The 57,671-nt window shown below is 68.1% G+C and carries 43 protein-coding genes and 5 pseudogenes (1 of these 48 running past the window's edge); 13 read left to right on the forward strand and 35 right to left on the reverse strand.

What is annotated here, in order from left to right; translation table 11 throughout:
• Positions 1 to 910: 910 nt before the first annotated feature.
• The 8 genes and pseudogenes from JD77_RS00820 to JD77_RS34595 all read right to left on the reverse strand — a co-directional run bounded on the left by JD77_RS00820 (position 911) and on the right by JD77_RS34595 (position 17,251).
• Positions 911 to 2,290, reverse strand: a complete 1,380-nt coding sequence (locus JD77_RS00820) for a hypothetical protein (RefSeq protein WP_145777359.1) — start codon at positions 2,288 to 2,290, stop codon at positions 911 to 913.
• Positions 2,244 to 2,627, reverse strand: coding sequence for a hypothetical protein (locus JD77_RS35010; RefSeq protein WP_342799618.1), 384 nt, complete (start codon positions 2,625 to 2,627; stop codon positions 2,244 to 2,246). Before JD77_RS35010 ends, JD77_RS00820 begins: the two co-directional genes overlap by 47 nt.
• Before the next feature lie 39 nt (positions 2,628 to 2,666).
• Positions 2,667 to 2,837, reverse strand: a pseudogene (locus tag JD77_RS35320) (acyl-CoA reductase); the annotation flags it as partial.
• Positions 2,838 to 3,172: 335 nt separating this feature from the next.
• Positions 3,173 to 4,009 (reverse strand): ISAs1 family transposase, encoded by an 837-nt coding sequence (locus JD77_RS00830; protein ID WP_281292072.1) that lies wholly within the window; start codon positions 4,007 to 4,009, stop codon positions 3,173 to 3,175.
• A 426-nt stretch (positions 4,010 to 4,435) separates the two neighbouring features.
• Entirely contained in the window at positions 4,436 to 6,772 is a 2,337-nt protein-coding gene (locus tag JD77_RS00835) for a hypothetical protein (protein ID WP_145772604.1), read from the reverse strand.
• Between the two features lie 203 nt (positions 6,773 to 6,975).
• Positions 6,976 to 15,330, reverse strand: coding sequence for a hypothetical protein (locus tag JD77_RS00840; RefSeq protein WP_145772605.1), 8,355 nt, complete (start codon positions 15,328 to 15,330; stop codon positions 6,976 to 6,978).
• On the reverse strand, positions 15,306 to 16,976 hold the full coding sequence (locus tag JD77_RS00845) for a hypothetical protein (protein WP_170286338.1): 1,671 nt from the start codon (positions 16,974 to 16,976) through the stop codon (positions 15,306 to 15,308). The genes JD77_RS00840 and JD77_RS00845 overlap by 25 nt, the downstream gene beginning before the upstream one ends.
• Positions 16,977 to 17,116: 140 nt before the next feature.
• A complete protein-coding gene (locus JD77_RS34595) occupies positions 17,117 to 17,251 on the reverse strand; it encodes a hypothetical protein (RefSeq protein ID WP_281292073.1) in 135 nt (44 codons plus the stop codon).
• A gap of 274 nt (positions 17,252 to 17,525) precedes the next feature.
• Between JD77_RS34595 and JD77_RS00850 the strand changes: the two genes are divergently transcribed.
• The gene (locus JD77_RS00850) at positions 17,526 to 17,930 is read left to right on the forward strand and encodes an IS5 family transposase (RefSeq protein WP_170286339.1); all 405 of its coding nucleotides are present in this window, start codon (positions 17,526 to 17,528) and stop codon (positions 17,928 to 17,930) included.
• Here the strand turns inward: JD77_RS00850 and JD77_RS00855 are convergent.
• Positions 17,925 to 19,178, reverse strand: coding sequence for an ISL3 family transposase (locus JD77_RS00855; protein ID WP_145772608.1), 1,254 nt, complete (start codon positions 19,176 to 19,178; stop codon positions 17,925 to 17,927). The genes JD77_RS00850 and JD77_RS00855 overlap by 6 nt on opposite strands.
• A gap of 134 nt (positions 19,179 to 19,312) precedes the next feature.
• Here JD77_RS00855 and JD77_RS00860 point away from each other — a divergent pair.
• A pseudogene (locus JD77_RS00860) lies at positions 19,313 to 19,840 on the forward strand (IS5 family transposase); the annotation flags it as partial.
• A 34-nt stretch (positions 19,841 to 19,874) separates the two neighbouring features.
• Here JD77_RS00860 and JD77_RS34600 read toward each other — a convergent pair.
• From JD77_RS34600 to JD77_RS00880, 5 genes are all read right to left on the reverse strand, one after another.
• Positions 19,875 to 20,003 carry a hypothetical protein gene (locus tag JD77_RS34600; RefSeq protein WP_281292074.1) on the reverse strand — a complete coding sequence of 43 codons (129 nt, stop codon included), beginning with the start codon at positions 20,001 to 20,003 and terminating at the stop codon, positions 19,875 to 19,877.
• Positions 20,000 to 21,298 carry a cytochrome P450 gene (locus JD77_RS00865; RefSeq protein WP_145772610.1) on the reverse strand — a complete coding sequence of 433 codons (1,299 nt, stop codon included), beginning with the start codon at positions 21,296 to 21,298 and terminating at the stop codon, positions 20,000 to 20,002. Before JD77_RS00865 ends, JD77_RS34600 begins: the two co-directional genes overlap by 4 nt.
• Positions 21,295 to 22,965 carry a prenyltransferase/squalene oxidase repeat-containing protein gene (locus tag JD77_RS00870; protein ID WP_145772611.1) on the reverse strand — a complete coding sequence of 557 codons (1,671 nt, stop codon included), beginning with the start codon at positions 22,963 to 22,965 and terminating at the stop codon, positions 21,295 to 21,297. Before JD77_RS00870 ends, JD77_RS00865 begins: the two co-directional genes overlap by 4 nt.
• 228 nt (positions 22,966 to 23,193) lie before the next feature.
• On the reverse strand, positions 23,194 to 23,406 hold the full coding sequence (locus tag JD77_RS00875; RefSeq protein ID WP_107076677.1) for a ferredoxin: 213 nt from the start codon (positions 23,404 to 23,406) through the stop codon (positions 23,194 to 23,196).
• Between the two features lie 37 nt (positions 23,407 to 23,443).
• Positions 23,444 to 24,655 (reverse strand): cytochrome P450, encoded by a 1,212-nt coding sequence (locus JD77_RS00880; RefSeq protein WP_145772612.1) that lies wholly within the window; start codon positions 24,653 to 24,655, stop codon positions 23,444 to 23,446.
• Positions 24,656 to 24,941: 286 nt separating this feature from the next.
• Here JD77_RS00880 and JD77_RS00885 point away from each other — a divergent pair, with 286 nt between their 5' ends.
• Together JD77_RS00885 and JD77_RS00890 are read left to right on the forward strand one after the other, a co-directional pair.
• Positions 24,942 to 25,877, forward strand: a complete 936-nt coding sequence (locus JD77_RS00885) for a terpene synthase (protein WP_145772613.1) — start codon at positions 24,942 to 24,944, stop codon at positions 25,875 to 25,877.
• A 94-nt stretch (positions 25,878 to 25,971) separates the two neighbouring features.
• Positions 25,972 to 26,871 (forward strand): SMP-30/gluconolactonase/LRE family protein, encoded by a 900-nt coding sequence (locus JD77_RS00890; protein WP_145772614.1) that lies wholly within the window; start codon positions 25,972 to 25,974, stop codon positions 26,869 to 26,871.
• 86 nt (positions 26,872 to 26,957) lie between these two features.
• Here the strand turns inward: JD77_RS00890 and JD77_RS00895 are convergent, their stop codons facing one another.
• Entirely contained in the window at positions 26,958 to 27,431 is a 474-nt protein-coding gene (locus JD77_RS00895) for an integrase core domain-containing protein (protein ID WP_211372452.1), read from the reverse strand.
• On the opposite strand from JD77_RS00895, the gene JD77_RS00900 reads away from it, so the two are divergent.
• Positions 27,378 to 28,511, forward strand: a complete 1,134-nt coding sequence (locus tag JD77_RS00900) for an IS701 family transposase (protein ID WP_145777361.1) — start codon at positions 27,378 to 27,380, stop codon at positions 28,509 to 28,511. The genes JD77_RS00895 and JD77_RS00900 overlap by 54 nt on opposite strands.
• A 130-nt stretch (positions 28,512 to 28,641) precedes the next feature.
• On the opposite strand, the gene JD77_RS32685 is transcribed toward JD77_RS00900, so the two are convergent.
• Positions 28,642 to 29,181, reverse strand: a complete 540-nt coding sequence (locus JD77_RS32685) for a hypothetical protein (protein WP_211372453.1) — start codon at positions 29,179 to 29,181, stop codon at positions 28,642 to 28,644.
• Entirely contained in the window at positions 29,178 to 29,408 is a 231-nt protein-coding gene (locus JD77_RS32690) for a hypothetical protein (RefSeq protein WP_211372454.1), read from the reverse strand. The genes JD77_RS32685 and JD77_RS32690 overlap by 4 nt, the downstream gene beginning before the upstream one ends.
• 115 nt (positions 29,409 to 29,523) lie before the next feature.
• Here JD77_RS32690 and JD77_RS00910 point away from each other — a divergent pair, with 115 nt between their 5' ends.
• Positions 29,524 to 29,811 carry an NUDIX hydrolase gene (locus tag JD77_RS00910; protein WP_170286340.1) on the forward strand — a complete coding sequence of 96 codons (288 nt, stop codon included), beginning with the start codon at positions 29,524 to 29,526 and terminating at the stop codon, positions 29,809 to 29,811.
• Positions 29,812 to 31,571: 1,760 nt separating this feature from the next.
• Here JD77_RS00910 and JD77_RS00925 read toward each other — a convergent pair.
• Positions 31,572 to 31,958, reverse strand: coding sequence for a hypothetical protein (locus tag JD77_RS00925; protein WP_145772616.1), 387 nt, complete (start codon positions 31,956 to 31,958; stop codon positions 31,572 to 31,574).
• Between the two features lie 505 nt (positions 31,959 to 32,463).
• Here JD77_RS00925 and JD77_RS00935 point away from each other — a divergent pair.
• Both JD77_RS00935 and JD77_RS00940 read left to right on the forward strand, forming a co-directional pair.
• A complete protein-coding gene (locus tag JD77_RS00935) occupies positions 32,464 to 33,912 on the forward strand; it encodes an IS4 family transposase (protein WP_170286341.1) in 1,449 nt (482 codons plus the stop codon).
• A gap of 61 nt (positions 33,913 to 33,973) precedes the next feature.
• Positions 33,974 to 34,890, forward strand: a protein-coding gene (locus tag JD77_RS00940) for an IS5 family transposase (RefSeq protein ID WP_425463587.1) whose coding sequence is annotated in 2 segments (ribosomal slippage) — positions 33,974 to 34,378 and positions 34,381 to 34,890 — 915 coding nt in all. Because the reading frame shifts where the segments join, the coding sequence is not laid out codon by codon here.
• 299 nt (positions 34,891 to 35,189) lie between these two features.
• On the opposite strand, the gene JD77_RS00945 is transcribed toward JD77_RS00940, so the two are convergent.
• A complete protein-coding gene (locus JD77_RS00945) occupies positions 35,190 to 36,383 on the reverse strand; it encodes a helix-turn-helix domain-containing protein (RefSeq protein ID WP_145772619.1) in 1,194 nt (397 codons plus the stop codon).
• Between the two features lie 173 nt (positions 36,384 to 36,556).
• On the opposite strand from JD77_RS00945, the gene JD77_RS00950 reads away from it, so the two are divergent.
• Positions 36,557 to 36,823: a hypothetical protein gene (locus tag JD77_RS00950; protein WP_029538344.1), complete on the forward strand. Its 267-nt coding sequence runs from the start codon at positions 36,557 to 36,559 to the stop codon at positions 36,821 to 36,823.
• Positions 36,824 to 36,855: 32 nt separating this feature from the next.
• On the opposite strand, the pseudogene JD77_RS00955 reads toward JD77_RS00950, so the two are convergent.
• Both JD77_RS00955 and JD77_RS00960 read right to left on the reverse strand, forming a co-directional pair.
• Positions 36,856 to 38,137, reverse strand: a pseudogene (locus JD77_RS00955) (tyrosine-type recombinase/integrase).
• Complete coding sequence (locus tag JD77_RS00960; protein ID WP_091460394.1) at positions 38,127 to 38,318, reverse strand: helix-turn-helix domain-containing protein; 192 nt, start codon at positions 38,316 to 38,318, stop codon at positions 38,127 to 38,129. The pseudogene JD77_RS00955 and the gene JD77_RS00960 overlap by 11 nt, the downstream one beginning before the upstream one ends.
• A 239-nt stretch (positions 38,319 to 38,557) precedes the next feature.
• On the opposite strand from JD77_RS00960, the gene JD77_RS00965 reads away from it, so the two are divergent.
• Positions 38,558 to 39,802 (forward strand): IS110 family RNA-guided transposase, encoded by a 1,245-nt coding sequence (locus tag JD77_RS00965; protein ID WP_145772620.1) that lies wholly within the window; start codon positions 38,558 to 38,560, stop codon positions 39,800 to 39,802.
• A gap of 11 nt (positions 39,803 to 39,813) precedes the next feature.
• On the opposite strand, the gene JD77_RS00970 is transcribed toward JD77_RS00965, so the two are convergent.
• The 3 genes from JD77_RS00970 to JD77_RS00980 are packed head-to-tail and all read right to left on the reverse strand — an operon-like array spanning position 39,814 to position 42,907.
• Positions 39,814 to 41,127, reverse strand: a complete 1,314-nt coding sequence (locus JD77_RS00970; RefSeq protein ID WP_145772621.1) for a replication initiator — start codon at positions 41,125 to 41,127, stop codon at positions 39,814 to 39,816.
• Positions 41,127 to 42,587 (reverse strand): FtsK/SpoIIIE domain-containing protein, encoded by a 1,461-nt coding sequence (locus JD77_RS00975; protein WP_145772622.1) that lies wholly within the window; start codon positions 42,585 to 42,587, stop codon positions 41,127 to 41,129. The genes JD77_RS00970 and JD77_RS00975 overlap by 1 nt, the downstream gene beginning before the upstream one ends.
• Positions 42,584 to 42,907: a hypothetical protein gene (locus tag JD77_RS00980; RefSeq protein ID WP_145772623.1), complete on the reverse strand. Its 324-nt coding sequence runs from the start codon at positions 42,905 to 42,907 to the stop codon at positions 42,584 to 42,586. The genes JD77_RS00975 and JD77_RS00980 overlap by 4 nt, the downstream gene beginning before the upstream one ends.
• Before the next feature lie 155 nt (positions 42,908 to 43,062).
• Between JD77_RS00980 and JD77_RS00985 the strand changes: the two genes are divergently transcribed.
• The gene (locus JD77_RS00985; RefSeq protein ID WP_145772624.1) at positions 43,063 to 43,635 is read left to right on the forward strand and encodes a GntR family transcriptional regulator; all 573 of its coding nucleotides are present in this window, start codon (positions 43,063 to 43,065) and stop codon (positions 43,633 to 43,635) included.
• A 457-nt stretch (positions 43,636 to 44,092) separates the two neighbouring features.
• On the opposite strand, the gene JD77_RS00990 is transcribed toward JD77_RS00985, so the two are convergent.
• From JD77_RS00990 to JD77_RS01005, 4 genes are all read right to left on the reverse strand, one after another.
• On the reverse strand, positions 44,093 to 44,503 hold the full coding sequence (locus tag JD77_RS00990; RefSeq protein ID WP_246140477.1) for a hypothetical protein: 411 nt from the start codon (positions 44,501 to 44,503) through the stop codon (positions 44,093 to 44,095).
• Positions 44,500 to 44,859 (reverse strand): hypothetical protein, encoded by a 360-nt coding sequence (locus JD77_RS00995; RefSeq protein ID WP_211372455.1) that lies wholly within the window; start codon positions 44,857 to 44,859, stop codon positions 44,500 to 44,502. The genes JD77_RS00990 and JD77_RS00995 overlap by 4 nt, the downstream gene beginning before the upstream one ends.
• 183 nt (positions 44,860 to 45,042) lie before the next feature.
• Complete coding sequence (locus tag JD77_RS01000) at positions 45,043 to 45,516, reverse strand: NUDIX domain-containing protein (protein WP_145772625.1); 474 nt, start codon at positions 45,514 to 45,516, stop codon at positions 45,043 to 45,045.
• A complete protein-coding gene (locus JD77_RS01005) occupies positions 45,513 to 46,235 on the reverse strand; it encodes a helix-turn-helix domain-containing protein (protein WP_246141183.1) in 723 nt (240 codons plus the stop codon). Before JD77_RS01005 ends, JD77_RS01000 begins: the two co-directional genes overlap by 4 nt.
• A gap of 271 nt (positions 46,236 to 46,506) precedes the next feature.
• Here JD77_RS01005 and JD77_RS01010 point away from each other — a divergent pair.
• Positions 46,507 to 46,754: pseudogene (locus JD77_RS01010) on the forward strand (flavin reductase).
• Between the two features lie 51 nt (positions 46,755 to 46,805).
• Here JD77_RS01010 and JD77_RS01015 read toward each other — a convergent pair.
• The 5 genes and pseudogenes from JD77_RS01015 to JD77_RS01035 all read right to left on the reverse strand — a co-directional run bounded on the left by JD77_RS01015 (position 46,806) and on the right by JD77_RS01035 (position 51,404).
• Complete coding sequence (locus tag JD77_RS01015) at positions 46,806 to 48,089, reverse strand: tyrosine-type recombinase/integrase (protein WP_145772627.1); 1,284 nt, start codon at positions 48,087 to 48,089, stop codon at positions 46,806 to 46,808.
• Positions 48,079 to 48,276 carry a helix-turn-helix domain-containing protein gene (locus JD77_RS01020; RefSeq protein WP_145772628.1) on the reverse strand — a complete coding sequence of 66 codons (198 nt, stop codon included), beginning with the start codon at positions 48,274 to 48,276 and terminating at the stop codon, positions 48,079 to 48,081. Before JD77_RS01020 ends, JD77_RS01015 begins: the two co-directional genes overlap by 11 nt.
• Positions 48,260 to 49,616 (reverse strand): annotated as a pseudogene (locus JD77_RS01025) (replication initiator). The gene JD77_RS01020 and the pseudogene JD77_RS01025 overlap by 17 nt, the downstream one beginning before the upstream one ends.
• Positions 49,617 to 49,716: 100 nt before the next feature.
• A complete protein-coding gene (locus JD77_RS01030) occupies positions 49,717 to 51,054 on the reverse strand; it encodes an FtsK/SpoIIIE domain-containing protein (RefSeq protein ID WP_145772629.1) in 1,338 nt (445 codons plus the stop codon).
• A gap of 26 nt (positions 51,055 to 51,080) precedes the next feature.
• Complete coding sequence (locus JD77_RS01035) at positions 51,081 to 51,404, reverse strand: hypothetical protein (protein ID WP_145772630.1); 324 nt, start codon at positions 51,402 to 51,404, stop codon at positions 51,081 to 51,083.
• Between the two features lie 156 nt (positions 51,405 to 51,560).
• Between JD77_RS01035 and JD77_RS01040 the strand changes: the two genes are divergently transcribed.
• Entirely contained in the window at positions 51,561 to 52,124 is a 564-nt protein-coding gene (locus tag JD77_RS01040; RefSeq protein WP_145772631.1) for a GntR family transcriptional regulator, read from the forward strand.
• A 399-nt stretch (positions 52,125 to 52,523) separates the two neighbouring features.
• Here the strand turns inward: JD77_RS01040 and JD77_RS35330 are convergent, their stop codons facing one another.
• Positions 52,524 to 53,087 (reverse strand): SUKH-3 domain-containing protein, encoded by a 564-nt coding sequence (locus JD77_RS35330; RefSeq protein ID WP_145772632.1) that lies wholly within the window; start codon positions 53,085 to 53,087, stop codon positions 52,524 to 52,526.
• Positions 53,023 to 57,671, reverse strand: the 3' end of a protein-coding gene (locus JD77_RS01050; protein ID WP_145772633.1) for a LamG-like jellyroll fold domain-containing protein. The gene runs 6,106 nt beyond the window's last position; only the last 4,649 of its 10,755 coding nucleotides appear in the window; its start codon lies beyond the right edge, outside the window; it ends in the stop codon at positions 53,023 to 53,025. The genes JD77_RS35330 and JD77_RS01050 overlap by 65 nt, the downstream gene beginning before the upstream one ends.

Raw genomic sequence — 57,671 nt, forward strand, 5'->3', positions numbered from 1 at the left:
TGGCGCTCAAGAGAGCGGTGGAAGGGTAGCGCTCACCCTTGGATGCGAGGGGCACCATCGGCAGTGATCGCCCAGGTGGAGAATAGCTCCGCACTCCCCGGCCATGGCCGGTCCTGAATGGCACTGCGAGACGATGTCCAGGACCGGTCGTTGCCGTCTGTCGCCCTCGCGAAGAGGTAGTCCGTGACCGCGACGCGAAGTGCACGCCCACGTTCTTTGCCTCTGAAGGCATCGACATCCTGCATACCCCGCCGCAAGCGCCGAGGCCAATGCGTACGCGGAGAGACGGGTGCGCACGGTACGGCGCGAGTGCCTCAACGGGATCACCCCCCGCACTCGCTGACGACCCTGGCCGAATACGTCACGCACTACAACGAGCACCGACCGCATCAGGCCCGATATCAAAGCATCCGCTTGGCGCAAACCGCGATGATCATCCTTTCGGGGTTGACTGAGGCCGTCGAAGTTCGGAGACCCCTGCTGCTCGCGCGCTGCGTCCCCGCCACCATCGCCGCAGACACCCGGAGCCGTATGCCGACGAAGGTTCCACCAACGGATCAGCCACTTCGGCGGTTACCCCACTGGCGCGGGCTCTGGACCGAGCCCCGACCATCGAGGCGCTGACCCTTTCCATACGGATGAGGCGAGGCGACCTTGCCCTTCCCGCGTCGGGTGGCCCGATTTGCGTAAACGGCAGGCTCGTCGGTCTCGGTCTCGGTCTCGGCCGTGGTTGGCGTGTCGGCGTCGTCGGCGTGGGCGTCTTGAACGGGCTCAGGCTCCGGCATCGGTATCTCCCTGGATTCGTGGGGCTTCCTGCGGACGATCGCCAGCCGGCGGACGCAGACTGCTCCGGAAGCTCGGCGAACTGCGTGACGCCGGGATCTTAACCGAGGAGGAGCTCACGGCTGAGCTAATAGTACGTGTGGATGTCGGCGACGGTGAGGTCGTGCATCCGCTTGTCGCCGGTGTAGTTGCGTACCTCGACGACGGTGAGCTGGTGTCCGGGGCCGCCGCCGCCCATTCCGGCGCCGGTGCCGTCGCCTTCCAGGCGCTTGTCGTCGTGCACCCGCAGCCGGTGCCCCACCGCGAGCTTGCCGGCGTCGACCCATCTGCCGTCGGTGGCGTCCCAGAACGGGTGGTGCTGGGTCGTCTTCAACACGGTCGTCTTGCCGGTCTCGCCATCGCGGACGGTGAGCCCGTCCGTCCACTCCGACTGGTAGCCGAGATGGCCGACCATCCCACTGGTGGTCAGCACACTGCCCAGCGGGTCATAGGTCGTCGACCCGGACAGCGCCGTCCCGGTGGCGGAGAACTGCCCCACCACGTCCCAGTGCTGGTCGGTCCAGGCGTATCGGGAACCGGCACCGGCGCCGGACCCCACACCGAACAACTCCCCCGCCGGCCCACGCGTGTAGGTCGCGGTGCCGTCGCTGGCCCGGTGGTTACCCAGACCGGTGTACGTGAAGCCCGGCTTGATCGCCCGGCCCAGCGCGTCATAGTCGTAGCTGGTGGTGACGCCCCCGGCAGCCTGCTGGGACCGCACCTGTCCGAACGCGTCGGTCAGGGTGTCGTACGCGGCCGACCCCGACATGGTGCGCTTCAACGTGCCACGCGCGGTGTAGAGGTACGACGAGCCGTCGTTCTGCGTCAGCAGCTGGTTGCGGGCGTCGTAGGTGAACGTCTTCGACCCGTTCTGGGTGCGGTTGCCGGAGGCGTCATACGCGTACGTGGTCGACGTCGTCCCGTTGCTCCACGAGGTCAACCGGTCAGCCAGGTCATAGGTGTACGTGTTCGACGCGGACCCGGCGAACCCTGTGGTCACCTTCGACGTCTCATTGCCGTTGGCGTCGTACCCGTAGGTGATCGAGCCGAGAGTGACGGTCCCGGCGGCGTTCTTCAGGGTGTCGGTCTTCAGGCGGTGCAGGTCGTCGTAGGTCAGGGTACGGACGTTGTTGTTGGTGCCGTAGGTGATCGTCGCCGGCTGGGAGAGCTTGTTGTAGGCCAGGGTGACGTTGATCGACGTCGTCGGGTTGGACGCGGTGCGCAACCGGCCGACGTTGTCGTAGGTGTAGCTGGTCCTCCCGGCGACGTCGGTTCGCGACGCTAGCTTTCCGTCCCGGTTGTACGAGAACGAGGTGTTGTCGGCCGGCCCGGTGATGGTGAGCGGCAGGCCACGATCGTCGTAGGAGATCGTGTTGGTGCCCGCCGGGACGGACAGGGGCAGCTGTCCAACCTGTGGACGGTCAGCCGCCGTCGACGGTGGTGATGCGGGTGAATTCGCGCAGGAGATCGACCCCGTCCCAAACGGTGGAGCACTCCAGCGCCCGGCCGACCGGCACCAGGCGGTCCGGCGCCCGGTCGGCGCAACGCCGGACGAAGTCGCTCAACTGCCGACGGCTGAAGCCAAAGTGCGTCACCGTCTGGTCTCCCCGACGCAGCATCGGCGTTAGTTCGGCAAGGTCGCCGACCTCCGCCCAGACGAAGGTGCCCGTGCCCAGCCACCGCCGGGGCGGCGTGGCGGAGACATCCAGATCGACGTGAGCCACTTCATTGCGGCGCAGGGATACCCGGGTGGCCAGGCCATCCGCGGCGAGTTCACAAACCGATGTCAGTTTCTCGATCGCCATGGCGGTATCGACGGCGTACCCACCGGCCGTTACGGCCCGATCCAGCTCGACCGCCAGCTCCTGCCGGGCTCGGCCGTTCGCCATCGGGGTACCGACCAAGAAGATGGTCCGCGGCGAGGCACAGGCCGCCTGGTCGTACCAGAAGACGTCGGCGCACAGTGCCGCGGCAAGGGACCGACGGACGGTCGGCTCGGCCCAGGGCTCGGGCAAGGTAGCTATATGACCGTTTCAGGTGATCCCGAGTAGTTGGAGTGGCCGGTGCGGGTTTCGGCTGTTGTGGCGTAGGGCTGCGGCGATGGCGGTGACGCCAGCCAGTCGGAGCAGACTGATCGCGGTGTTGCGCAAAGTGGCCATGACGCGGGGTGAGTTGCCGGTGCGCAGGCGGCTGGCGTCCTCGGCGTAGGTGGTGTCGCGGATGTGGTGCAGAGTTTCGATGGCCCAGTGCCCACGCAGCCAGTCGGCTAGGTCGGCGGGACCGGCCTGGGCGGCGCTCAGGTTGGTGATCGCGTAGACGGTGACGGTGGACCAGCGGCCGGTGGTCAGGCTCAGTCGTCGGCGACGATCCGTAGTGCTTGGGTGGCGTGCGGGAAGTCCAGGGCGAGTGGCCCGGTGCAGGTGACTGCCTGCAGGCGGCGGATGTCGTAGCGACCGTGCCCGCGGGTGCTGGTCTCGTCCTGGATCGGGACCTTCGCCCAGGGCAGGGTCTTGAGCTGGCGATACAGGCGCGGCTGGTTCTTCTTCACGGTGAAGACGTAGGCGGCCTTCTTGTCGTCGATCAGCCAGCGGGCATGCTCGCGTTGGGTGTGCATGGCGTCGGCGGTGATGACCACCGCGGTCAGGTCAAGCGGGCCCAGCAGCGGCCGGAAGCGGGTCAACTCGTTTGTCTTGCCGTCGACGTCGACCTGACCCAGGACCGTCCCGGTGTGCTGGTCCAGCACCGCGAGCAGATGCACCTGGGCGCCGGCCGGGCCGCTGCCTCGCAAGGTCTTGCCGTCCACGCTGTACACCCGCCGCTCGGTGTCCGCCGCCGGCCGGCACGCGAGGACCCACCGGCCGACCGTGTCGTCCAGGGCGTCAGCATCGACACCGGCCAGGACCCGCCGGAACGTGGACTCGTCCGGAGCCCGATACAGCCCGGTGAACGGATCCCGGAACACGCCCAGTTCAGCAAGGACCTGCTGCGGCGCGTCAGCGGCCCACTCCGCGACCGCCGCCGCGGAACGGGCACCGGTCAGCACCGCCGCGACCGCCGTGGCCAGGACCCCAGGCAACGCATGGACGACACCGCGGGGATCTCGCCGGTCCGGCACCGCACTCAACGCCGCGACCAGGCTCGACCGGCGCTGCGCCGGCAACGACTCGTCCAGGCGGTCCGCGTGCACGGCCAACACGTCAATCAGCGATGATGATCCCAACGGGCGTGGTCCTCTTTGATCTTCCCAGACTCGACACCTGGATGATCATCGAAAGGCCACGCCCGTCTCTATACCACCATGATCCGGAGCGTCCGCACCCAAACGCCCACAACGGTCATACCGCCACCTTGCCGGGGCCCTGCGGCTCGGCCGACGCCCATGCGGCCGAGGACAGCACCGACATCGATGTCTTGTCCGGGAAGACGAGCGCCATCTGGCGTCTCTCCCTTGATCGGTCGATCAGCCGTTATTTGTAAAGTCCCCCATCGCATGGGACAAAACGGTCAAACTGAAGCGGACGACGAGGGATCAAAACCCTCTGACGAATCGAGGTTGAAATGATCTTCAAAATGCCAGGCCAAAGCCACTAAACGAGTTTTGGCGGTACAGCGGTCAGGTCGGTGGGGACGTGGTGTCGGGTTCCTGTTTGATGGGTTTGGTGGGGTTGATGGGTGGGAAATTCTCTTCCTTGTCGTAGTAGTGAGGGCCGTAGTCGGCGATGACGATGCGATGGGGGTTGATAACGAGGTTGAATAGGTTGTTCAGACCGAAGAGCACCATGATTTCTTGTCGGCGGATTCTGTTGTTGTTGTCGGGGATCCTGACGGTGAATTGCAGGTACACCGAGTTGGTGCGGTAGATGTCGGGTTCCCTGGTGTCGGGTTTGAGTGCGGTGTTGGCGAAAACAATGGAGTTTGCGAAGCCTTCGGCGCTCATGGCGATGGTGCGCTTGACTCGGCGTGGAGCCACAAGTCGCCGACCGCGAGACCGACGACCACGAACTCCGTAGGAAGGGCGGGAGGTTTCGAGGCTAATCGAATAGGATGGGTACAGCCGGTAGTCTCGTTCCCAGGCCGCCATTTGTCGCTGATTTTCGAGTACGGCGCCGGGGTACACGCCGAGCAATTCCAGAAGGAAGCGTTGCACGAAGGCATCCTCCAGGGCCAATCCCAACCTGCCTTCGAGTACGTCGGGTCCGCGTTCGTGAGGCTCCAGGAGGTCTGCGGTCATGCGGAGGACTTTGACTCGTGGGTTTTCCAATGATTCGCCGAGGACCAGTCGGCGGATCTCCGCTGCGACCATCCGCTCGAGCAGGGGCCACAGGCGCTCCAACTCCTCGTCCGGTACGTGGGGTAGCCGGGGATCGTTCGGGTTTCTGGCGATGCCACTCAGGAACTGTTTGTCCGAGTCCATGCTGGCGGTGATGCGGTCGACGTTGGCACGGACGACGGGGTGCACCTGGCCGTTCTCGTCGGCGAAGGGCGCATAGACCCGTCCGCGCGGGTCGTCATCGTCGCGCCAGGGAAAGGCGTCGTCCATTGCCGGGTCTGGTTCGATGTTGTGGGTGATCTCTCGCATCAACACGACTTCTTGTTCGGCTGACACCTCGTCGGGGTCGGTCCAGATGACCTCGGTCCGTCCCTGATCGAGGCGATGCCGCTCCAGTGGTGTGGTGCGTGGTTCCGGGTCCGGTTGGTCGGGCTCGGGCCGCGAGCTGATGGTGGCCGTCAGTTGGGGATGCGACGAGGTCTGCGCTGCCGGCTGCCCCTGACCGACCCGCGCCTGCCACGGCTGAGTGATGGGGACCGGTGCGGATGTCGCAGGGGAAGCCCCGGCGCCCTGTCGACCGTCATTGACCGCGGCGGCGTTGTAGTGGTTGAGGATGGTCGGGTTGTGCGGGTCGGCCGCGACGTGGTACAGGTCGACCGGCCGGCCGGCGGCCGGACCGTACTCGTCGCTCATCTTCGGTGGCGTCCCCCGCCCGGATTCCCGCCAGATGGTGACCCGGCGGCCGGTGGCGTGGGCCAGCAGCGGGCCGAGAAACTCCCCGACCGGGGCGCCCCACTGCTGTTTCCAGTTGTCCACCGCCGCTCGGACCACGGCCAGCTCGTCGGGTTCGAGCTGACGGTCGGACTGGCTCAACACGACGACCAAGAAGTCACGGGCCGCGCCCGGTTCCAGGACGTCCACCGGGAAGCCCTGGCCGTGCTGCGTGAGGAAGTCCAGTTGCCGCTGCGGCACGTCCGTCGGCGCGCCGAGACCCAGCGACCCGCCGGACAGCATCGCCGTAGCACGCACCGCCTGGTACCGGTCCTCGATCACGGCCGCAGGCAGCATGCCCGCTTCGGTGACGTAAGGGCTGTCAAGGTAACGCAACCAATCCAGCACCTGCTGGTGGTCGTGCAGGGCCGCCACCTGCCGCACACGCTCTTCCCGGAAGTTGATCCGCTGCCTGGTCACATCCGCGGGCAACCGCCCGGCGTTACTGTCCAGGTACCCCCGGACGTGGCCCTGCAACAACGCGCTCACCCGCGCCAGCGCAGACTCCCGGGGCACCTCCGACCTGACCAGCCCCACCGCGCTGGCACGCACCCGACCGGGATCGGACAGGAACTGGTACAAGTCCACGGGCAGGTGCGGATGCAGCACATCACGCACCCAGATCGGATCGGTGGCGATGAAGGCGTACAGCATGCAGTACCCGTCAGCCGGCACCGGCAACATCGGATCCGGGCCGGCCACCGACGCGACGGCCGGCCGCTGCACGGACACCAACGACGACCTGTCCACCGCCACATCCCAGAACGCGTCGACTGGTCTCTGCGTAACGCCAGCCTCGCCGGCCGCCCGCGGCCAACGCTCCAGCGGCTGCGGCTGCGGCTGCGGCTGCTGCGGCGCGGGGGCGGCCGTCGGAGTCCGCACTGCCGGTTGCCCCCGGTCGACCTGCACGCTCGCCGCCCCTGGCCGCTGCTGGCCCTGCGCCGGAATCCCGACCACCGGACGGGCCCACGAGCTGTCAACCGGTGGGATCGCGTCGTCCGTGTTGGATCCGGGGACAGGTACCGCCTCGTCCCGCGCCGCCCGGTATGCCATGCCCACGGATCCGGTTGACGCGGGTGCCACCGCGGCGGCGTTGCCGCTGGACCCGCCGGTCAGCTCCGGCGGGTCCCCCGCCGTCCCCCGCCCGCATTCACGGGCCGGGGCCCGGCACCGGCAACTCCGCCCCTGGATCTGTACTCGTAGATCCGCAGCCTCTTCAGGTCATTCTTGGTGGGCGCCGGGTCCAGCCACCGCCAGAACGGGCCGCCCTCCCAGCCCTCCAGGCTCCCGACCATGATCAACGCGGCCGGCTCACCCTCATGCGACTCGTCCGTGCGGTAACCGAACCGAACCGTCGCCATCTGGCCCGCAGCGGCCACACCAGCAACCGGCTCCTTGCCGCCCACCTTGAACGCCAGCCGCCCTCGCCGGCCGAGCCGGACCCTTTTGGTGTACCCGTCGGTCAGCTGCGGCGGCTCCCCCGCCGTCCACCCGCCCGCATGCACGGTCCGGGGCTCGTAGGTCCGCAGGCTCTTCAGTTCGTCCTCGGTGGGGGCCGGGTCCAGCCACCGCCAGAACGGGCCGCCCTCCCGGCCCTCCCGGCTCCCGACCATGACCAACGCGGCTGGCTCACCCGCAGGCGACCCGTCCGTGCGACCGAACCAGACCGTCGCCATCTGGCCCGCAGCGGCCACACCAGCAACCGGCTGCTTGCCGCGCACCTTGAACGGCAGCTGCCCTAGCCGGTTGATCCGGACCTCTTTGGTGTACCCGTCGGTCAGCTGCGGCGGCTTCCCCGCCGTCCACCCGCCCGCATGCACGGTCCGGGGCTCGTAGGTCCGCAGGCTCTTCAGTTCGTCCTCGGTGGGGGCCGGGTCCAGCCACCGCCAGAACGGGCCGCCCTCCCGGCCCTCCCGGCTCCCGACCATGACCAACGCGGCCGGCTCACCCGCAGGCGACCCGTCCGTGCGACCGAACCAGACCGTCGCCATCCGGTCCGCAGCGACCACACCGACATTCGGCCTCCTGCCGCCCACCTCGATCGACAGCTGCCCTAGCCAGTCGATCGGGACGCTTTTGGTGTACCCGTCGGTCAGCTGCGGCGGCTCCCCCGCCGTCCACCCGCCCTCACGCACGGTCCGGGACTCGTAGGTCCGCAGGCTCTTCAGTTCGTCCTCGGTGGGGGCCGGGTTCAGCCACCGCCAGAACGGGCCAACCTTTCGGCCCTCCCGGCCCTCCCGGCCCTCCCGGCCTTCCAGGCTCCCGACCATGACCAACGCGGCCGGCTCACCCTCATGCGACTCGTCCGTGCGGTAACCGAACCGAACCGTCGCCATCTGGTCCCCAGCGATTACACCGACATTCGGCCTCTTGCCGCGCACCTTGAATGGCAGCTGCCCCCCTTGCCGGTTGATCCAGACCTGTTTGGTGTACCCGTCGGTCAGCTGCGGCGGCTTCCCCGCCGTCCACTCGCCCGCATGCACGGTCCGGGGCTCATAGTTCCGCAGCCTGTCCAGGTCCTTTTGGGTGGGGGCCGGGTCCAGCCACCGCCAGAACGGGCCGCCCTCCCGGTCCTCCAGGCTCTCGACCTTGATCCACGCGGCCGGCTCACCCTCATGCGACCCGTCGGTGCGGGGACCGAACCAGATCGTCGCCATCCGGTCCGCAGCGTCCACGCCGACATTCGGCCTCCTGCCGCCCACCTTGATCGACAGCTGCCCTTGCCGGTCGATCGGGACGCTTTTGGTGTACCCGTCGGTCAGCTGCGGCGGGTTCCCCCCCGTCCACTCGTCCGCACGCTCGGTCTGGCCCTTGTAGGTCTTCAGCCTCTTCAGGTCGCCCTCGGTGGGGGCCGGGTCCAGCCACCGCCAGAACGGGCCGCCCTCCCGGCCCTCCAGGCCCCCGACTTTGATCCACGCGGCCGGCTCACCCGCAGGCGACCCGTCCGTGTGGTGACCGAACCAGACCGTCGCCATCTGGCCCCCAGCTGCCACACCGACTTTCGGCCTCCTGCCGCCCACCTTGAATGGCAGCTGCCCTTGCTCGTCGAGCTCGACCCTTTTGGTGTTCCCGTCGGTTAGCTGCGGCGGGTCCCCCTCCGTCCACCCGTCTGCACGCACGGTTTTGCTCTTGTAGGCCCGCAGCCTGTCCAGGTCCTTTTCGGTAGGGGCCGGGTCCAGCCAGAACGGGCCATCCTTCCGGTCCTCCAGGCTCCCGAGCTTGATCAACACGCCCGGCTTACCCGCATGCGGCCCGTCCGTGTGGTGACCGAACCAGAGCGTCGCCTCCTGGCCCGAAGCGGCCACACCGACTTTCGGCCTCCTGCCGCCCACGTTGAACGGCAGCCGCCCATTCGGGCCGAGTTTGACCGTTTTGGTGCCCCCGCCGGTCAGCGGCGGCGCGAAATTGATCCCGAACGCCTCCGAGACCAGGTGCGGCAAGACATGCGTCAAGCCGGGCACAGAGCTCCCCCTGGAATCCAACGCCTGCTGCAACCTCTCCAAGGAAAGATCAGGCAACCCGTGACGCTCCCGGAAATCCGTACGCTGAACGATCAGGCCAAGCTGAACGGCCAGATAGTGGCGGACATCATCAATCCCCACCGTCGGCCGACCGAGCGTCTCCGCCACCTGGCCCCCCGCGCCGACCAGCACCTGCCGGAAGAAGTCATTCCATGCCGGGGAGTCCACGATCTCGGGCGGCGCCGGGGCCGTCGTCGCCGGCGGTGGCACCGGCGTCCGCGGCTCGGCGTCCACCTCCATCACAACAACCCGCCCGGCGCCGATCGGTGGCTCACCACCGCCGGGATTCAACGGCGCGTCAGAAACCCCCAACTCGTAACCGGGGAATCCTGGTGGCACGGCGTAACCATCGCCGTCCGACAGCTGCCCGCCCGCATCAGAGCCGACGTCAGCCGGGGGGTGCCACTCCATCGCCGCCAGCCGGCCCGGCAACGAATCGGAGACCGGGTCCGACGACCCCGAGACCGACTCGGACGACCCAGCCGGCCGGGGCGCGACCGTGGGAGCGACGTACGAAGCGGCCGTCGCGCGAATCTGGTCGAGTTCCCACTTGGTGAACCCCGGCTCGTGGAGATGGTCGTCACCGACGCTCCTGGACGTCCTGAGCAGATCGCCGGGGGAACCGTCGTGCGGCACCCCGGCGAAGTGCTTCAACTCGTGCCCGTAGGCGCGGGACGGAAGACCCGCAAGCCAGTGCAACTGGTCGATCCGACCCGCCGAACCGTCCTCGCTGACCCAGACATCATCCGTGTGCCGCAGGTCAATGCCCTTCGGGCTGAGCCGGACCTCCGTCTCCGCGTTCGGGTCGAACACCACCGCCACCGCCACCGCCTGCGGTCCAAATTCCGGCCGCACCCGCTCGTTGGTCTGCTCCACCCACTGCTCGACAGCACGCAACGTGCCCAGGATTGAGTCCCGATCCACGTTCGGGTCAGGATTCAACCGGAGACGGAACACCACCGTCCCCGACTCACCGTGCACCCAGTGGTCGACGTGGACCCGTACCCCCGCATTCTTCCCCGCCGTCTCCACCCGGAACGGAGGCTGCTCCCCCGGCGTCGGCACGAACCGCAGCGGCTCCGTGCCCTGCCACGTGAACCGATCGGAGTGCACCCGCGTCATCTCGCCCCACGAAGGCAAACCCTTCACGCTGCGGTACGACACACTCCAACCACCGTCAACCTGCTCCACCGACGGCGCCACCCCAGCCGCCCACCCCGACGACGACACGGCCTCCACGCCCACAGCAGCCGAGAACGAGCCCTCCCCAGAACCCCACCGGAACGCCGCCGGCCCCCCAGGCAACCCGCCCCCGGTGCGCCGACGCTTCGCGGATGATGACCCAACTGCCGGTTCGCCTCGCTCCCTGCGCTTGTCGAGCGTCTCCTTCCGGTTCTGGAGCCGCTCTATCAGAGCATTGAACTCGGCGGCCGGCTTGCCCGTGTTGACGAGCCGGTAGGCGTGCGTGGGCACGTCGACCACCGACGGGTTGTCGCGCAGGTAGGCCTGCAAGTCGATCAGACGCTCCTCCACCGTGCCCTTGGCTTCGTCGTCCAACGGCTTCAACGGCGCCTTGACCACGACGAAGACATTGTTGACGATATCCGGCCCGACCAGCCGCTCTCCTACCCGCAGGGTGATCTCCGCCCCCGCAGACAGATCCACCTCCCGCCCATCGAATGTCGTGCCCGGACCGCCGACCCGAAGATCGAAGGGCTTGCCGATTGCATTTGCCCTCAATGGGTCATTCAGATACATTTCATCGGCAAGCTCCCATCGATCCGACAACTCCCAGAAGGAATCCGTTTTGCGCAGCCGCTCGATGTCGCGCACGGTGGGGGCGGGATCGGTCAACGTCAGGTACAGGGCCCGCCCCCCGTTCCGCTCGGCCGGGATTTCCACGACCGCGAGAGGTAGTCCGTTGATGTCATACCCGACTTCGAGAACCACATTCGCCATACCATCCGGGACGACAAACGGAGTTCCGTCGGCCAATTTGGCCGGTGAGATGGAAGGTTTCTTGGTGGCCTTGCCTTCATCACCCCCACTGAACCGCACGTTCAAAACGCCGCGTTCGCTCACTGCCGTCACCATCTGGAAGGAGTCACTGAACGACGGCTTGTCGAATTCCAACAATCGTCCTGTTTTGCCCAGCCGCTCGACGTCGCCCGGGTGGCCCTGTGGGTGGGTGCGGTCGGCCTGCTCGCCGCGCCGGCCGAATCGCCGAGTTTTGCGCAGCCGCTCGATGTCGCGCGCGGTGGGGGCGGGATCGGTCAACGTCAGGTACAGGGCCCGCCCCCCGTTCCGCTCGGCCGGGATTTCCACGACCGCGAGGGGTCGACCAATGACGTCATACCCGACTTCGAGAACCACATTCGCCATGCCCTCCGGGACGACGAACGGAGTTCCGTCGGCCAATTTGGCCGATGAGATATAAGGTTTCTTGGTGGCCTTGCCTTCATCGCCCTCACTGAACTTCACGCCCAAACGGCGGCGTTCGTCCACTGCCACCACCCGCCGGGAGGAGTCACTGAAACCAGGCTTTTCAAACTCCCAAACTCTACTGGGTGCCCTTTTCCGCAATTCCGCCAGCTCGGTGCCATCGAACCCACGGTCGAGTTTCCGGTAGATGGAACTCTCGGTGCCGCCGGCTGCGGTGTACGGGATTCTGGCAATACCGACACCCTGCCCGCCGACCTCGCCGAAGTCGACAGAGACCACATCGCCGGGGGCGACAAGTCGGTCGATATTCAGAACAACATCATACTTGCCGCCCAGTTTGAGGTGCAGACTCATGCGGTCCGTCGCGGCGTTGGCGGTTAGGCGGAGGGTGAATCGGGAACTAAGTTGTGGGCTCTTGTCGTGCCAGCCGCTGTGTTCGTCGAGACTGTTGAGGTATAGGCGATGTTCTCTTAGCTCGAGGGCCCGCGTGCGCGGGGAGATGGGCTGCCGGCGGATGTCCGCGAGGTTACGGCGGTAGACGTGCTGCAGAATATGCCCGTGCGTGCTGGTCGAATTCTCTTCCGCTACGGCGATCTGGTGTTTCAGGTCGTTGAGAAGGTCATCCAGATACTGAGGGAGGTGCTGGGCGCGGCGGGCCCGGCGGTTGGCGGACAACCCTGGCTCCTGGAAGCCACTGGCGATGCGGGAATCGTTTGGATCACGAGGCTGGAGGCGGTGGTAGGCACCCTTCCAGAAGACGACCTGCTGCCGGACGGCACCAGCAGTGGACGTCGTCGGATCGATGTTCTTCGGAGCATCGAACGGATGATGGATCCGCATCGGCATGGACAACGCCTCGGCCATGAGACGCGGAATCACATGCGTGAGTTCGTAATCTCCGGATTTGGAGTTCAAGAGCTTGTCAAGCCAGATCTGGTGCAGGGCTTGCCGTTGCCGCTCCGACACGCCCTCCGGATACGGAAGGAACTCTCTCAACGTCGACTGCTCACCCCGGGCGAGGTCCTCGGCCAGCCGGCGGGCCGCCAACGCGCGCAGTCCAACCACGTTGGTGATGCCCTGCATCGCCGGCGACTCCGGGGTATTCAACAATGAACGGTAGAAGGCGTCGAACGCTAGCCCACCCTCCGCGCGAGAAGTGTCGAACACCTCGCCCACCCACGCGTCAAACTTCGCCTCAACATAGAACGCGGACTGCGCCAATCGCCTGGCCGCCTCTACCACTTTCTCATCGAAGTTCGTCGGCACCCACTCCGAGTCGGACCGCGGCGTCGACACGTCCATTCCTTCCAACGGGTCCCACGCCAGGCCAACCGCGAACTCCGGGCCAAGACCATACGGGTCGCCGTCCGCTGGACCCCACGGCTGTCCGCCTGCGTCGGCGTCGGCCGGGGGGTGCCACTCCATCGCCGCCGGCCGGCTCGGCAGCGGATCGGGGAACGGGTCCGACGACCCTGAGCCCGACTCGGGCAACCGAGCCGGCCGGTCGGACGGCTGCCGGGGGGAGCCGGCCGGCTCGGGGGAGGTGATGTCTGCCTGCATTGCCTGGGACGGGCCGCGGGGTGGGGTGGTGGAGGCGAGCAGGATGGCGTTGGGGTCGATGCTGGTCGTGGTGGTGGGCTGCGGGTGTGCGGTGGTGTGCTCGGGAAGGAGGGCGGTGATGGTGGTGGGTCGTCCGGTGTTGTCGAACGCGGCGAGTCGGGTGCTCGATGCGAACAGGTGTCGCAGCCACGGGTCGGTGGTCGGGTCGGGTGGTTCGGGTCGGTCCTCGGCGCCGGGCACCAGGCCGTCGCGCACCTTGATGGTCGGTGGTCCGGATGGTTGTGGTTGGCTGTGGAGGGCGAACACGTGTTGTGGTTCGTTGGGTGGTGCGACCCTGACCACGACCATCGAGCCCGGTGCCGCCCGTAGGGCGGCGAGTACGTCCTGTGGTGTGACTCCGTCGGGCCAGCCGTCGGGGTGGGCGACGCGTTCGGGTGTCGCGTCGAGGATGTCCAGGAGTTGCGGCCAGCTCGTGGTGGGGGCGAGTCGGCCGTCGGGTCCGAGGATCCGGTCGTCGGATACCGTCCGGTTGCCGGGCCGTCCGTAGGCGGTGGTGTAGGCGTCGAGGGTGGCCTGGACGCACCACCACCACGGGTCGCGGCTGTCGGGGGCCACCGGTGTCTGATCGATCCAGTCGGCGACCCGCCGCGCGGACTCGGCCGCCGCGGCCGGCCCGGTCGCCGCGACCGCCGGCTCCGGTGCCGCGCTGGCCGGCTCCGGTGCCGCGCTGGCCGGCTCCGGTGCCGCGCTGGCCGGCTCGCCGCGTCCGACCGGGTCACCACCGACCGAGTCGCCCAACGAGGACACGTCACTGAACGAATCCCTGTCCCAGAAATCGCGCCTGGCCGGGTCACCATCGACCGAGTCGGCCGACGAGGACACGTCACTGAGCGGATCCCTGTCCCCCATGTCGGGCTTGGCCGGGTCGCGGCTGATCGGCTCGTCCAGTGAGGAGAGGTCACTGACCGTGAAGATGTCGTCGGGCCTGCCATCGCGGCTGAAGATGTCGTCACCGGAGACGGACAAGTCGCTGACCGTGAAGGTGTCGTTGGGCTTGCCATCGCGGCTGAACATGTCGTCGCCGGAGGCGGACAGGTCACTGACCGACGTCCTGTCGCTGGTGTGGTCGTGGTTCGGCGTGCCGTCGGTGCGGGGGGCAACACCACCCGGCACCGTAGTACGGGCGCCGGCCGCATCCGGCGTGCCCGGAGTGCCCAACGCACCCGGCGCGCTGGACGTGCCCGGCACCCCGGACGTGCCCGGCACACCGGGCACGGCCGGCACGCTGGGCGCGGCCGGCATGCTGGGGGTGGCGGGCGTGGCGCTGCCGGTGGCCTGGGCGAGTACCTGGTGGTATCCGTTGACCCAGTCCCGTTGGAAGGATCCGGCGAGGGTGTCGTGGTTGGCCGGTTCGACGCCGTACTTGCGGGCCAGGGCGGTGAACTGGGTTTCCGCCTGGCTGGTCGCTGCTGCGGTGTGCTGCTCGGGAGTCACCGGCACCGGCGGCAGGTCGGTACGCCGGTGTGCCGGGGTGTCCGTGCCGGATGCGGTGGTGTCCGGTGCGGTGGTGTCGGGGATGGCCGCAGCCGTGACACGGGCCGGCAGGTCGGTGACCGCCTGCCGGACCACGTCCGCCACGGCGCTCACCTGCGCGGCGTCGGGCCTGACCGCGGCAGCCGACGGCACGGCGGGCGGCACGGCGGGCGGCACGGCGGGCGGCACGGCGGGCGGCACGGCGGGCGGCACGGCGGGCGGCACGGCGGGCGGCACGGCGGGCGGCACGGCGGGCGGCACGGTCAGTGGTGCGGTCAGTGGTGCGGCGGGTAGTGGAGTGGCGCCGAGGATCGCGTCGAGGCTGCGGTCCACGTGGGCCCGCACGTCCCGCTCGACCGCGGCGCGCACGACCTCCGACGGCGGTGTCACCGCCCCGGAACCCCCCGGCACGCCAGCCACCCCCGGCACGCCAGCGCCCCCGGCGGGACGACGCCGCCTGGCAGGGGGACGGTCGCCGGTGCGCCCGTGGTGAAGTACTGGTCGAGGTGGTGCCCGACGGCCAGGTGCGCGATCGAGCGCAACGCCTGCCGGTCGAACTCCCCGGGCAGCGCCGCGACGACCTGCTCCGGGCGTACCGCCGCCGGGATCTGCCCGCCCGCCGGGACCTGCCCCGCGAGGGTTTCGGTGACCTGGGCGACCGCCCGGTCCCGGACATCGAACAGGAACTGGTCGGTCAGGGCGGTGGCGGGCAGACCGACCTGAGACAGGAAAACGGGCACGGCCGGGTCGTTCTGCCGGGCGTCGGCCCACTCGGTGAACACCCGCTCGACCGGCACGGGCAGCCCGGCCAGGAACTGCCGCGCCTGCCCCGTCCCGGCCAACAACCCGCCATAGTGGTCCGCCAGTTCCTGCTGGAACCGATGCCACTGCTCCACCGCCGGCCCACCCGCTGCCGCGACCCACGCCGGCACCGGCGCAGCCGGCATCGACAGGTTCGACACCGACCACGACGGCACCGACAGATCCAGCTTCGGCGCGGGCAGGTCCAGCGCCGGCGCGGGCAGATTCGACGCCGGCAGCAGCGGCACGGGCGGGGGCGGCGGGGCCTGCCCGCCGGTCACCACAGGCTTCGGATCGTCGACCCCAGCCTGGTACCCCGCGGACGTGTCCCCACCCACCGGTGTCGGCCCCACCGGCAGGACCGGCCTACCGTCCGACGTGAGACCGATGTGAGGCACCTGCACCCGGGGCTGCACCACGGCGCGACTCACGACCAGCCCGAGCCCGCTCGCGGCCGCCCCGCCCGCCCCCGAAATCGCCCCGGACAAAAGATCCGCACCAAGATTACCGGGGTCCCAGTACCCCTCGACCATCAAGCTGGCACCGATACCGAACAGCCCCTCCCCGAGGGTCTCCGTCACCGGCCGCGACAGCACATCGGTCAGCAGATGCTTGGTGGCATCCGACACGGCGAGCTTGCCGACCGCGCCCGCGACAACGCCAGCGACCCTGCCCAACGCCGGCCCGCCCACCGTGGTCAGGAACGCCACCGCCCCCGCGAACGCCGCCTGCTTACCGACCGCCGACCAGTTCACCCCCGGCTGCAGACCATCGGTCATCATCGACACCTCGGCCAGCAACGCAGAACCCGGCATGAACAACATCTGCATAGCCGTGCCACTCGCCGCCGACCGCACCAACGCCGAACGCAGGATCGCCTGAATGATCGTCCGCGTCTGCGCGATGTGCGCCGCCGCCCCCACCGGATTCCAGAACCACATCGCCGCGGCGACAGCGAACTCGGCAATCATGAAGTTGAACATGGCCAACGCCGTACGCTTGCCGACCTCCGTCTCCACGAAGAACTTCTTCTCCGCATCAACCACGGCGAGCATCAGGTCGGCCGTCTCGGCCATCTTCCTCACAAACGGAGCGGTCTGCGCCACGAACCGGTCGAAGGCCTCACCCTCCCCCGCCTCCCGAACCGCCCTGATCGTCTGCTCCAGCAACGGACCCAGCACCGTACGCACCCGAAGCGCCAGCGTTTCCAGCGTGCCGATGTCATCCCGCAACAACGGCAACTTCGCCCGGGACACCCTAATCCCAGTGAACGCTTCCAAAGCCCGCAACCAGCTCTCACTGAGCTCAAGGGTCGGAACGGCGGCGGCCAACGCGCAACACTCCTTCCCGCCCCGAACCAGGGGCACCCGGTGCGGATCAGTCAGCCACGTGCAAACTAGCCGCGCTGACCGCCGCTCATGTCCGGCACCAAATATGCGCCGGTCTCCTCCGTGTTGACCCCGACACGGTGATGGAGGTCCCACTTCTCGCCCTGGAAGCCGACCGCCTCACCCAACTCGGCAGACGCCACGAGCACAATGCTCGCGAGCAAACCCCCCACGGCCGTGGGGCCTCGAAAAGTTCCCCATACTCGCGGCTGACCGTGCCGGGCGCCGCCGCGCCCGGCACGATCAGCCAGCAACGCGGCGGTACCCGCCATCGTCTTCCGCCCAGCGCCCTCACCAGCGAGACGCGCCGTCGCCACCACCAGGCCAGCCAACCCGGCCGGCCCGAGCCGCCGATGGGCGTCCCCATTAGGGCGTGTCTCGTGGATCTTCGGGGCGGGTTTTGGTAGATAGATTGGCGTGTCTCGACGGCATGAGTTGACCGACGACGAGTGGGCGCTTCTGGCGCCGTTGCTGCCAGCGGATCCGCCGCGTGGGGGCCGATGGCGTGACCATCGGACGACGGTCTCGGGGATCTTGTACCGGGAACGTACCGGGATTCCGTGGCGTGACCTGCCGGAGCGGTTCGGTCCGTGGAAGACGGTCTACCAGCGCAAACGCAGGTGGGCGATGGACGGCACCTGGTCGCGGATCTGCGCGGCGTTGCGGATCGACTGCGACGCCGAGGAAGGCGACGAGTGGACGGTCGGAGTGGACACCTCCTCGACCCGGGCGCACCAGCACGCGGCGGGTGCGCGGCACGCCCCAGCGGCTGATCACCCGAAAAGGGGGGTCTACTGCCGTTCTCGTGGGTCGGGTTCATGATCGTCCGGGTAGTGGTGGGCAGAGGCCGCCGCGGCGGAGGTTGGCCATGGTGATCAACGCTTTGGCGCTGTGGTAGCCGTAGGCCTGGCGGGTCAGCACGCGCAGGTGGACGTTGTTGGCCTCGATGCGGGCGTTGGACAGTCCGCTGTCGAGCATGTTGTGGATCGCGGGCAGGTGACGGCGAATCGTCTTGGCCAGCTTGACGAACGGGGCCAGCTTCGACCGGCTCGCCCAGCGTAGCCACGCCTGCAGCAGGAGCCTGCCGTCGGCGCCCTTGACCGCGATGATCTCCCGGAACTGTTCCTTGAGCAGGTACGCCCGGTACAGCGGCCGGTTGGTGGCCTGGATCGTGGCCAGGGTCGCCTTCTGCTTGTCGGTCAGGTTCGGCGGGTTCTTCCACAGCGCCCACCGGGCGTCTTTGAGGGTCTTGGACGCCTCGGTGCGGCCGCCTTTGCCGCCACGGGCGGTGTTCCACACCGCCCGGCGTACCTCGTCGAGGGCGTCGGTGACCCAGGCGACCAGGTGATAGGGGTCAAGGCAGCGGACCGCCTGCGGCGCCCGCTCGGCCACCACGTCACCGATCCAGGCGGCGGCGTCGGCCGACACGTGGGTCAGCGCCGCGGCCCGCTGCGCGCCCAGCTCGTCGAAGAACGGGGCGACGGTGGCCTTGTCCCGCCCGTCGGCGGCCCACACCAGGCGGCCGGTGTCGTGATCGACGACCAGGGTCAGGTAGCGCTGGCCCTTGCGGTAGGCGACCTCGTCGATACCGATCCGTTTGAGTCCGGCCAGTCGATCGGCGCCGGCGGCGGCAGCGTCGACGACCCGGCCGACGATAGCGACCACGCTGCGCCAGGCGATGCGCAGCAGCCCGGTCACCGCCGACGCGGACGTGCGCGCGGCCAGCCACGCCGCGGTGTCCTCGAACGCCGTGGTGAACCGGGCACCGTGACGCGCCCACGGCACCGCGATCACCGTCGGCCCGTGCTCGGCACAGTCGACCCGAGGCACGGCGGCCTCGATGACCACCCGCAGCGTGCCGAAGTCCAGGTGCCGCCACCGCCGCCTGCCCCAGCCGCGGTCGTACCACGGCGCGCGAGCCCGGCAGCGCCCGCAGCGACGCGCCGCGCCCTTGCGCGGCCGGGCAGAGATCACCAAGACCTCACCGTCGGTGTCGTCATCGAGGCGCACGCCCTCGACGACGGCCCGTTCCAGCCCTGCCTGTCGATGCAATACCCTGGTCAAACGCACGCCGTTTCCCAAACTTCAGTTTCTGACCTTCGACAAGCCAGAAACCTAGACGGGACACGGCGTGCCCTGTCGATCAGGGCGTCAACCCACCCACGAGAACATCACAAGAGCCCGAAAAGGGGGAAGCCGCCAGGGACGAAAAGGGCGGAAGGGAAGCCCTCGGCCGGTCCCGTGGCGGGTTGACCACCAAGCTGCACCTGGCCGCTGACCGTCGTTGCCGTCCGATCGCCCGGCACACCACGTGCGGGCAGCGGGCCGACTGTACCGGCTTCACGCAGGTCATGGCCGCTATCCGGATTCCCCGCCGGGTCGGCCGGCCGCGTACCCGCCCCGGGCATGTCCTGGCTGACAAGGCGTACAGCTCGAAGGCTATCCGTTCTCACTTACGCCGCCGCGGCTTCAAGGCCACGATCCCGATCAAGGCCGATCAGGCGGCCAACCGTCGCAAGAAGGGATCCCGCGGCGGCCGGCCACCGACCTTCGACCGGGAGCGCTACAAGCAGCGCAACACCGCTGAGCGGGCGTTGAACAAGCTCAAGCAGTTCCGGGCGGTCGCGACCAGGTACGACAAGCGCGACTACATGTACCAGGCCACCGTCGACATCGCCACGATGAAGATCTGGCTACGTGACCTCGCCCAAGATCGACGAGACACGGCCTAGCTCATCCGAGGTTGCGGAGTGTCCACCGTGGTCACTATGGGGTGCGCTTGGTGGCGAGCAGGAGCATGGGAAACAGCACGACCGTCACGGCGGTGCGCAGTGGTTCGAGCAATGCGAATCCGAGGAAGTAGAGCAGCGACGGAAAGCCGATCCAGCCACTCAAGTCGGCAGCGCCCGGACATGCCGCACCTCCATCCGCAGGCCCGGCTTGGGTCCCATCGCCGCTCCGCGCAGCTGTGGAACTCCCCGGCGGGGATTGACGCAGCGCAGATCCAGGCTGCGCAGCACCGCGGCGACGATCATCCGCAGTTCCAGCATGGCGAAGTCGGCGCCGAGGCATCGTCGCAGCCCGCCACCGAATGGCAGGTAGTCCTGGGCTGGCATTCGTGTGCCGAGGAATCGGCCCGGGTCGAAGCGCAGCGGATCGGGATGGACATCGGGCCGTCTGTGGACCAGATAGATGCTGGGTGTGAGCCGGGTACCGGCCGCTGTCGGCCGGCCGAGCAGATCCCAGTCCTCGGTGAGCACCCGGTTGCCTGCCAGGGTGGCCGGAGGGGTGAGCCGCAGCGACTCGCGACACACGGCGTCGAGCAGGGGAACATCCTTGGCGTTGGAGCCCTCGCTGGTGGTGGCCGCCAACTCCTCCCGCACGTCGGCCAGGACCTGCGGGTGGCGCTCCAGCCAGAACAGCGTCCAGGCGGTCGCGGAAGCGGTGGTCTCATGGCCTGCGAACAGCAGTGACACCAGCTGGTCCCGCAAATCGTCGTCGTCGAGCCGGCCGAGTGGCTCTCGTCCGCTGGTCAGCAAGCCGGCGAGAGTTCCGCACGGTGTGCCGGACACTGTCCCGCCTCGGTCTGCGGAGCGGGCGCGGTGCAGCACATCGCGGTCGATGACCTCACGTCGTCGCAAGAACGTGCGCCATGGCGTGGGCAGTCCGACTGGAGTGCGAAGATAGCGGTAGAGCAGTGTTCGGGGTACCGAGCCGAGCGCACCGTCCACCCAGGTGCTGAACCGGTGGAGCAGGTCCTCACCGCAGGGGCCGAGAACGATGGTGCCGATGACGTTGAGGGTGATCTTGCGAGTCCACTCGGTCAGCTCGATCACGGACCCGGAGGCCAGGGTTCTGATCGCGGCGTGGGTGGTGTCGGCGATGGTGGAGTGGTAGCGCCGCAACGCGTTGCCGCGCAGCTCAGGGCCGATTGACTGGCGGTAGGCGGCGTGCCGGGTTCCGTTGGCGAACAGCAGGGACCGGTCTCCCACCAGCGGGCGGAGGGTGTCGGAACCGGCGAGGTGCATCTGCCGGTCGGCGCGGAAGATCTGTCCGATCGCTTCGGGGTTGCCCACCAGCAGGCGCTGCTCGGGTGGAGGCGACAACTCCACCACGTCGGCCTGTTCGGCGGCGAGGGAGTCCAGAAAGGACAGGCCACCGAGGAAAAGGCGGCGTTGGGCCCGGTTCACGTTCCCGCCGCCCAGGCCGGTGCCGGAACGTCTTCGGGAAGGGCGGCCATCACATCAGGATCGGTGGCGGCGAGGTGGAGAGCCGCGAGCCGCGCCGCCCGGATCACCGCTACCGGGGCGTAGAGGTCCTTGTCGTGCCACAGGGGCGGCAGATGCGCATCCCGGTCGTCGATGCCGGGACCGCTCTGGCGTAGCAGGAAGGCGCAGCCGCGTGCGGCGGCGCGCGCCAGGGCGGTCTTGTCGCCGGAGGTGTGGGTGGCCAGCAAGACATGCAGGGCGTATGAGGTCTCTTCGTCGGTACCCTCCCAGCGTCCCCAGGAACCGTCAGCGCGTTGGGTGTCCAGGACCCAGCGCACCGCGCCGTCCACCTCGTCGACGGCGTTGATGCCCAGGGTGGCCGATCGGTCCAGCGCAAGCGCGCAGCACGCGGTCGCGTAGTAGGGCGAGGCATGCCATTTGTCCCACCACTTGCCATCTGGCTCCTGGTTCTTGCGCAACCATGCCGCGATCTTCTCCGCGGCGTTCTGCCGACGGGTTCGGTCCGCCGTGTTCAGAACCGCCAGCGTCTCGAGGATGTGGGCGTTGGTACTCGTCGACGGGGTCCGTTCGCCCATGAAGCAACGGAAGTAGGAGTCCGCCTCGTAACCCCACAGGCAGTCCAGCGAAGGCTGGTCACCGGCCTTGGCCAGCGCGTAGAGCACTCCGGCAGTGTCGTCAGAGTCGGGTGGAAGGCCTGGGGCGGCAGGGGCACCGGTGTCGCTGAGTCCCTGCCGCAGGCTGTCCACCAGTTCCCGGGGGATCGGCGTGTCCATCCGGCCTGTCGCCAGCGCCGAAATGGTCCAGGCGCGTTCGAAGGAGGTGATGGGACTGATGCCGGGCACCGGTCCGGGCCCCCTGCGCTGGACCTCTTCCAGGTAGTGGGTCGAGCTGAGCACGTCGTCGACCGTCCTGGCGGGAACTCCTTGCGTGCGTTGCCATGCAACGGTGGCGGCCGGGGAACCGCCCACAGCGCCGTTGACCGGACGAACGTTGTACGCGCCCGCCGCGTCAACCCCCAGGACCTCCAGCGAGTGCCAGAGCTTGTCCGGCAGGACATGACCGGCCCGAACCGAGCTGCGGATCCCTTCCAGCACACCTTCGTCGGCCTCCGCCGGCACGGGAAGCGGCGGATGAGCCGACCACGCCTCCAGCCCGGGCAGCGGCTCGGAGACGAGTCGCCCCAGCTGCCGGTTGATGTCCCCGATCAGCCAGGGAACGATCAACTCCGCCGCGATGGTGTCGGGGAACGGATTCCTGCTGCCTTCGCCGAGCCATCCGGACAACCAGGCCAGCCCTCGGGTGACGGCGCCGACCAGGAGCCCGTACTGGACGGCGTCAGCGGCCGGGCGCTGAGCACGGCGGAGCTCGGTCAACAGAGCCTCCACGGCGCTCAGGGCCGGCACCAGGCCGTAGCCATCGGGTGCCCCCCAGCTGCCGTCGCTCCCCTGCTGGTCCAGCAGGAAGCACACACGCTCAGGATGTCCGTCCAACCACGTGGCCGTCGCCACCAGCCTGGCTGTCTCGTACACCGAGGGAGACACCTGCCCCATGGCATCAGCCGCCAACTCGGCTAACAGATCTTCGGCGGCTTGCTTCACAGAGTCGGTCCAGGGCGGAATCGAGCGCATCTACGTCCCAGAGTGCTACGAACTGGCCCTGGCGTGACCAGTTGACGACCACCGAGAATACGCTCCGCGAGGCCTGGATTCCAGGTGAGGGCGCCTTGGCCTGCCAAGCCCGAGCCGGCCATCGCCATGCTGGAGCAGCCCAGGAGGTCGGGTGTCGTTCGCCTGGACGCCGACCCGCTGGCCCAGCACGTGCTTGGTCTATATCCCGGAATCCCGGCGGCGGGGCCGTCAGTGTTCCGCAGCCACCTCGTCGATGGTGATCGCCGCGACCGGGCACAGGTGAGCGGCCGACCGGACGTCCTCCGACGGCTCCACAAGGGCTTCGCTGGGGTGCGCCAACCGGTCGTCGTCCAGTTCGAAGGAGCCGGGCGCAGTGGCCGTGCACTGCCCCGACCCGATGCACCTGTCCTGGTCGACGTCCAACCGCCAGTATCGCGTCATGTCCGCTCCGGTAGCGTTGGTTGTCCGATCGGCGAGGTCACCCCCGCGAGACGAGCAGGCTCGCGAAAACCCGCACCGGCACCGCTTGGTGGAAGGTCGGCTGCTCGTGGAGCACCATGGCAGGCAGCTGGGAGAAAACCTTCGGCAGGACAGCGGCCAGCTCCATGCGGGCGAGCGCGGCACCGAGGCAGTAGTGCAGACCGTGGCCGAAGGTCAGGTGGTTGCGGTGCAGGTGCTTGCGGGACGGGTCGAACGTGTCGGGCGACGGGAACGCGTCGGGGTCCCGGTTGCATGCTGGGAACAACACTCGGACGTCGGCGCCCTTCGGCACCGGCACCCCAGACAGCTCGACATCCCGCTGCGCGAACCGGCTGATCGCGGTGCTCATCGCCGGTGCCTCGTAGCGGAGCAGTTCGTCGACGAACGCCAGCGCCTCGGCCGGACCTCCGCGTAGCCACCGGGTCTTCCCGGGATGGTCGATCATGGCGAGCACGCCGAAGTCGACTGCTGTCGTGGTGGTGGCCAGGCCACCGGCCCACAGCCCCCACAACATGCTCATCAGGTCGTCCGCGGACAACACATCCGGTTCGTCGTCGTGCACGGCGACCAGCAGCGACACGAGGTCCTCGCCGGGGTCGCGGCGCCGGCGCTCGGCGAGGTCGAGGAAATACCTCTCGATGACCGAGTTCGCCTCGTCAGCGGTGCACAACTCCTCTTCACTGGAGTCGGGCCGCATCGCGGCGAGCGCGGACGGCACCAGCTTCTGCAGCCAGGCCCGGTCCTCGGCGGGCACCCCGAGGAGTTCGCCGAACACAGCGAGCGGCAGTGGAACGGCTAGCGTCCGGTTGAGGTCCACCACCTCGCCGTCGAGATACTGCTCGGCGACCGGGGCGAGCAGTTGGTCGCAGATGCGCTCGACACCGGGCCGCAGGCTCTCCATCCGGCTGGCCGTGAACGCCCGCGCCACCGGCTGGCGCAGGCGCGTGTGCGCGGGAGGATTCCGCAGTGCGACCGAGTTCAGGAGCAGCTGTTGCGACCGATGTCGATGTGCCGAGGGGAAGAGTTGCGCTACTTCGTCCGGTTCCGGGTTCCGGAAAAGGGCGGAGTTCTCCATGACCGTGCGACCGTCGACGTAACGGCTGATCAGGTAGACGTCGTTTGACGTCAGATGAACGGGGTCGTGAGTGCGCAGTTCAGCCAAAATCGGATAGGGGTCCACCAGCGCCTCCGGGCGCGCGAGCTCGCTCAACACGTCCACTGGTCTTGCAGCCCCCTCGTCATTTTCCCTGTGGCTGACCTATCTCTGAACGTTCTACACGCAACAGACCACCATTGCAATGGAGGATCGAACCGCTGGTGGGGTTGAACTACCGACGCGTCGAACGCAGGACGGACGGTTCCCGTCGCTTCGGTGGTGCGGAGTCGGCGAGGTGCTGTGTTCCCACGCCAGGGCACTGAACTACTGCTCCGTCCGGACGCGACGATGACGGGGTGCCGGCTGCACTGTGACACCGCACCACTGAGAGGGTCAGCCCATGACGACCGCGCCGTTCGACGATCTCCCCTCTCCCGCGCAGTGCACGCCCATCACGCTCCTCGCCCTGCGGGTGCTAGCAGACCTCCGCCGGTGGACTGCAGCGTTTTCCCTGCCCGACACCCCGGTGGAGGCGATGGCCATGACCGCGGCGACCATCAGCCCGTGGCGGAGTGCCGACGACCTGCGCCTCACCACGCGGATGTACGCGTGGACCTACGCACTGGACGACGAGGTCGAGCGGGAAGTCACCGACCAGGCCGACCTGGACGCACTGCTCGGCCACTGCGCGGAGATCGTCCGCACCGGGCGTTACGACGGCGTGCACCCCCTCCTCGTGGCACTGGCCGCGTGGCAGCGGGAAGTGAACGACCTTTCCGTCCACCCTCGACTCTCAGACCTCTGGGTTGCCAAGGTCGACCTGGCGTTGCGGGGCGTCCGCTACGACTGGGTCACCGGGCGGGCCCGCTCCGGAGGCCAAGCCGTCGGCACCGACGTGCGCGAGTACCTCAGCCACGCGGACAGCATCCTGGTTTGGGTGGCCAACTTCGGCCGCTGGGTCACCCTGCCCGCTCCGGAGTTGCTCGGCGAGCTGGACACGCTGGTGTCGGCCATGGACGACCTGGTGGTCGCCGTCCGCTTGGCCAACGACCTCGCCACCTATTCCTGGGAACGCGTCGATCACGGCCAGAACAACGTCCTGATGTACGACGTGACGCCGGGTTGGGTACTTCGTGAGATGCACGCCGCGGCGGATTCCGCCCGGCGGCGCCTCGCGGAGCTCGTCGCCGGCGGTTTCGCGCCCGCAGTGGAGATAGTTCGACAGTTGGACTGTGCGCTCAGCTTCTACGCCCTCGCGGACTTCCGGGGATGGGGGTCGGACGTGCCCGTCGGGTCCGGGGCGGAAACTCGCCGGGCGGACGGTGAAAATCGCTGAGAAACCGGGAAGGGCGCGTCCGCAAGCGGGCGCGGGCGGTTAACATCGACTTCAACGACCACCATTTCCTGTGCAGCCCGACCGGAGAGCGACCATGACCGGATCTCAATCGGCCGAAACCGATGTTCTCCAGCAAGGCTTCACCTTCCTGGAGGGCCCGCGGTGGCACGACGGTGAAATCTGGGTGTCAGACATGGACGGTCTCGCCGTGCACGCCGTGGACGTGGCGGGGAACGTCCGGACCGTGACCGAGGTGCCTGGGCGTCCGTCTGGTCTCGGCTGGCTGCCGGACGGGCGCCTGCTCGTGGTCTCCATGGCGGACCGCGCGATCCTCCGGCTGGATCCGGACGGGCTCACCGTGCACAGCGACCTCTCCGCGCTGGCGGCCCACGACCTCAACGACATGTGGGTCGATCGCGACGGCCGGGCCTACATCAGCGAGATGGGGGTCGACATCGAGTCGTTCCTGGCCGCGAACTCACAGGCGGTGACGAAGGGCGACATGGGCGCGCTCGCCACCGCGGACGTGCCCACGGCGAAGCTGTTCCGCGTCGACCCGGACGGATCCGTCGCCGAGGTGGCGGCGGACCTGCGCTTCCCCAACGGCGTCACGGTCAGCCCGGACGGCGAGCAGCTGGTCGTCGCGGAAACGCTCGGCCAGCGGCTGTCCGTGTACGACCTGCGGGACGGACGGCTGGCCGGCAGGCGAACGGCATCTCTCGGATTCCTGCCGGACGGGATCTCGGCGATGGACGAGGAAGGGTGCGTCTGGGTGGCGAGCCCGTTCACCAACAGCGCGGAACGGGTCACGCTCGACGGCCAGAGCGCGGGCCGAGTCCGCAGCGACCGAATGGTGATCGCCTGCGACCTCGGCGGACCGGACGGGCGAACGCTGGCCCTGTGCACCGCACCCGGCGCCGATCGCACGGCGACCGTGCGCGAGTCGCGGCTGGAGACCGCGGTGGTGAGCATCCCGAGACGGGTGGTGCCGTAAGAGGTCCTAACAAAATGATCAACGTGGTGGCGTGTACGGTGCCAAAACTAGATTCCGGCTGCTCACCAGCGGGTTCAAGGATTCGTTCAGGCGGCTCGATGGTACTCGTTGATGATTCCTCCCAGCCGCCGTCGGCGTCGAACGACGCCGTCGATCGGCACGGCGACGCCCGGGTCATGGTTGGGTGGCACCTGTCCGTGGCCTTGGTGCGGCCGGTGATCATTGAAGTGTCGGACGTATTCGGTCAGTACCGTCCTGGCGTGCCGTTCGCCGTAGATGAGGAGGTGGTCTGTGCACTCCTCGCGCATGCTGCGGCCCCAGCGCTCCACGAAACAGTTCGCCCTCGGTGTGCGCGGCGGCGTCTTCACCACCCGTATGCCGTCTGCGGTCAGGACCGCGTCGAAGGTCCGCCCGTACTTGGTGTCGCGGTCGCGGATTAGTACTGCAACGGCGGGTCGTGGCTTCGGCTGCTGATCGTTCGTTGACTGGTTGTGGTGGATGCGCAGTTGGTCGGGTCGTGGGATGCCGGGTTGGAGGAGTTGTTCTTCCGGTTCTCGCATCGGTTTACTCGAGTGGAGCCGCGGCGGCGGGCGTGGGCGTATGTGCGGGGGTTGCTGGCGCCGTTGGAGCGGCGCAACGGCTGGACCCTCGCGGAGCAGGCTGGGCATGTCTCGCCGGACGGGTTGCAGGGCATGTTGTGCAGCGCGGCGTGGGACCGGGACGCGGTCCGCGATGACGTACGCGACTACGTCGTGGAGCAGATCGGCGATGCGGCCGGGGTGCTCGTCGCCGACGAGACCGGGTTCGTCAAGAAGGGCCGCGCCTCGGCGGGGGTCCAACGGCAGTATTCAGGCACGGCGGGCAAGACGGAGAACTGCCAGATCGGCACGTTCCTGTGCTACGCCACGAGTCGGGGCCGGGCGTTGATCGACCGGGAGTTGTACCTGCCCAAGTCGTGGACCGGCGACCGGGACCGGTGCCGAGCGGCGGCGATCCCGGATGAGGTCGAGTTCGCCACGAAGCCGCAGCAGGCTCGGGCCATGCTGGAGCGGGCGATCACCGCCGGGGTGCCGTTTTCGTGGTTCACCGCCGACGAGGCCTACGGGCAGAACCCCGGCCTGCGGGGCTGGCTGGAGGAGCAGGACATCGCGTATGTGATGGCCACCCGATGCGACGACGAGGTGCCCTCCGGGTTGCATACCACCACCCGCGTCGATGAGCTGATCGCCAGAGTACGTGCGGGCGCGTGGCAGCGGCTGTCGTGCGGCGATGGCGCGCACGGACCACGCCGCTACGACTGGGCCCGGGTGCCGATCCGCCGCACCTTCGCCCACGGCCGCCGCGGCTGGGTCCTGGCCCGACGCTCGATCAGCGACCCTAGCGACATCGCCTACTACGTCTGCTTCGGCCCCCGCGGCATCCGACTGCGGGAACTCGTGCGGGTCGCCGGTAGCCGTTGGTCGGTGGAGGAATCGTTCCAGACCGCGAAGAACGAGGTCGGCCTGGACCAGTACCAGGTCCGCCGCTACGACGCCTGGTACGGCCACATCACCCTGGCCATGGCCGCTGCCGCGTTCCTCGTCGTCACCCGCGCCCGCGAAGCCGCAAAGGGGGCACCACCGGCAGCGAGGGCAGCCTGATCCCGCTGAGCAGCAACGAGATCCGCCACCTGTTCGCCCACCTCGTCCTGACCATCCGCCACCACGCCAGCCACATCCTGCACTGGTCCAACTTCCGCCGCCTACGCCAGGAACAAGCCCGAGCCGCCCACTACCGCAAACGACTCGAACCGCCATAAGTCACGACCCGCCGTTGCAGTATTAGGAACCGGAAGTCGTTGGTGCGTTCTCCGAGGTCCATGAGCAGGTTGCGGGCCTGCTGGGTCACCCATGCCTGGGTCGGGTGCTCGGTCACGCCGAGCAGGTGTACCCGGCGGGTGGCGATCTCCATGACGACCAGCACGTACAGCCGGCGCAGCCACACGGTCTCGACGTGGAAGAAGTCGGTGGCCAGCAGACCGGTGGCCTGGACGCGCAGGAACGTCCGCCAAGACGTGTCGGTCTGGCGGGGTGCGGGGCCGAGGCGGCCACGGGCCAGGATTCGGCGGATGGTGCCAAGGCCGACGCGGTGGCCCAGTCCGAGCATCTCGCCCTGAATTCTCTTGTGGTCCCAGCGGGGGTTGTCCCGGGCCATCCGGCGGATGAGCTCGCGGATCTCGTCGCTGACAGGCGGTCGGCCGCCGCAGTGGGGGTAGGTCCAGCGGCGTTGGACCAGCCGGGGGTGCCAGGCCAGCAGGGTCGCCGGGGTCACGATCCGGTGGATGCGGACCGCGCGGGGCAGGCGGCGGGCCAGCGCGGACAGGATCGCCCGGTCTGGCCAGGACAGTCGTGGTCGGCCGTGGGGACCTGACGGCGCAGCACCGCGACCTCGTGGCGCAGGGCCAGCAGCTCCGCGAGCACCGCGCGGTCGCTGCGCGCCGCGAGGAGCAGACCGTCGAACAGGCGGATCGCGACCAGATAGATCAGCTGGAAGACCATGACCACGAAGGTGCCTCATTCCCATGAAGCCCCAGCTCACTGCAGGTGCGACAGGTATTGGCACCGTACAGGCTCGCATTTCCGCACCGCATGGCTCATCGAATTGGATGGCCGCATGAGGATTCCGCCGCTCGCGTTCAGACTACTCTATCGCACCCGTAGGGTGTACTGGCAGATCGCCAAACCGACTACCTACGGCGTGAAAGCGCTGATCATTCACCCGGTCGACGCTAACCGAGTGCTCCTCGTCCAACACAGCTACGGCGACCGATCCCTGTGGAGCCTGCCGGGAGGCGGATACAAGCCAGCCCGGGAGACCCCAGAGCAAGCGGCCAGGCGTGAGTGCATCGAGGAACTGGGCGTCGAGTTGGACTCGTTCGCCCTTGTGCTTAGGAACGTGTGACCAGCAGCGGGGGCAAACGGGGACACCTGAGGATTATCCGTCTGCACGCGACCTCGGACAAAATCAGCCCCAATGGGGAGATATCCGAAGCCCGATGGGTAGCCGTCGACCTTACGGACCTACCTGACAACCCAACGGTCTCCAAGTGGGTGCGTTCGGCCCTAAAAGCACATGGACAGGCCTGAACTCAATCTTTCACCCGTGCGCGACGTGGGCGAGGTGGTGGGATTCGCCTTCCTCGCGGCTGACTGCTTCGCGCGGTCGCGGTGCCGCGACCTGCGGGGTTCCGAACCCGGTCATGGTGGCTGACCGGCCAGATGCGGTGCCCGACAGGGAATGCCGGCACCATCGTTACTCGCGTCGCTCCACCTGATCTGCCTCGTGTTCTGCCGGATCGCCGGCTGGCTGCCCCTGCTCGCTCGGGCCACCGCAGCCAAGGACCTGAAGATTCTGGTCCTGCGCCACGAGAACGCGGTCCTGCGCCGACAGAACCCCAAGCCTGGGACTGGGCCGACCGCGCCGCCGCTCGCCGCCCTGATCAGGCTCCTATCCCAGGCGTTGAAGGCCCATCGGCTCGTAAACCCAGCCACAGTCCTTCGCTGGCATCGGCGGCCGGTCGCCCGCCGCTGGACGTATCCCCACCGGCTCGACGCCCACCAATCGAACCCGCGCTGGCCGAGCAGATGGCGCAGGGCAACCCGGGCTGGGGCAACCAGCGGATTCAAGGAGAACTGCTCGGCCTTGGCCACCGAATCAGCGCGTCCACCATCCGCCGGACCCTCGAACGACTAGACATACCACCAACACCGGTCCGCCGCGACCACACCACCTGGCGACGATTCCTGCGCACCGAGGTCACAGACCGCATGCTCATCTTCGGCGAACGGCATCTGCGCCGCACGCTCGATGGACAGCAACACAGAACATGCCCCTTCTGTCCGAAATCGTCTACCGTTAAGAGGTCCAGCAGCTACCACAACGACGCCGGTGCAGTACACCTACCAGGCAACTCACAGCGGAGGCAACCAAAATCGGCTCGGCAAACCACCCGAGTCAAGGGTTCCAGCAGCGCCTCACACGCCACCATATCGGGCGAGATCAATAAAATGAGGGCTCCCACAAGTCGCTGACCTGCGGAAACCCTTTCGCTGTCGGGACGGCCGGATTCGAACCGACGACCCCTTGACCCCCAGTTACATAACAGTTGTGTCACGCCATGTCAGACCATGCCGATAAGTGCGAAATTCAGGACAGTCCGACAGTGGACGACACCGCGACGCCGGCTCATGCCGGGCCTTTCCCTCCCCGGGCATCAAGCCTGTGACCAGGGCCGTGACCACAGCCAGTCAAGTGCGCAGGCTGCCGTTTAATGCCAGCCAAACAAGGTTGGCCAGGATAAACCAACCTTCGAATGCGATCCACCTGGCCTTTCTCGTGTGGTGCTGCCTTGCCTCGTGAACTTCTATCGATGTTGACGGTGACGGCAACCTGGGGAAACAACCGCGACCGGCGGCGGCCGAAGCATCGACGGACGCGCTATCCAAGGTACGGGATGTCGCGGAGCTGGGTGTGGTGGTGGAGGCGGACGGTGTCGTGGATGGGGTGGTCGAACTCGGCGGGGTGGGTGAAGCGGACGTCAGCCGCCTGGTACGCCCTCCGCCCATCGAGGAGTCGAGGCCGTCGCTCCGTTTCGGGGTGGCGGCGGTGTCGCGTTGAAGCTCTTCTCGATCAGGAACGCCGGCGGCGTCCAACGGCCCCGCTCAGTCAAGGCGTGCGCAGACCACCCACAACTCGTATTCCTCTGCCGTTACCCCGCATACGACATCCCCGACCAGGGACATTGCGACAAACTCCGGCTCGCCCGGATTCGGACCGAGGGCGTCGAGCACCAGTGGCCCATCTGGCAGCCGAACCACCACCCAACCCCCGTCGTCATCCTGCCTCGTCAGGCTGATCAGCAAGGTGCCATCGCCACTCGCCAAGCCACGCTCGTGCACCAATCGGCGCCACTGGCGCTCCACCTGTTCCACTGCATCGTTCGCGGTAAGTGCGACCGACCATTCGGGCCGGGCCAGCGAACTGACGATCGGCTTCCAGGCCGCCTGCTCGGATGCCAACCCTTCCGCTATGTCAGATGCTTCGAGCACCTGGAAACCGGCCGCTCTCAAACGACTTCTAATCACTTATATGCCATTCATTCTCGATTTAGCAGCCCTTACTCCCGGTAGTACATGTGGTGTGACCCCCCGATTGCGCCGTAGCGCTCATATTCTTTGCCACCACCCCAGCCAAAGTCGACTCCCGACTGGCTCGGATTACCCTTGGGCTGCCCAGCGTGGAAGTGGGCATAAGGAGCATTCGGATCATTGGTGTGCTCCACAATCAAGCGTGATCCTACCCCGTCCATTTCGTGCTGCTCGTAATTGCCGTGCGTGCCCGGGTTGTCCTCGAACCGGTACCCCTCCTGTCCTCGGCGGGCCCGGTCACCGCCAACCTCCCAACGGAGATCGGGCTCCCTGTCTAGGGCCAAGGCCGGGTAGTTAGGCGGCGGGCGTGGCTGTCAAGCCGATGGGCCCGGGGGCGGTAAAAGCAACGGAACTCCGGTAGAACTGGCGGTCGACCAAGATCCACCGTTTCTGCCCGGGAGTTCCGTTGCCGGATCATTCTGCCCTGTCCCGCACTGTGGCCGCCATCACCCGCACTGTCCGGGTCGCGGCGGGAGTGTTCGCCCCGGGCCATCTCGGGGAACTCACCTCGATCGTGCCCTTTGAACTCGTCGATGCGGTGCTGGCCGAGACCGGTACGGTGCAGGCAAGACTACGGAACCTGCCGTCCCGGGTCGGGGTGTACTTCGTGCTGGCGATGTGCCTGTTCCCGGAGGTCGGCTACCGGCGGGTCTGGGCCAAGATGATCGCCGGGCTGGTGGGGCTGGTCGTGGTCGTCCCATCGGGTAAAGGGCTACGTGACCTGCGCCGCCGCGTCGGTCCCGCTCCGGTGAAGGCCCTCTTCGAGGTCCTCGCCGGGCCTCTCGCGCAGCCACACACTCCCGGGGTGCGGTTCGGCCGCTATCGCACGGTGTCCTTCGACGGTTGTACCTCCCAACGCACCGCCGACACCGCCCGCAACCGTGCCTGGCTCGGCAAACGCACCGGAAACGGCTACCCGGCGGTGGAGTTGATGACGCTGGTCGAGACCGGCACCCGCGGCATGCTCGGTGCGGTGTTCGGACCGACCGCCGAGGGCGAGACCAGCTACGCCAGCAAACTGCTGCATCTGCTGGATGCCGGCATGCTCGTGCTGTGGGACAAGGGCTTCGACTCCAACATGTTCCTGACCGCGGTCGCCGGCACCGGCGCCCAATTCCTGGGCCGGCTGCGCGGCAACCGCCGCCTGCCGGTCCTGGCCCGCCTCGACGACGGCTCATACCTGAGCGTCCTCAACCACGTCCCCGTCCGGGTCATCGACGCCACCGTCACCGTCACCTGCGCCGACGCCACCACCTACACCGGCGTCTACCGCCTCGTCACCTCCCTGCGCGACCCCCGCCGGCACCCGGCACACCGCCTGGTCGAGCTCTATCACCAGCGCTGGGAACACGAATCGGCGTACTACGCCCTGCGCCACACCATCCTGCACGGACGAATCCTGCGCTCCGGCGACCCGACCGGCATCCAGCAGGAACTGTGGGCACTGCTGACCGTCTACCAGGCGCTGCGCACCGCGATGGTCCACGCCACCGAAACCCGGCCCGGGACCGACCCCGACCGGGCCAGCTTCACCATCGCCCTGCACACCGCCCGGGAACAACTCACCAACGCCGCCGACGTCCTGCCCGAGAACACCGACCTCACCGGCGCTATCGGCCGCGCCGTCCTCGCTGAACTCCTCCCACCACGCCGAGCACGCACCAGCACCCGCCGCGTCAAATCACCACTGTCCCGCTACGCCAAACACCCACCCGGCAGACCCACCACCAACCAGAAGATCACCAACCTCGCCATCACCATCCACGACGACACCACCGAACCACTCCCACCACCCACACCATCCCCACCCCGCAAACCCCGCAAACCCCGCTTGACAGCAGCCGCAACGCCCTAACTACCCGGCCTTGTGTCTAGGGCGTGTCTCGTGGATCTTCGGGGCGGGTTTTGGTAGATAGATTGGCGTGTCTCGACGGCATGAGTTGACCGATGACGAGTGGGCGCTTCTGGCGCCGTTGCTGCCAGCGGATCCGCCGCGTGGGGGCCGATGGCGTGACCATCGGACGACGGTCTCGGGGATCTTGTACCGGGAACGTACCGGGATTCCGTGGCGTGACCTGCCGGAGCGGTTCGGTCCGTGGAAGACGGTCTACCAGCGCAAACGCAGGTGGGCGATGGACGGCACCTGGTCGCGGATCTGCGCGGCGTTGCGGATCGACTACGACGCCGAGGAAGGCGACGAGTGGACGGTCGGAGTGGACACCTCCTCGATCCGGGCGCACCAGCACGCGGCGGGTGCGCGGCACGCCTCAGCGGCTGATCACCCGAAAAGGGGGAAGCCGCCAGGGACGAAAAGGGCGGAAGGGAAGCCCTCGGCCGGTCCCGTGGCGGGTTGACCACCAAGCTGCGCCTGGCCGCTGACCGTCGTTGCCGTCCGATCGCCCGGCACACCACGTGCGGGCAGCGGGCCGACTGTACCGGCTTCACGCAGGTCATGGCCGCTATCCGGATTCCCCGCCGGGTCGGCCGGCCGCGTATCCGCCCCGGGCATGTCCTGGCTGACAAGGCGTACAGCTCGAAGGCCATCCGTTCTCACTTACGCCGCCGCGGCATCAAGGCCACGATCCCGATCAAGGCCGATCAGGCGGCCAACCGTCGCAAGAAGGGATCCCGCGGCGGCCGGCCACCGACCTTCGACCGGGAGCGCTACAAGCAGCGCAACACCGCTGAGCGGGCGTTCAACAAGCTCAAGCAGTTCCGGGCGGTCGCGACCAGGTACGACAAGCGCGACTACATGTACCAGGCCACCGTCGACATCGCCACGATGAAGATCTGGCTACGTGACCTCACCCAAGATCGACGAGACACGGCCTAGGGGCACGCCAGCCCTGGCGTGGGCAGCCGCGCGAGCCTCGGACCGCGTGTCGAAGGTTTGATTATCCGGTCCGCACTTCTTGTTGTTGTTGTGCACGAGGACCGGTTCGTTGCCGGCGAGTACATAGTACGTGTGGCGTTGTTACGGCGGCTGCGGCGATGTCATGGCTTCGGTCTTGGCAGGGAGCTGGGCTTTCACTCAACCACCTGCCGACACCTCATCGATGGTCGGCGATTTTGACAGCAGTCGTGACAGCAACGTGGGCGGATGTCGGGCTGAGCGCGGCGTCGGTCGGCCGTCTACTCGGTCGATCGTCTCGTGCTGGTTGCGTGCCTCTTCTGTGCACGGCGGTCGATGAGGCGGTCGACTGCGGTGATGCGGCGGTGGAGGCGTGCGGACCCGGTGTCGATGGCGGTGGCGTCGATGCGGTGCAGGACCTCACGGGCGGCGTCGAGGTTGCCTGCTCTGGCGTGGCCTTCGGCGAGCCAGGTTTGGTAGAGGGCGACTTCGCGGGCGTGGTCGTGGTTGTAGCCAGCGAGGGCTCTTGTCAGCAGGGGTTCTGCGGTGGCGGGTTGGCCGAGTTCGATGAGGCAGCGGGCGGCCATGACGTCGATTTCGGTGCGGTTGAGCCAGTACACCCATTCGGGTTCGACCAAGCCGTCGGAGCGCTGGTCGTAGACGTCGTTGACGGCGTCGAGGGCGCGGCGGGTGGTGTCGGTGTCGCGAAGGCGGGCGGCGGCCCAGGCGAGGCGTTCCAGCAGCAGGGCCCGCACAAGTGGACTGGCATCGGGGACACCGGTGACGGCGGAGCGGGCGATGAGCAGCGCGTCTTCACGTTTGCCGACGTTGGTGATCTGGTAGGCGAGGCTGGACAGCAGTTGCGCGCCCAGCGCCCTGTCTCCTGCCGATTCGGCGGCGGTGACGCCGGACAGGTAGAGCCGTTGGGCGTCGGGGTAGCGGCCGGCGTCGCTGGCGACCCAGCCGGCGAGTTGGGCGAGTTCTCCGATCACGGTGTAAAGCCGTTTACCGGCGGCATCGGTGTAGGAGGCGGTGCGGGCGAGGTGTTCGGCCTGGTCGAGTTCCGTGCGGATGACGGGGAGCAACATGCGGCTGCCGACGGTGTCGTCCAGGTGCCGAAGTTCGATCACCCGGGATTCCAGCGTCTCGATGAGCCCGGTGCCGATACGACGGCCGGCGCGTAGCTGCCTGGGGACGGGTGGGTCGCCGATGAGCCATTCGTGGGTAAGCCGGACCGGGTCTGATGGGGTGCCGATCGGCACGCCGAGGGCGTGTTCGTAGCGTTCGAGGACGTCGGGGGTGGCGGGGCGGCGGCCGGTTTCGACGAGACCGAGATAGGGCTTGCTGAAGTGGGTGAGCGCGGCCATGCCGGCAAGGCTGTGCCCGGCGGCCTCGCGGGCGGCCCGCAGCTTCGCGCCGAGGTCGGCGGTGTCGGGTGTAGACGGGGGAAGACCCTGCGGTGGTTCCATGGTCATCTCTTTCCGCTGATCCTGGTGGCAGGCCCAGCGGGGACGTGCATCGAGTCCGGACCTGGCTGGTGCTGTTCCGGGAGGGCCGGGACGGGCACGAAGATCGGCATTCTTCATACCCGGGTGCGTGCCCGGCCCTCCCACCGTAGACCACGTACGTTCCGGAGGGTTGAGCAGCGATGTCGATGCACCTGCCGGTTCGCCCGGCCTGGACCTGCGCGGGGTGTGGGCAGGCGTGGCCGTGCCTTACCCGCAAACGTCAACTGTTGGCCGAATTCGCCGGGGCGCGGGTGTCGCTGATGCTCTACCTGTCGCGGTTCTTCGTCGAGGCGTGCGTGGACATGCCGGCCACCACGTCGGGGACCCTGTATCGCCGGTTCTTCACCTGGCCGTACGAGCCATCCGACGGCCGCCACAGTAGCGAGAGCGCCCCGCCGGGGCGGTGATCCCGGCGGGGGGCGTTCTCGGTTGGTCGGGTTCAGTCGTCGGAGCCGTTGTCGGGGTCGTCGTCGGGCTGGTCGGATTGCAGCGCCTGGTCCATGGATTCGACGGCGTGGCGTTGCAGGCGGAGCCGGACGTGGGAGTAGATGTCGGCGGTGGTGTGGATCTGCACGTGGCCGAGCAGGTCCTTGATCGTCACCAGGTCCACGCCCTGTTCAAGCAGCAGCGTGGCGCAGGTGTGTCGCAAGTCGTGGAACCGGATGTAGCGGACGTCGGCGAGTTCGCAGATGGCCTGGTGGTGGCGGTGCACCGCGGCCGGGTCCATCGGCCCGCCCGTGCTGGTGGTGAACACGAGCCCGGTTTCGGTCCAGTCGTCGGCGGCCTCACGCCGGTCGATGTCCTGCCGTGTGCGGTAGCGCTTGAGCGCGGTGATGCAGTCGCGGGGCATGACGACGCGCCGTGCGGAGCGGTGGGTCTTGACTGGTTGGAAGGTGGGGCCGCCTCGGGTGCGGGCCAGGGTGCGCCGCACGTACAGGTGGCCGGCGTCGAGGTCGATGTCGTCCCAGCGTAGGCCGAGCAGTTCGCCCCGACGTAGTCCGGTGCGTAGTGCCAGTTCGAACAGGGGGCCGTGGCGGTGGTAGGCGGCGGCGAGGAGGTAGCGGCGGGCCTCGCCGGCGGTGAACGGTTGGAAGTCGCTGCGCGGGGTGGGTAGCCGTACCGAGCTGGCGACGTTGCGGCCAAGGAGGTCTTCGCGGACGCCGTCGGCGAGGGCGGCCGAGAGGACTGCCCGGATGTAGCGGACCGTTGCCGGGCGGATGTGCTTGCGGCAGCAGTTGCCGATCGCGCAGCAGCGCGGCCGGCGGGCCTTGACCGGATGGTCCGGGTTCCGCTTGGCGTCCCAGCCCTGCGCGCAGCACTGGCACACGCCCGGAAGCCGGTCAAGGAAGGTCCGCACGTCCCGGACCGTGAGCGTGCCGAGTTTCCGCGCGCCGAGACCGGGGATCAGGAACCGACGGACCAGGGATTCGTAGGTGACGTACGTGGTGGCCCGGAGCCGGTGCCGGGCCAGGCCGGTCAACCACGCGGTCAGGTAATCGCCGACGGTGAGGTTGGGGTCGGCGGCCACGACCAGGCCCCGGTTCGAGTCGGCCAGCTTCTCGGCAAGCTTGTCCGCCGCCTGGCGGCGGGTGGCGCCGTAGACGTAGATGCGCTTGCGGCTGCCGTCGGCGGCGAGGACGTAGCCAGCGCCGCACCAGCGGCCATCGGCCATCGGCCCGCTGGAAGATGGTGCCTTCGCCGTTGGCCTTTCTACCGGCCATGGTCGGCCTCCTTGTTCAGTGAGTCGAGGTAGCCGGCCAGGGACCGGGCCGGGATGCGGCGGCAGCGGCCGATGCGGACGGAGTGCAGCCGGCGGGAGCGGATCAGGTCGTAGACGGTGTGCCGGCCGACTTGCAGACGGGCCATCACGTCGGTGACGGTCAACAGGTCGGGGCTGCTCATTGGTGCACCCTTGTCTCACTCGAGCTGACGTTGGTTCGAGTGCACCGGTGACCGTCGGGCCATCGCCCAGCTCGCTCGACCTTCGAGGTCCAGCGTGAGTTCTGCGAGGCCCGGCGGCCCGGGACACCCCGACTGGCAACAGGGCTATGCGCCATCGAGCGCCGCTCAATGAGCGACCGGCAGTGGTGTCCCGGAACCGCCAGGTGCTTCCCCACTGGTAGCGCAGCGGAGAGGCAACTATGAGTGTGACCGACACCGCCGCGTCGGCGCGAGGGAACTCGGCCGGGGTGGACTGGGCCAAGGACGACTACGCGGTCTGCGTGGTCGACGCCGACGGTGAGCCGTTGGAGCGGCTGACGCTGAAATACACCAGGACCGGCCTGAGACGGCTGATCGACCTGCTCGACCGGCATCGGGTGGACGCGGTCGGCATCGAACGCCCGGACGGGCCGATCGTAGATGCGTTGCTGGCCGCCGAGGCGACCGTGTACGTGATCCCACCCTCGCAGGTCAAGGCACTGCGCCGACGGTACGGCTCGGCCGGGAACAAGGACGACCGGTTCGACGCCTACGTCCTGGCCGACACCGTCCGCACCGACCGGCGCCGGCTGACCCCGCTCGTGCTGGACAGCGAGACAACCACCGGGCTGCGCAAGCTGTGCCGCGCTCGCAAAGACCTGGTCGCCCACCGCATCGCGGTCGCCAACCAGCTGCGCGCCCACCTGGCCACGGCGCTGCCGGCCACCGTCGAGCTGTTCAACGAGATCGACTCGTCGATCAGCCGGCAGTTCCTGACCCGGTTCACCACCCAGGACGCCCTGGACTGGCTGTCGCCCAAGCGCCTGGCCGCCTGGCTGAAGAGCGTGAGCTACTGCGGCCGCACCGACCCAGCCGTGCTGCACACCCGCATCAACGCCGCGCCTCGCGGCGCCACCGGCGACTACGGACAGACCCTGGCCGGCATCACCCGCGCCTACCTCGCCACCCTGGCCGCCATCGTGGCCCAGATCGACACCCTGAACCAGCAGATCACCGAAGCCCTCGACCTGCACCCCGACCGGGACATCTTCACCAGCCTGCCCCGCTCCGGCACCGTCCGCGCCGCCCGGCTGCTCGCCGAGATCGGCGACGCCCGCGGCCGGTTCCCCACCCCAGCGTCCCTGGCCTGCCTCGCCGGCGTCGCACCCTCGACCCGCGAATCCGGCAAAGTCCGCATCGTGACCTTCCGCTGGGCCGTGGACAAACAACTGCGCGACGCCGTCTGCGACTTCGCCGGCGACAGCCGCCACGCCAACCCCTGGGCCGCCGACCTCTACCAACGAGCCCGAGCCCGCGGCCACGACCATCCCCACGCGGTCCGTATCCTGGCCCGCGCCTGGCTGGACATCATCTGGAAATGCTGGACCACCAACACCCCCTACGACCCGGACCGCCACCGAGCCCTCCAACACCTGCTCAAACAAGATCATCAAGTGGCGGCTTGACACAGGGCAACTCACGCGTCCTCCCCGAGTTGGCCGGTGTAGCGCCAGTCCCCGACGGCGAGCAGGTCGGTGGTCAGGTCGACACCGACAGCGGCGGCGTGTCGGGTCAGCCGCCACCGGCGCCGTTCACCGCGTAGCGCGGCGAAGGTAGTCGAGTAGGCCAGTGACTTGCTGGTGACGTGGCCCCGGTAGCCGAGCTGGTGCGCCCAGCGGCGCAGCCGCAGCCCTCGCAGTTCGGGCAGTCCGCCGAGCCGCCAGCAGGTTTCCACCAACAGGCGGCCGTGCGCCGGGAGCTGGTCGAGGCTGACGCCGGGACTTCTGCCGGTGCCCGAACACACCCGGCACCAGAGTCGGAGCCCGTCGCCGGGGCGTAGGCCGTCGCCTCGGCAAGCGCGGCAGAACAGCGGCGGCAGGTCGACGCCGACGGCCTCGGCGGTCTTCGTGGCGTACTTCGCCACATACCGGGCCACCACCACATCCCCTGCGGGAAGCGGCTGGATGTCAACCTGCCGGCCCCACCGCAATACAGGCCCGCCGACCACCGCTGGCATGGGGACGGCGACGACGGGGACCGCCCGGCGGATCGAGCTTTCCAGCACGTCGCTGGTCGCCCAGGTCGGCGGCGGGGTGGGCAGGCCGTCCGGTCCGTCGAGCCGGACGATCGCGTGGAAGTGGACCACTCCCCGCGCCTGGAACTCGGCGACCTTGGCGAAGGCCATCCGGACCTGCCGGGCCGCCTCGCGCCGGGACAGGCCAGCCACGGCGGCGAGGGTGCGGCGCGCCTCGGTGGTGAACCGCGCCCACAGCATCCCGGCGTGGGCGTTGAACAACACCTGCCCCGGATAGTCATAGCCATCCGACTCAAGCGGGGTGCCGATCAGCGGATCGTCCGGCAGGTGCCACCGGCCGCAGCCGGCCCCGGCGGGGTGACAGGGACGAAGGACGCCGCCCCGGCTCGGGGCGAGGTGCACCGGCCCGAACGACGGCGCGGTCACCGTCACGAACACCCGCGGCCGAGGTACGCCACCTGCCGCCTCGGTGGGCTCGTCGCGGAGCCCGGCGGCGATCAGGTGGAAGGCGTCGAGCTTGTACAACGTCGAACACGCCGGACACCGCGCGGCACGCCGGTTACGGCACCGCACCGTGATCGTCTGCCGGTCGCCGGTGTCGGCGAGGACACGGCCGGTGCCGGCCTCGACCAGCAGGCCACGCCCGGTCAACCGGATCGGATGCCGGCATACACCGACCCGGCCCTCCACCTCCTGAGCGGCGGCGATGCGGAGCAGGGCGTCGAGGTCGACTCCGTGAGGGGTGGATGGCATCATCAGCGCAGCTCCTTCCCACTCGTGGAAGGGCTGCTTGCGGGGAGAGCGGCGGAGTGTTCTTGGCGGAATGAGCCGCCGCCCTCCCTGTCCTGGCCGCCGGGACGTTCCGCCCTGGCGGCGTCGGCGAGTAGCCGCAGCGGATCGCGCACCAGATGCGCGGTGTCCGCCGCGATCCGGTCAGCGGCCTCGTCACTGACGTACGGGGTGCGGACCAGCGTGAACCCGGGCCGCCCTTCGGCCACCATCGAGGCAACCCCGATGTAGGCGGGGTCCTGCAACCGGCGCGGATGCTCATCGGGGAAGCCGGTGATGTCTGAGCCGAGCACCGCCGTGGCAGCCTCGCTTGTGCGCTGCGCGAAACTGACCGCGACCTGGCAGTTGTCCCGGATCTTCGTCGGGATCGCATCCCCGGTCGCCTTCTGCGTCGCCAGGATCACCTGGATACCGACGTTACGGCCTTTACGCACCAGCTCCTCCACCAACCGGGCCGTCTGCCGCGCCAGCGCATCGCGTTTCTTCGATTCGACGTCGGTGCCCTTGGACTCGTTGAAGAACGTGTGCGCCTCATCGATCACCACCACGACCAGCGGCCACGAGGCAGACGGGCCGAGATGCCACACGTTCTTCACCCCGAGCACCGCCCGGATACAACGCTGACGGCCCGTCATCAGCTCATGCACCCGCGCCAGATGATCACGGACCTGCTCCGGGTCGTCCTTCGCCGACAGCCACGCCCGACGGAACAAGTCGTCGTAGTCCGGGCCGCCCTTGCCGTCGATCAACACGAACTGCACCGCCGACGACGGTGCGAGTTGACAGAACCGGGCGTTCAGCAGCGAGGTCTTGCCGAAACCGGCCAGCCCCGCAACCACCACCCCGGAAACCCCGGACGAGCGGATGGTGACCGGTTGGCCATCAGCGTCAACGCCCGCCGACCACGTCTCCAGGTAGTCAACGGTGGCGGCCTGCCCATCCCAGACCGTCGGTTGGGTCAGCGGGTCGACCAGCAACGCCCGCAGCCGAACCAGACCGGGACGGACCTGCGCTACCCGGACCTGCGGCACCCGCCACGCATCGGCGAGATGCCCGGCCGCGTCCTGGAACTCGACCAGACCGAGCCGGCCGACCGTGGCCACGTCCACCTCGACACCCCACCGCCGCGCCCGCACCCGGACCGACGGAACCAACTCCCGCCGCACCACCACCGTCTGCGGCCGAGACGACCACAACGGCGGACGGATGCGTTCGGTCTGGACCAGGCCCACCCGCACGGCGGTACGCCGCCTCGTCCACCGGATCCGCCAACCGACACGCAACGCCCGCCGGATCTCGGCGTCGGCCAGCAGATACCGCACCAGATGCGCGGCCAACCAGACGACCACCACGACGGCCGCCGCGCCCAGCAGCACGGCGGGAACCACGGTGAGCAGCCTCAGCTGAGCCGAATCGATCATCGTCATCCAGGCTTCACCGCCGTCAACGCCGACGCGCGGAAGATCTGCCACGGCCGGCCGTTCTTCTCCCCCGCCACCAACGTCAGCCCGGACGCCTTCACCCACTGGCCGACCGCGAGGTCCTTCGGCACCGACGGCTGCGGCACCGACACCCGCAACACCTGCGGGGTCCCGCCCTCCACCGTCAGCGCCAGGGGCACCTCCACCAACGGCGCACCCGTGGCGCGGTCCGTGGCGGCAACCCCGTTCTCCTTGTCCTTGAACTGCGGTGTCGCCGCAGCGAGCACCAGCAGTCCCCTACCACCGTCAATCGGCAGTACCAACACGAGCGTTCTCCTTCGGTCGCCCACCACACCCCAACGGCATGGTTACTAGGCTTCCTAGGTTTCACGTGACAATCGTGATCTAGTCAAGGGGTTTGACCCAGGAATCTTGGGTAGCCCGTGTAGCTCAATCAGGACAAGACGACTACGATCAGCTCATGCCGCACGACGCCGACGACCGACGCGCCCTGTTCCAACGGGTCGTCGACGACATCGTCGACCAGATCCGCACCGGCAAACTCGCCCCCGGCGACGTGCTCCCCACCGCCCGGCGCATGGCAGACACCTACGGCGTCGCCTCCATGACCGCCCAACGCGCCCTACGCGAGCTGCAACACCGCGGTCTCACCTACGCCGTCGTCGGCAAAGGCACCTTCGTCCACCCCCAAGCACCCGAACGCATCGGCACCGATGCCGACGGCCGGCCCATCGCCGCGACCACCCAGACGCCGGCCATCAGCGACAACCCGGCACTCAACCGGCGCCTCGCCCTCTACCTCCTAAAACGGGAGCGCATCAGCGGCAAGATCGTCGACGCGTTCATGAACAAGGACACGGCCGCCGCCTGGCAAGCCACCGAAGAACTCGCCACCCTCCAACAGACACACACCGACCTCGCCGACGACCTCGCCGCCTACGAAGCCAACCTCGGACGAGCCGCCGGCACCACCAGCAGCGCCCCTGCCGCCGACAGGCCAGCAGTGAAGCGACGCCGCAACCCCAAGGCGTAGCCCAGCAGCCCCGCCACCGACGGAGCCACTGGGCTAAGAACTGCTTCACCAGATCAAGACGGCCCGGCTGACGCCGGGCCGCGCGCCCGCGCTACAGCCTTCGGCCCGCGCGCACGCGGCCGCCGCGAGCGGAGCGGCCAATCGACGCCTCCCAGCCGACGCGATCAAGGCCGTGACGATCCCTTCACGGGCCAACCACGGCGATGGGTTCCGGGGATCGACGCCACGGCCGCTACGCGCCGTGCCACCGGAGCCCTGCGCCGGCAAGGTGTCGCTTGAACGAGCTTCGCGCCTCGGAAGGACAACCCGCAGATTCATCGAGATACTTGCATGTATGCCAATTGCCTGACATCGACAGTGACAGCAACGCAGGCAAACGGCCGCACCCTTCAGCGCCCACCGCAACGACGAAAACACGTTCCGCAAGAGGGCTCAACCAAGCTGACGCCCCTCCTTATCACACGAGGTCGATGTTAATGCCGTAAGTCTGACTCAGCTCTTCAACCAAACGCGCGCCAGCGTAACTTACGATTCCACGATTCCACCATTCATCCATAGGGGCCCTTGGAAAAGCATCAGTGCGCAGGATTCTGCGGAACTCTTCATCTATTTCTAAGGCCGCCCGCCGGAGATCATCCAGTTCAGGAAAATGAGCAAGGGCCGATTCTCGCATCGCGCGCTCCAGGCCATCACGCGCCGTCAAATCGTTGAAATAGTCTTCAGCGTCACCTTTATAGCCACGGATACAGGACTCTACGAATCCCGACCATCGCGCCAGGAGGGCATCCGGCTCGCAGTCTCGCCAGCGCCCTGTGTCACGCATGAACTGGGCGAACACCTGGGCGAAGCTCGCATCTCGCGCCGTCATCTGGCAGCCTCGCGAGCGAAGTACGCCGCTGGGTCATCAGGACGGAAGTATGTAGTAATCACGTTACCTTGCCTAATTCCGACCCTGCCGGACGAGTCAAGTCGAATGATGGCTCCGTCGCTGCTTCGTACAGCCTGCCGCGCTCCCGCTGGGCAGGAATTGCCGCACATCAGCTTCTGCGCATCGGATACGAAGTCCTCGAATCCGCCGTCATAGTCATACTCTGGCATATCCGGCTTGCGCGTTGCATTGCCGGCATCATCGAGGCCAAGAACATGCTTGTCGTATTTCTCGTCAGCCACCCCGGGCTTGAAATTGCAGTTGTGAACGAGCACCGGAGTTTCGCCGGCCACCACATAGTACGTGTGGGATTTTCATCCCGTCACGCAATGTGACTTACGTTCTCATGGCGTTTCACCTGGCCTTTCGTGGGTGGCGTCTACTCGCCGCATCGAAATCTATCGGTGTTGACGGCGACGGTGACGGCAACCTGGGGAGACGTCCGCGCCCTTCAGTGGTCAGGGCATCGATGGGTGGCGTTATCCGAGGTAGGGGGTGTCGCGGTGCTCGGCGTGGTGGTGGAGGCGGAGGCGGACGGTGTCGTGGATGGGGATGTGGTCGAAGTCGGCGGGGTGGATGAAGCGGACCTCGGTGGACTCGTCGCTGACGGTCAGCGTGCCGCCGGTGACTCGGGCGAGGTAGGTGACGGTGAACTCTTGCCGCACCTCACCGTCGGCGTACGCGATGACGTGCGCGGGGTCGGTGTAGATGCCGAGCAGGCCGGTGATCTCGATGTCGAGGCCGGTCTCCTCTTTGACCTCGCGGACGGCGCACTGTTGAAGGGTTTCGCCGATGTCCATGGCGCCGCCGGGTAGGGACCAGTTGCCGGAGTCGGTGCGCCGTTGCAGCAGCACGCGGCCGTGCTCGTCGGTGACGATGGCGGCGGCGCCGGGGACGAAGCTGTTCGCGGTGGGTGCGTCCGGGTCGTGGTAGTAGTCGCGCCGGCCGGTCACCGGGTCTCCTTCGGGTAGGCGGTGGTGGTTTGCCAGATCTGTTCGAACTGGTCGGCGTGGGCGGCGAAGATGCCGTGCGGGGACAGTTCGCGCAGGTGCAGGGCGGGGTGTTGGTAGCCGCGGGCGCGGTACAGGTGTGGGGTGACGATCATCTGGTGGTCAAAGCGGAACACCGAGTTGTACAGGTGCACGGTGTGCAGGCCGATCTCCACCCCCGGCACGCCGTGGAGGGGTTCGCAGAAGTTGAGGGCGTTACGGATCCGGCCGGGTAGGGTGCCGCCGATCTGTTCGAGGGCGTCGCGTTCGGCGACGTGCGGGCAGTCGGGGTCGGCGAACGCGAGACGGACCCGGGCGCCGTTGGCGGCCTTGTCGGTGATGAGCTGCATGGTGTTGGGCAGCAACTCCAGGAGGAACGGGTAGGCGTAGCCGAGCAGGTCGATCCGCGTCGTGGCGCCGGCGAGCAGGGCGGCCCAGACGTGGTGAGGGATGTCGGCGCGGTGAGCGTAGGCGGCGACGACCTCAGCGGTGGCCTCCGCGCCCGGAGCCTGGTCGGGGCGAGTCTGCGGCCACAGGTCGGCTTCGGTCTCGCCGAGGGCGTCGGCAACGGCGAGGCGGGTGCGTTGGTGCGGGACGCGACCGGCGAGCCACCGGGTGACGGTCTTGACGTCGACACCGACGGCTGTGGCGAGGGCGGCCGGGTCGAGGTGGGCGCGGAGCATGGCCGCGCGGAGGCGGTGACTCATACCGACCCACGGTAGTGGACACGGCGGGACGCGCCAGGGTCGTGGAAGTGTCCGGCGTGGTGTCTGTCGGGACGTTGGGGTGCCCGAGGCTGGTTCGTAGGTTCAGCGACAGGGCCTCGCCGGTTCGCTTGCGGCAGTACGCCGGGCTGGCGGGTGCCAGGGGGGAAGGGGTTGCCGTCGGCCCTGGGAGTGGTCGGGTCGGGTGTCGGCAGTGGCCCCTTCCCCCTTCCAACGAGCCCGATGGGTGGTGGGGTTGTTGTCGGTGCATCAGCCGGTACGGCCGCAGTGGATCTGCGCGGGTGCGGGGCGGCGTGGCCGTGTCGGACCCGCAAGCGGCAGCTCGTGGTGGAGTTCACCGGTGCGCGGATATCGCTGATGCTGCACCTGTCGGCGTACCTGGTCCAGGCGTGCGAGGACCTGCCGCACACCCCATCGGGGGTTCTGCACGCGCGTTTCCTCGCCTGGCCACGCTCAGCGGCACTGCGCAACGAGTAGCGGGGCGCCCGACCAGGATCCTGCTCTGGTCGAGGCGCCGCGGGTCGGGTGTCAGTCGTCGGCGGGTGGGGTGTCGTCGTCCGGGTCGGTGTCGTCGGGGTGTAGGGCTCGGTTCATGGCTTCGATGGCATTGCGGTGCAGGCGGGGTCGGACGTGGGCGTAGATGTCGGCGGTGACGTGCAGCCGGGCATGTCCGAGGAGTTCCTTGATGGTGACGAGTTCGACGCCTTGTTCCAGCAGCAGCGTGGCGCAGGTGTGTCGGAGGTCGTGGAAGCGGATGTATCGGACCTCGGCGAGGTAGCAGATCGTCTCGTGCTGACGATGAACGTTCGCAGGGTCGAGCGGTTTGCCGGTCGCGGTGGCGAACACCAGGTCGAGATCTGTCCAGGTGTCGCCGGCTTCCCGCCGGTCGATGTCCTGCCGGCGCCGGTAGCGGGTCAGCGAGGCGATGCAGTCTCGGGGTAGCAGGATCCGCCGCTGCGACGCTTCGGTCTTGGGTGGTTGGAAGGACATGCCGCCTTTGGTGCGGGCGAGGGTGCGGCGTACGGACAGGTGCCCGGCGTCCAGGTCGATGTCGGACCATTGCAGGCCGAGGATTTCGCCGCGCCGCATGCCGGTGCGTAGCGCGAGTTCGAACAGCGGGCTGTCGCGGTGGAACGCGGCAGCGTACAGATATTTGCGGGCCTCGCCAGCGGTGAACGGCTGGTATCGGCTGCGGGCGGGGGTGGGGAGTCGGACCGGGGAGGCGACGTTGCGGTACAAGAGTTCCTCCCGTACGGCGTGGGCGAGGGCGGCGGACAGGACCGAACGGATGTAGCGGACGGTGGCCGGCTTCACGTGGCGTTGGCAGCAGGCGCCGACGGCGCAGCAGCGGGGCCGCCGGTCCTTGCGCGGGTGGTGCGGGTCGCGGCGGGCGTCCCAGCCTCGGGCGCAGCACTGGCACACGGTTTGGATGGTGTCGAGGAAGGTGCGGACTTCGGTGACGGTGAGCGCGGCGAGCCGGCGGTGACCGAGTGCGGGGATGAGGAACTGGCGGATGTAGGTGTCGTAGTTGGCGTAGGTGGTGGGCCGTACCTGGTGGACCGCCACGGTGGTGAGCCAGCGGGTGAGGTAGTCGGCGACGGTGATCGTCGGGTCGGCGGTCGCGGGTAGACCCCGGTGGGAGTCGGCGAGTTTCACGGCCAGCTTGTCGGCGGCTTCCTTGCGGGTGGCGCCGTAGACCCGGACCCGTCGGCTACTGCCGTCGGCGGCCTGGACGTAGCCGGCCCCTTCCCACCGGCCGTCGGCGCGCTGGTAGATGGTGCCTTCACCGTTGGCGCGTTTCCTACCGGCCATGTCCGGTCACCTCCCCGCTCAACTCGCGCAGGTAGGTGGCCAGCGCCGTGGCGGGAATGCGGCGGCACCGCCCGATGCGGACCGACCGGAGTCGCCGGGTGCGGATGAGGTGGTAGACGGTGTGTTTGGACACTTGGAGCCGGTCCATGACCTGGGCGACAGTCAGCAGGTCAGCAGTCACGCCCACCTCCCGGTCCGGCGTAGCGCCAGTCACCGACGACGAACACGCCCGACGGGTCGACGCCGGCCCGCTCGGCATGCCGGTCGGCCATCCAGCTACGGCGTTCGGCGCGTAGCGCGGTGAAGGTGGTGGAGTAGGTGCGTGAGGTGGTGGCGAAGTGGCCCCGGAATCCGAGGGTGTGCGCGTACCGGCGCAGCCTCAGCCGACCGAGGCCGGGTTGGGCGCCCAGCCACCAGCAGGTGTCAACCAGCCGACGGGCGTGCACGCTCAGGTGCCGCAGGCTGACGCCAGGTCGCCGGCCGGTCCCCGCACACCGGTGACACAGCACCGCCGTCGTGCGGTTCGTGCCGTGGCCGTCGCAGGCGCGGCAGTAGATCGGGGCCGAGGTCGACCCCGACCGTCTCGGCGGCCTTGGTGGCGTACTTCGCCACGTACTGGGCCACCACCGTCTCCGACAGGTCACCGGCGCGGCTGATCGGACGGACATCGACCTGCCGACCCCACCTCAACCGTCGAGCCGTCACCCGGTGGCATGCCGGAGTGGTGACCTCGACCCGCCGGATCGCGGCGCGGATGGCGTGGTCGAGCAGGTCGACGTTGGCCCAACCGGCCGGGGCCGAGGACGGGCCGTCTGCGCCGTCCAGGCGGACGATCGCGTGCAGGTGCACCACGCCCCGGGCCTGGAACTCGGCGACCTTGGCGAACACCACCCGCACCTGCCGGGTCGCCACCCCCCGAGGCAGACCGGCTGCGGCGGCCAGGCCACGACGCGTCTCGGTGGTGAACTGTGCCCACAACGGCCCGACGTGCGCGTTGAACAGCACCTGACCGGGGTAGTCGTAGCCGGCCGAGTCGAGGGGCGTGCCAATCGCCGGGTCGGCGACCGGATGCCACCGGCCACAGCTACGACGCACGGGCGTACGTCGGGTGCGGGGGTGGCAGGGGCGGGGCTGGCCGTGCCGGTCCGGGCCGAGGTGCACCGGCCCGAACGACGGCGCGGTCACCGTGACGAACAGCCGAGGCCGGTCGGCGACCTGCGCCGGGGTGTCCTTCCCACCGTGCAGGCCGGCGGCGATCAGGTGGTAGGCATCCAGCTTGTACAGCGCGGAGCAGGCCGAGCAGACCGACGCGCGGCGGCTGCGGCAGCGCAACTCGACCACCCGACCGTGTGTGGTGTCCGCGTGGAGGCGGTCGACGATCCTGCCGGTGCCGCGCTCGACGAGCAGACTCCTACCGGTAACGGCGACCGGATGCCGGCACTCGCCAACCCGGTGGGCGAGGCCGGCGGAGGCCGCCACGCGGAGCAGGCCGCCCAGATCCGTTGGTACAGGATGGGGTGACATCATCGGGAGTGGTTCCTTCTCACTGCTGGGATAGGGGCTGAACCCGGGCAGCGCGGCGGAGTGTTCTTGGCGGAATGGGCCGCCGCTCTGCCCGGGGAACTCGTCATCGGGGTGCGGCATCGGCCACCACCCTCCCCGTGGTCAACAGGTGCAGCGGGTCGCGGACCAGGTGCGCGGTCGCGGTGGCGATCGCATCGGCGGTCGCGTCCGGCACGTACGGCGTGCGGACCAGGGTGAACCCGGGCCGCCCGTGCGCAACCATCGAGGCCACCCCGACATAGGCCGGGTCTTGCAGGCGACGCGGGTGCTCATCCGGCGCATTCGTGATGTCCGAGCCGAGTACGGCCGTGGCCGCCTCGCTGGTGCGCTGCGCGAAGCTGATCGCGACCTGGCAGTTGTCGCGGATCTTCGTCGGGATCGCATCCCCGGTCGCCTTCTGCGTCGCCAGAACGACCTGGATACCGACGTTGCGACCCTTACGGATCAACTCCTCCACCAGCCGGGCGGTCTCCCGGGCCAGGGCGTCGAGGCGCTTGGACTGCGCGTCGGTGCCCTTGGTCTCGTTCAGGAACGTGTGCGCCTCGTCGATCACCACCGCGACCAGGGGCCAGGAGGCGGACGGGCCGACGTGCCACACGTTCTTCACGCCGAGCACCGAGCGGATCGCGTGCTGACGGGCGACCATCAACTCCCGTACCCGGGCCAGATGGTCACGGACTTGCTCGGGGTCGTCTTTCGCCGACAGCCACGCGCGGGTGAACAGGTCGTCGTAGTCCGGGCCGCCCTTGCCGTCGATCAGCACGAACTGCACCGCCGGCGACGGGGCGAGCTGGCAGTACCGGGCGTTGAGGAACGACGTCTTGCCGTAACCCGCCAGCCCGGCCACCACCACGCCGGAGACACCGGCCGAGCGGATCGTGACCGGCTGCTCGTCGGCGTCCACGCCGGCGACCCACACCGCCGGGTCCGACTCGGCGTCGGTCGGTTCGGTCCAGGTCGCGGGTTGGGTGAGGGGGTCGTGCAGGAGCGCCCGTATCCGGACCAGGCCGGGGCGGACCTGCGCCACCCTCACGAGGGGCACCCGCCACACGTCGGCCAGATGCCCGGCCGCCTGGGTGAACTCCTCAACGCCGAGACGACCGACGGTGGAAGCGTCGACGCGCACGCCCCACCACTCGGCCGCCACCGTGACGGCCGGGATCAACTCCCGGGTCACGACCGTGCCCGGCGGCCGGTTGGACCACCACGGCGAGTGGATCCGCTCAGTCTGGGCCAGTCCGACCCGGCGGGCGGTACGCCGCCACGTGTACTTGATCCGCCACGCGACCCGCAGCACCGGACGGAGCTTCCTGTCCGCCACCAGGTACCGCACGGCGTGCGCGCCGAGCCACACGAGTACGGCCAGGGCGGCGACCGCCACGACGACGGCCGGTACCGCCATGACCAGGCGGGTATCAGGGGGATGGATCATGCGGCCTTCACCGCCGTCAACGCCGACGCCCGGAAGATCTGCCAGGTCCGGCCGTTCTTCTCCCCCGTCACGAACGTCAACCCGGACGCCTTGACCATCTGCCCCACGGCAAGGTCCTTCGGCACCGACGGCTGCGGCACCGACACCCGCAACACCTGCGGCTGCCCACCCTCGACCGTCAGCGCGAGGGGTACCTCCACCAACGGCGCACCCGTGACACGATCGGTCGCGGCCACACCGTTGGCCTTGTCCTTGAACTGCGGCGCCGGCACAGCCAGCACCAGCAGCGTCTGGCTGCCATCAATCGGCAACACCAACATGTTGTGTTCTCCTCTACTCCGGTCCACGCCACTGCGGCGTGCGTCCCGTGCACATAAGGTGTCACGTGACACCTGTGGCGGTCAAGGGGTTCGGAGACACGAGTGTCATGTGACGCCTGTCTCGCCTGATCAGCCCATGACGGCTACGATCAGCGCATGGCCCACGACCCAGACGACAAGCGAGCCCTGTTCCAGCAGGTCGTCGACGACATCCTCGACCAGATCCGCGACGGACGCCTCAACCCCAACGACCCACTACCGTCCGCCCGCAAGATGGCCGACCTCTACGGCGTGGCCTCCATGACCGCCCAACGCGCGCTACGCGAACTGCAACACCGGCGCATCACCTACAGCGTCGCCGGCAAAGGCACGTTCGTGCACCCCGACGCGTTCGACCTCCTACGCGGCGGCGTCCTCCACGAACCCATCGACGACCCCGACCTCCGCCGCAGAGTCGCCGCCTACCTCGCCGACCAACAGGCCATCACCATCCGCTACCACCACGCCCGCACCGCCGACGACAAGAACGCAGCCCTACACGAGCTGTTGCGCCACGCCGACACCAACAACGACCTGATCGACGAAGTGATCAAATACCAGGCCGACCGAGGCAACTTCGCCCAGCAGCCCGAACACCTCCAACGGGCCAGCGAAGGCGGCCAGACCCCGCCGCCCGCCAAGCGCCCCCGCAGCAGCCGCGACCGCGCACCGAAGCAGTAAGCCAACCGGACCAAGGCCCTCGACCAAGATTCGACTGGCTCAAAACTGCTCTACAGGATCAAGAACGGCCCCGGCCGAAGCCGGGGCCGCGCGCACGCGCTACAGGCCTACGGCCCCGCGCGCACGCCCGCCATACCGAGCCACCCAACTCCGAGAAGGGTTCTGTCGGCGGCGCCATGACAATTCCTTCGAAGCCATCACGATGGGTGGCTTTCGGGATCGAAGCTGCACCACCGAACCGTCTGGTCGCGCACGACCGAGGTGCTCATCGGCATACTTGGATGCCAACCCCGCGCTGACGGCAACCGTGACGGCAACCCAGGCAGACGGCATCGACCCCCGACAGCTCTGCGCTACGCGCTGTAACCGCAACCCTGAATGAGCGAGTGAACGCAGAGATCACGCGGGCGGCCAGGGGGCCACACCCGGATCAGAGTACAGACAGAGCAGCGGGCGGTTCGCGCAAACTGCCAGCTCCAAGGATTCTTCAAAGCTTGAACCCATTTCCCAGAACCATCCCATGCCAGCAGCAACCACTCTCCCCCCAGATTCCAGGAAAACGCTTGAGTAGCTTAGCCATTCACCGATAGGGAAATACTGTCCACCAAGAACACTCTCTACCTCCCCAGCTAGGGCGCGCTGACCCGATCCGGCCGCGATCGGATCGAAATTGTAAGGCTCATCATTAGCAAAGTTTGGGCCAACCGCATTGCGCGGCTCAAGCGAAAGCCCTCCCAGCGCAGACAGGGCAGCTATGGCCAGAGTATGGACCCGGTAGCCCTCTCTCTCCAGAGGTTCTACCCACTGGCCAGCGTCAACGGCGCGGTCTACGCTCCATCCGGAGGCGTCAAGCGCTTTAAGCACGTCCTGACTGAGTGAGTCAAAGCGGATCATAAGTTCACCCGATCCCGAGATCTTCCAGTAGCCGGCTACAACGACCGCAAGGGTACGCCGGTTCGCCATGACCAGTCGTATTTGACGTTGGCATAGAATTGTTTCTCGTCTGCACCGTGCGCATGGTTCCACCCCGGATAGCGTCGGGACCTTCCGCTGCCTGAGCTTGGATCAGGCAATGCACCTCTGCACACCCTCCATGGTGGCCCGCCCGCTCAAGCGCGTCCGCTAGCGGTCCTTCCGCCTGCTGTCCATGCCTATTATGGCCGTAGTACTTGGCACCTGAAGGCGATGTGTACTCCGAGGCAAATTTGGCTCCAGGCTTATTGCGCACGCTGTCGGCATAGTTTGCAAGGTTGCAGTTGTGCACGAGTACGGGAGTGTTGCCGGCTACCACATAGTACGTGTGGATGTCAGCGACGGTGAGGTCTCGCATCTCCTCGGCGCCGAGCTTGTTCAGCACCGCGGCGACGGTGACCGCGCCCTTGCCGCGGACGAGCAGCTTGGTGCCGGGCTTGAGGTCCTTGGCGTCGTCCCACTTACGCTTGGTGGCGTTCCAGAACGGGTGGTGCCAGGTCGTCTCTACCTTCGTGACCTTGCCGTCCTGGTCGCGGACGGTCAGGTCGGTCAGGTCCTTGTCGTCGTTGCGGTGCAGCTGGGTGACCTGCTTCGGCTCCGACCTGCCCGTGGTCGGCTCGGTTGCCATGACCTTGTCACCGACGTTGACATCCTCAATCGGCCGGCTACTGCCATCGGCCATGAGCACCCGCGTCTTCGGATCGAAGCTGTGCCGTGGACAGGTAGCGCCGCCCCCGCCGACCGAGATACCGAAGGCGTTGCCCCCGCCCCCGGCGCCGCCGCCGCTGGACGCTCCGGCGCTGCGGGCGCCGCCTCCCTTGCGGCTGAGCAGGCTCAGCCCCGGAACCATGCTCTCCGCAGCCGCACGGGGGTTGTACCGGCCCGTCGTCGCGACCTGGCCGATCGCGTCCTCGACGGTGTTCTCCGCCGCCTCCGTGGCCAGCCGACCCGCCAGGCCAGTACCGACCTTGTTGGCCACCAGCGCACCGACCCGGCCGGCGATCGCGCCACCGGCACCACCGACCAGACCCGACACTGCACCCGTGCCCACGGAGCCCAGCGCGTCACCGACGCTGTGGATGTCACCCTGCGCCGCGTCCTTGGCCAGGTTGATCAACGCTCCCGCACCGACCATGCAGGCGATCGCACCGGCGCCGGCGGTGACCGCCGTGCAGGCGATACCGGCCAGGATCGCCCCGCCGATCGCGGCGACCTCGAGAAGGGTGTCCTTGTGCTCCTGTACCCATTTCTTCGTCGCCGCCGCCGCGTCCTTGACCTGGCTGGCCGCCTTCTTGACCACCCGGACCGCCTTCGCCGCGACCTTCTTGGCAGCCTGTTTCGCCTTGGCGGCGAGTTGTTTGGCGCGTTTCTTGGCCGCGGCGATCTTCTTCGACACGTACTTGCGGCCCGCGTCGATCTTCTTCTTGACCGCCTTCTTGACCTTGTTGTACGTCTTCTTGACGGTCTTTTTGACCTGGTTGTACTTCCGTTTGACCTGCTGGACCTTCTTCTTCACCACTGCCTTGGCCTTGCTCACCGTCTTGGTGACGGTGCTCTTGGCCGAGCTGTACGCCGAGTACGCGTACGACGAGGCGTACGAGTAGGCACTCGAGGCGTACGACGACACCGTCGAGCGGACCGAGCTCACCGCCGAGCTGAACGCCTTCTTCAGGCTGCCGAAACCCCAGTGCCCCGTCGGGTCCGTGACGGTCAGCGGGTTCGCGTCACCGTACTGGTAGCGGTTGGCGTTGATCGAGTCCGGCACCGGACTGTTGCTGGCGGTGTCCCGCGTGTCGAACTGACCAGTCTCGGTGTTGTACCACCGCGCGTGCATGTTCACCCGCGACGTCACCGCATCAGTCCACTCCGACTGGTAACCCAACTGCCCCAACAGACCAGCCGTGCCGACAATCTTGCCCAACGGGTCGTAGGTCATCGACCCCGACAAGCCCGCCCCCGTCGCCGTGAACTGCCCCACCACATCCGTGTGCAGGTCCGTCCACACCAACCGCTGACTACCGCCCGAAGCGGTGCCGACCACCTCACCCGACGGGCCCCGCACGTAACTCGCGGAAGCATCACCAGCCAGGTCGTTTGCCAACCCGCCGTACGAGAAGCCCGGCCGAATCGCCCGCCCCAGGCCGTCATACGAGTACGTCTGCGAACCGCCACCGGTGGACTGTTGCGACACCACCTGCCCGAACGCGTCCGTGCTCGTGGTGACCCCACCCGCCGAGGCGAGCGTGCCCCGCGCGGTGTACGTGTAGCCGGCGCCGTCGGCGGTCAACAGCCGGTTGCGCTGGTCGTACGTGAACAGCTTCGAACCGTTCTGCACCCGGTTACCGGACTTGTCGTACGCGTACACCGTCGTGGCGGTGCCGTTGTTCCACGACGTCAGCCGGTCGGCTAGGTCGTAGGTGTAGGTGTTGGCCGCTGACCCGGCGAAGCCGGTGGTGCTCTTCGAGACGATGTTGCTGTTCTCGTCCCAGCTGTAGCTGATCTTCGCCAGCGAGGTGCCCGTCGACGACTTCAACTCGTCGTCCTTGAGCCGCCGCAGCGGGTCGTACGTGAAGTTGCGGCTGTTGCCGTTGTTCCCGTACGTGATTTTGCTGAGCTGGGAGAGCGTGTTGTAGGTGTAGGCCATCTGCACGTCGGCGGTCGGGTTGCTCAGGGTGTAGAGCCGGCCCGCGCCGTCGTACCCGTAGGAGGTGGTGCCGGCGGCGTCCTGGCGGGAGGCCAGCCGGCCGTCGGGGTCGTAGCCGAACGACGAGTCACCAGACGGCCCGGTCACCGACAACGGCAGGCCACGGTCGTCGTAGCTGATCGTGTTCGTCCCGCCGGAGCCGGAGAACTCGGTCATCCGACCCGCCACGTCGTAGCCGAACACCCGGTCCACGGTCGCCGCCTCGGCACCCGCGCCGGCCTGCCGGATCAGCTGGCCCATGTCGTCGTAGGCACGGGTGACCGTCACACCGCCGGGCATCGTCTGCGTGACCGGCCGGCCACCCCGGTCGTACGCGATGGTGAAGGTCCGGTCCGCCGCGTCCGGGTGGGCCGCCGTCGCCGGCTCGATCTGCGATTCCGGCAGCCCCCACGAGTTGTACGTGGTGTAGAAGGCGTTACCCCGACCGTCGGTGAACCGGGTCCGGTTGCCCTCCAGGTCGTAGCCGAACGTCGTCTCGATCGCATCCGAGCCGGAGATCGGCTGGATCTCCCTGGTCAGCGCCCCGGTCGCGTCGAACTCGAAGGTGGTGGTCGTGTCACGGGCGTCCGTGGTGGCGACCATGTTGCCGGCACGGTCGTAGTGGGCCGACTGCGACGACAGCTTGACACCGGCCGGGCTGTACTCGGCGGTGTCGGTGGCCCGGTCCGCCATGTCGTAGGTGACCGTGGCGTACGAGCCGTCCGGACGGGTGGTGCGGGTGGTCCGTCCCTCGCTGTCGTAGGTGTAGCTGGTGACGTTGTTCGCGCCGTCCTTGACGGTCAGCGGTTCACCGGCCGCGTTGTACGTGGTGGTGCTGTTCACCCCCGCCGCCGAGGTGACCTGGGTCGTCTGCTGGGCCGAGGTGTCGTCGTAGGTGTAGGTGGTGGTGTAGTTGGTGCTCGCCTGCCGCACCACCTCGGTCGACGTCAGCGTGCGGCCCAGGTAGTCGTAGGTCGCCTCCGTCACCGCGCCCGTCGGGTCCGTCGTCGACAGGACGTTGCCCACGTCGTCGTACCGGTAGGTGGTAACTCCGTCGTTCGGCGCGACCTGCTTCGACACCCGGCCGAGCTGGTCGTACTCGTAGCGGGTTATCTTGCCGAGCGGGTCGGTCACCGACGTGACCTGCCCGGCCTCGTCGTACGTCTGGGTCGTCTCCGGCACGATCGGGGTGCTCGACCCGGGCGGGGTGTAGCTCGGGTCGGTCTGGGACACGACCCGGCCGGCGGCGTCGTAGCGGGTGACCGACCAGTTGCCGTTGGCGTCGCGGGCATCGGTCGGCTCGTCGAACGTGTTGTAGCCGACCCAGCTGACCGCGCTGGTCAGCGCCGGAAGCTGCCCGGCCTGCTCGACCATCGCCGCCGGGGCGGTCGTCTTGACCAAGCGGCCTTCCTCGTCGTAGCCCTGGTAGGTCGTGTTGCCGTTCTCGTCGGTGATCGAGGTGGGCAGCCCGTCCTGGTCGAGGACCTGGGAGGTGCGGATGACCTGGGCGTCGGCCGCGGGTGCGCTGCCAGCCTTGAGCTGCCCGATCTCTGCGGCGGACAGCGCCTTCTGGTACGCCTGGACGTCGCTGATCTTGCCGTTGAAGGAGTCGCTGCAGACGCCGTTGAATCTGCCGCAGCCGATCGTGAAGGGCCCGGTGGCCGACCATGGGCTCACGCCCGTCTTGGTGGCTTCGGCGACCCCGTTGACGTAGAGGGTCATGGTGCCGGTCGTGGCGTCGAAGACACCGGCCAGATGGGTCCAGGTATTGACGGAGGGGACGGAGGTCGAGGTCACGATCTGGTTGTTGGGCGGGTCGTCGACGTCCGCGGACTTGAGGACGAACATCCATTGGTTCGTCTTCTGGTAGCGCAACTCGAACGCGTTCTGCG

The organism is Micromonospora olivasterospora (assembly GCF_007830265.1).
GTDB lineage: Bacteria > Actinomycetota > Actinomycetes > Mycobacteriales > Micromonosporaceae > Micromonospora > Micromonospora olivasterospora.

Coding starts and splice junctions, on each gene's coding strand:
- JD77_RS35010 (WP_342799618.1), bottom strand. CDS start 2,627: ATGGCGATCGAGAAACTGACATCGGTTTGTGAACTCGCCGCGGATGGC.
- JD77_RS00870 (WP_145772611.1), bottom strand. CDS start 22,965: ATGCGCTCGATTCCGCCCTGGACCGACTCTGTGAAGCAAGCCGCCGAA.
- JD77_RS00875 (WP_107076677.1), bottom strand. CDS start 23,406: ATGACGCGATACTGGCGGTTGGACGTCGACCAGGACAGGTGCATCGGG.
- JD77_RS00885 (WP_145772613.1), top strand. CDS start 24,942: ATGACGACCGCGCCGTTCGACGATCTCCCCTCTCCCGCGCAGTGCACG.
- JD77_RS00890 (WP_145772614.1), top strand. CDS start 25,972: ATGACCGGATCTCAATCGGCCGAAACCGATGTTCTCCAGCAAGGCTTC.
- JD77_RS00895 (WP_211372452.1), bottom strand. CDS start 27,431: ATGCGAGAACCGGAAGAACAACTCCTCCAACCCGGCATCCCACGACCC.
- JD77_RS32690 (WP_211372454.1), bottom strand. CDS start 29,408: ATGGTCTTCCAGCTGATCTATCTGGTCGCGATCCGCCTGTTCGACGGT.
- JD77_RS00910 (WP_170286340.1), top strand. CDS start 29,524: ATGAGGATTCCGCCGCTCGCGTTCAGACTACTCTATCGCACCCGTAGG.
- JD77_RS00945 (WP_145772619.1), bottom strand. CDS start 36,383: ATGACCATGGAACCACCGCAGGGTCTTCCCCCGTCTACACCCGACACC.
- JD77_RS00950 (WP_029538344.1), top strand. CDS start 36,557: ATGTCGATGCACCTGCCGGTTCGCCCGGCCTGGACCTGCGCGGGGTGT.
- JD77_RS00960 (WP_091460394.1), bottom strand. CDS start 38,318: ATGAGCAGCCCCGACCTGTTGACCGTCACCGACGTGATGGCCCGTCTG.
- JD77_RS00965 (WP_145772620.1), top strand. CDS start 38,558: ATGAGTGTGACCGACACCGCCGCGTCGGCGCGAGGGAACTCGGCCGGG.
- JD77_RS00970 (WP_145772621.1), bottom strand. CDS start 41,127: ATGATGCCATCCACCCCTCACGGAGTCGACCTCGACGCCCTGCTCCGC.
- JD77_RS00975 (WP_145772622.1), bottom strand. CDS start 42,587: ATGACGATGATCGATTCGGCTCAGCTGAGGCTGCTCACCGTGGTTCCC.
- JD77_RS00985 (WP_145772624.1), top strand. CDS start 43,063: ATGCCGCACGACGCCGACGACCGACGCGCCCTGTTCCAACGGGTCGTC.
- JD77_RS00990 (WP_246140477.1), bottom strand. CDS start 44,503: ATGACGGCGCGAGATGCGAGCTTCGCCCAGGTGTTCGCCCAGTTCATG.
- JD77_RS01005 (WP_246141183.1), bottom strand. CDS start 46,235: ATGCTCCGCGCCCACCTCGACCCGGCCGCCCTCGCCACAGCCGTCGGT.
- JD77_RS01015 (WP_145772627.1), bottom strand. CDS start 48,089: ATGGCCGGTAGGAAACGCGCCAACGGTGAAGGCACCATCTACCAGCGC.
- JD77_RS01030 (WP_145772629.1), bottom strand. CDS start 51,054: ATGGCGGTACCGGCCGTCGTCGTGGCGGTCGCCGCCCTGGCCGTACTC.
- JD77_RS01035 (WP_145772630.1), bottom strand. CDS start 51,404: ATGTTGGTGTTGCCGATTGATGGCAGCCAGACGCTGCTGGTGCTGGCT.
- JD77_RS01040 (WP_145772631.1), top strand. CDS start 51,561: ATGGCCCACGACCCAGACGACAAGCGAGCCCTGTTCCAGCAGGTCGTC.
- JD77_RS35330 (WP_145772632.1), bottom strand. CDS start 53,087: ATGGCGAACCGGCGTACCCTTGCGGTCGTTGTAGCCGGCTACTGGAAG.